Source organism: Prochlorococcus marinus XMU1404 (genome assembly GCF_017696175.1).
Lineage (GTDB): Bacteria > Cyanobacteriota > Cyanobacteriia > PCC-6307 > Cyanobiaceae > Prochlorococcus_A > Prochlorococcus_A marinus_X.
Map to the genome: position 1 here is coordinate 170,432 of NZ_JAAORE010000002.1, position 57,671 is coordinate 228,102.

The window sequence follows — 57,671 nt, forward strand, 5'->3', positions numbered from 1 at the left end:
TTCCTTCATTATTTACCTTCCATTCGAAAATATCCCAATTTTGTTTTCTTAGTCTATTAGCACAAATAGTTGTTGCTTGATGTTCAACATTAGAAATAACAACCTTACCATTTTTAAAGTTCTCATAAATATTATTAAATACAATATTTGTAGATTCCGAAGAACCAGATGTAAAAATTATATCCTCTGGTTCTGCTTCAAAAATATAAGCAATTTTAGATCTAATTTTTTCGAGATATGTAGAGCATTTTATCCCTAGCTCATATGTGGATGATGGGTTATGCCAATAATTCCTATAAGTTGAATTTATTATATTCAGAACATTCTCAGATAATGGAGTTGTGGATGCATTATCTAAATAGATAAAATTCTTTTCCATTAATTTACTAACATTGATCCTGAGAAAACCTTTTTAGCATTACCGGTCATCATGACTTCACAATCGTCTTTTGACCAATCAATTTTGAGATTACCTCCGGGTAAAGTTACTATGGTTTGTGGATTACAATGGCCTAATTTATAAGCTGCTACATGAATAGCACAGGCACCTGTTCCACAGGCTAATGTTGCTCCAGCACCTCTTTCCCATACTTTTACTTTGATATTATCTCTATTTAAAATTTGACAAAAATGAACATTAGTTTTTTCTGGAAATAATTCATTTTTTTCAAATATAGGCCCAAGTCTGGAAAGAATAATTGACTCTATGTCTTGAACAAAGAATATTAAATGAGGATTTCCCATTCCTACGGCATAACCTATATTATTAAAATTTTTCTCAACAAATTTATGCGAAGGAATTGAATTGATTTTTTTTTCAATTGTTGTTGGAATATTTTGACTATCTAAAATTGGAACTCCCATTTTTACTGTAATTTCATCTTTTATGTATTTTGCAATTTTTAAACCTGCTTTAGTCTCAATTTTATATTCTATATTTTTATTATTCATTGAATCATTTACATGTAGATACTCAACTAAACACCTAATTCCGTTTCCACACATTTGTGCTTCAGAACCATCAGAATTAAAGATTATCATTTTTGCATAATTATCTTCATTAGGTTCTTCTATAAAAATCACTCCATCTGCTCCAATACCAAATTGCCTGTTGCAAATTTTTTTTATATCAAAAAGTTTATGTGTCTTGTAATTTTTATATAAATCATTTCCTCTAGAATCAATTACAACGAAATCATTTCCGTTACCTTGATATTTATCAAAAGTTATATTTTTCATTTGTAGATAATATATTTTAAATTTTAATTATAAATTATTCCTTTTAACAATCTATTTCTATTTTATACAATGGATATTAAAATAATAATTTAACAAATAAAAATTAAGTGATTTCTCCCGATAAACAATATGAGGCTGATAATAATTTATATAATCCATCAGAAATAGAAAAAAAATGGCAATCAATATGGATAGAAAACAATTTATACAAAACCGATGAATTAACAGAGAATAGTGATAAATTTTATGCTTTATCAATGTTTCCCTATCCTTCAGGTAATCTTCATATGGGACATGTTAGAAATTATGTTATTACAGACTTAATAGCTCGGTTCCAAAGGTTTAAGGGCAAATCTGTTTTGCATCCAATGGGTTGGGACGCTTTTGGTTTGCCTGCTGAGAATGCAGCGATTGAAAGAGGAATTAGTCCCAGCGTCTGGACTAAAAAAAATATTTCTCATATGAAGTCACAATTAAAGCTTTTGGGACTATCAGTTGATTGGGAAAGGGAATTTGCAACTTGTGATGAAAATTATTATATTTGGACGCAATATCTATTTTTAGAATTATACGAGGCAGGTCTTGTATATCAAAATGAATCAGAAGTTAATTGGGATCCTATAGATAATACTGTCTTAGCAAATGAACAAGTTGACTCGGAGGGTAAATCTTGGAGATCTGGGGCAGTAGTTGAAAAAAAATTATTAAAACAATGGTTTTTAAGGATTACTAATTATGCAGATGAGTTATTAAAGGATTTAGAAAAATTAGATAACTGGCCAGAAAGAGTAAAAATAATGCAAGATAATTGGATTGGAAAGTCAATTGGTACAAATATTAATTTCAATATCAATACAAATCAAGAAGAAAAAATAACTGTATTTACAACAAGGCCAGATACTTTATTTGGAGTTACTTATTTAGCAATTTCTGTTAATCATGCATTAATTAAAAATATTTCTGATCAAGAAACCATAAAAGATATAGAACATCTTAAACAAAATTTGAAAAATAATAAAAATAATGAACTTGAAAAAATTGGAATAAAAACCAGCTTAATAGCAATAAATCCAGTTAATTCTGAACCTATTCCTATTTGGGTGGCAAGTTATGTTCTCGATGAATACGGGACAGGAGCTGTTATGGGAGTGCCTGCTCATGATCTAAGAGATTTTGAATTTGCTAAGAAAAATAATATTGATATTAAGCAGGTAATAATAAATGATAAAAGTGTACAAACTAAAGAACTTGATAAACCTTATGTGGAAAATGGATATCTTATTAATTCAAATCAATACGATGGTATAGAAAATACTATTGCTAAATTAAAAATTTCAGAGGAGGGAGTAAATAATGGATGGGCCGAAAATAAGGTTCAATATCGTCTAAGAGATTGGTTAATATCTAGACAAAGATATTGGGGATGTCCGATACCCATAGTTAATTGCAAAAAATGTGGATCTGTTCCATTAAAGAAATCGGAATTACCTGTTTCCTTACCAAAAGATATAGAAATCTCGTCTAACAAGATTAATGCTTTAGGTGATAATAATAATTGGATAAATACAACATGTCCAAAATGTGGAATAGCTGCAAGAAAAGAAACTGATACTATGGACACATTCATGTGCTCATCTTGGTATTTTTTAAGATATCCATCTTCAAAATGTTCAACTAAGCCATTTGAAAAGATGGAAATAAATAAGTGGTTGCCTGTAGATCAATATGTAGGAGGAGTGGAGCATGCCATATTGCATTTGTTATATGCAAGATTTTTTACTAAAGCCTTGCGAGATAATGAACTATTTGAAATTGATGAACCATTCAAAAAGCTACTAACTCAAGGAATGGTTCAGGCCGCAGCCTATAAAAACAATAAAACGGGTAAATATGTTTCTCCTTCCGATATTACTGACCTATCAAATCCTACAGATCCAATTGACAATTCTAAACTTGAAGTTCTTTTCGAAAAGATGTCAAAGTCTAAATATAATGGAATAGATCCTGAATCAGTAATTAAAAAATATGGAGCAGATACAGCAAGAATGTTTATCTTATTTAAAGCACCACCAGAAAAAGATTTGGAATGGGGAGATACAGATGTTGAAGGACAATTTAGATTTTTAAGCAGGATTTGGAAGCTTTATATAAATTGTGCAAAAGATATAAATAGTAAAAGTAAGACCTATCCAGACAAAGAAAAATCTTTAATAAAGTCACTTAATATAGCTATAAAAGAAATCTCAAATGACATATTAAATAACCAATTTAATACTGCGATTTCAGAACTAATGAAGTTTTATAATTCATTATCAAATTCCATTAATGAGGTAAACAATAATCTTAAAAAAGAAGCTTTAAAAACATTTTGTATTTTGTTGGCTCCATTTGCTCCTCATATTGCTGAAGAAATATGGCATCTTATAGGATTTAAAAATTCTGTGCATTTAGAAAAATGGCCTACTTTTAATGCCGAAGCACTAAAAGAAGATTCATATGAACTAGTAATACAAGTGAATGGAAAAGTTAGAGACAAAGTAAATATTAATAATGAAATGAATGAGGATCAAATTAAAGAATTGTCTCTTAAAAGACCTAACATTTTAAAATGGACTCAAGATAAGGAAATAAGAAAAATAATTATTGTTAAAGGAAAAATTATGAATATTGTTATTTAAGAATTTGTTTTTTGAATAACTAATGAATTTGGATTTGACCAATCGCCCTTAACTAAATAATCATCATTACCGAAACACATTTCACGTAGTATGAAAAATATAGGTTCACTCACTGAATTATCAAATAATGATGTTATGTCATTTATAGAATATTCACCTCCTTGGTCTAATAAATTACTTACTTTTTGTTGATACTCAATAATATTTGCTGCTGCTTTCTTCCCAGCTTCAACTCCGGGTTGATCATATGCATTTATATTTACTAATTCAGCGTAGAAGGATACCGCCCTCTCAAATAAAGCGATTAAGGCACCTAGTGAAAAACAATTTAATTTTTCTAATGTGATAGTGATACTTTGCCTGTCTTCACTAGAGAGTGCTGATCTGGTTCCTTGCAAAAAACCAGAAAGATATTCTTTAGGATTCTCTTTTTCTTCAAAAATATTAGTAGATGGAGAGTCTAATAATTCAATAAAAATACAAAAGAAATTATCAATTCCATCTCTAAGTTGCTGAACATAAGCATGTTGATCTGTAGATCCTTTATTACCAAAAACGGAAATACCTTGATTAACTACTTCACCATTCCTATTAAATTTCTTACCTAATGATTCCATTACTAATTGCTGGAGATATTTACTAAATACCTGTAACCTATCTCTATAAGGTAATACGACCATATCTCTCCTTCCAACGCCATCCCCGGTTAAATACCATGCAGATGATAATAATGCTGCGGGATTATTTATAAAATCACTTGTACGTGTGGCTTCATCCATTAATGATGCACCTCTAATAAATTCAAATATATTTTCATTAATAAGAGCTAATGGTAGTAATCCCACAGAGCTTGTAATACTTGTTCTCCCTCCAACCCAATCTTGTAAATTAAATATTTGTAACCAACTTTCAGATGTGGCTTTTTTAAATAACTTACTATCTTTCATTGTTATAGCTATAGCATTTGAATTCCATTCAATAGAATTATTTTCGCAATGACTTTTAATAATTTCCATAGCAATTCTAGGTTCAGGTGTGCCACCTGATTTGCTTACTACTACGAATAATGTTGTGGATAATTTTTCAGATAACTCTTCTAACTTTTCACTAATTAAAAAAGGATCAATATTATCTATATAAGAAAAATTTAAGCCTTTAGAGCACTTCTGCAGTGACTCTGTTATGAGTAATGGGCCTAAACCACTTCCACCAATTCCTATCCATAGAACATCTGTATAGTTATGATTATTCTTATTCTTAATATCCCCATTTAAAATTTGTTTTCCAAATTCAGAGATTTCATTAATATCTGCGCTAATTTCCTCGCCTATTTTGGAAGATGGAGAAATTGATGGATTTCTAAGCCAATAATGTCCAACTTGTCTATTTTCATCAATATTTGAGATTGCACCATTTTCTAATTCTTTTATTGATGAAAAAACATTTATAAATTTCTCTTCTAAATTTTTTATATCATTACTTGTGAAATTAATTTTGCTTATGTCTAACCAAATATTTAATTTTTTATCAAACCAAAGATAATTACAAAATTTATCCCAAGAGTTCAAATCTCCATTCATTTTATATATTTGTTTCCTTATATTTATATTTAATTATATCTATATGAATAGTACAAAGATTTGAATCATTTAAATTTGTTTAAATTTTTATCTTCAAATAAATATGTTTTTGAATATAAACAATTAAAGTAGAGGGTTTTTTTTATTTCATATGAATTTATCATTGGATAAAATAAAAAACCATTGGATAAATCCTTTAATTACATAATTTCGCCTGAGATATCTGAATTTAGAAAATTCTCACCAAAATTAAAAATAGGTGTACTTGCTTCTGGTAAAGGAACAAATTTTCAGGAGTTAATTAATCTCTCTGAAAAAGGAGAATTAGATATAGATATAAAAGTTCTTATAACTAACAAAGATGATGCAGGTTGTATAAAAAGAGCTAAAAATTCAGAAATACCTTATAAAGTAATAAGAGCCAAAGACTTTTCGCAAAAAGAGCTGTTTGAATTAGAAATTATAAATACTTTAAATAGTTGCGAAGTTGAACTTGTTGTAATGGCTGGCTGGATGAAAATTGTCTCTCCCTTCTTTATAAATAAGTTTAAGAATAAAATTATAAATATTCACCCATCATTACTTCCTGCTTATAAGGGTGGTTCTGCGATAAACGACTCTATATTAAATGGTTCAAAAATAACTGGTTGTTCAGTACATTTTGTTGATGAGGAGGTGGATAGTGGCTCTTTGATAATGCAAGCTGCATTGTCAATTAGAGATGATGACGATATTGAATCACTTTCCAAAAGAATACATATCCTCGAACATAAAATTTTGCCTCATTCTATCTCTAATGCTGGCTTTTTGATAAGAAGTAATTTTATGGAAAATTATTAGTTAACTCAAGACCATCATCCATTGAATATCCACTCATAATATTTAAGTTTTGAATTGCTTGCCCAGTCTGTCCTTTTAACAAATTATCAATTACAGATAAAATAATAATCTTTCCATTTCGAATGTCAACCTTAACAGAAATGATAATTTGGTTGGTATTTTTAACCCATTTTGTAGATGGGAATGTATCAATAGCTAATACTTTAATATTTTTGAAATTTCTGTAATAATTATCCAAAAGAATTCTACAATCATCAGAAGTTAATCCTGGATCTCTTAATCTTGCATATATAGTGGAATGCATCCCTCTCGATATTGGAACCAAATGAGGAGTAAAAAGCAGTTCTATTTTATTTCCAGAAATTAAAGATGCTACTTGCTCGATCTCTGAGGTATGTCTATGGTTTATCAATCCATATGCTGATAGACCTTCTCCACATTCTGATAAGAGTAACTTTTGGTTAGGTTCTCGACCACCTCCAGAAGTTCCGCTTTTAGAATCAATCACTATTCCATCATTTTCAATAATTCCTTGCGAAAGATAAGGAGCTAGTGGAATAAGAGCAGATGTTGGATAACATCCTGGACATGCAATTAATCTACCTTTTGAAATCGCTTCTTTGTTTATTTCAGGAAGACCGTAGACTGCCTCTTTACATAAATCTTCATCATTCCTTTTATAAATAGCAGCTTCTTTGGAATATACTCTTTTCCATTGATCTAAGGACTTATATCTGTAATCAGCAGATAAATCAATAACTTTAACTCCTCTATCTAATAATTTTCTTGTCAATGTAGAAGAAAGGCCATTTGGTAAGCAAAGCAAAGCAATATCTGAATTTTTTGAAATATTATCAACTGAAATTTCCTCTATAAGAGGATCATTATCTAGATAAATAAAAGGGAAATTATCATTCCACTTTGATCCAGATGTTTTATTACCTCCTAAATATGTAATTTTGTAGTTTTTATTTTTCTTTAAAAGATTTACCGCTTGAATACCGCCGTAACCAGTAGCACCTACTATTGCAACATTCATTTCTTTGAATTGGCAGACTTTGAGATAGGATTGTAAAGTGTTGAATTTAAGGTAACTAAAACACTATTTTTCTATATTGATAGGAATAATGAAAGAAACAAGTCCCAAATCAAATAATGGAACAATTTTGGATATAAATGAATCTTTTAAAATTGATTTTGATCCTATCAGCGATGCATTGGCAGCGATAAGGAATGGTGAGTGCATAATTGTGGTTGATGATGAAAGAAGAGAAAATGAAGGAGATTTAATTTGTGCGGCTCAGTTTGCAACTCCTCAGCAAATAAATTTTATGGCTACTGAGGGACGTGGTCTCATATGCCTAGCTATGCAAGGTGAGAAACTTGACTCTTTAGATTTACCTTTAATGGTAGATAGAAATACAGATAAAAATCAAACAGCTTTTACTATATCAATTGATGCTGGACCTGAAAATAACGTTTCTACTGGAATTTCAGCTGAAGATAGGGCTAAGACAATTCAAGTTGCTATAAATCCAAATACAAAACCTGAAGATTTACGGAGGCCAGGACATATTTTTCCATTAAGAGCTAAAAAAGGTGGAGTTTTAAAAAGGGCCGGTCATACCGAAGCAGCGGTAGATATTGCTGCAATGTCAGGTCTTTATCCCGCAGGAGTGATTTGTGAAATACAAAATCCTGACGGTTCCATGTCAAGACTTCCTCAACTTAAAGAATATGCAAATCAGTGGGGAATGAAATTAATATCAATAGCTGATTTAATAAGTTATCGTTTTCAAACTGAAAGATTTGTATTTAGAAAATCCGATGCTGTACTTCCAAGTATTTTTGGTAATTTCAAAGCTTATGGATATGTTAACGAACTTGATGGTTCAGAGCACGTTGCATTAGTTAAACAAAAATCATCAAAATTAAGCGAACCTGTACTAGTAAGAATGCATTCAGAGTGCTTAACTGGCGATGCTTTTGGATCATTACGATGCGATTGTAGACCCCAGTTAGAGGCTGCTTTATCAAGGATAGAAAAGGAGGAAGAGGGAGTTGTTGTTTACTTGAGACAAGAAGGTAGAGGTATTGGTCTTATAAATAAATTAAAAGCTTATAGTTTACAGGACGGTGGATTAGACACTGTAGAAGCTAATGAAAAGTTAGGTTTTCCAGCTGATCTAAGAAATTATGGAGTTGGAGCACAGATATTAACCGATTTAGGCATAAAAAAACTAAAATTACTTACAAATAATCCTAGAAAGATTGCTGGATTAGGTGGTTATGGAATAGAGGTTATTGAGAGAGTTCCATTAGTAATTTGTCCAAACGATAATAATGCTGAATATTTGAGTGTAAAAAAAATGAAGTTAGGTCACATGATTGATGAAGATAATCCTAATTCCAGGAATATCGATCCATTTATATCAATTTTTCTTGACGGAAAATATAAATCTATTGATCTAGTTCCAATAAAAAATGACGTTATTAAATTCTGTAGTGATAAGAAAATTAATATTAAACTAGAAAGTACTCCAAGATTATTAGCTTTTTGGAATCGACCAAAATTAGTTTGGCGAATTTTGCATGATCAGAATAGAACCAATTCCAACATTACTGATGAAGAAATAAAGAATATAGAATTATTTATTCAGTTTTTATCCAATTATGAAGATAGTACAAAGATTGGAATTATTGTTTCTAGAAACATTGAACAGGCATTACATCCAAAAAGTAGCATCAAATTAATCAATACTAAATTTACTATTAATAATGAAATCTTATATTCTTCTACAAGAAAATTTAATCTAGATAAAGAGACATTTAGTATTGTTTTTGAAGACTAAATTACTATTTTAAAGTTGCTTTTAAAATTTTGGAACCATTAGTAAGCTTTAGAACTACATCCATATCGTCAGTCTTACCAAAAACAGTATGAACTCCATCGAGATGAGGCTGTTGTTCATAGACTATGAAAAACTGACTACCACCTGTATCCTTTCCTGCATGAGCCATAGAAAGTGAGCCTTTAAGATGTTTATTGGAATTAATTTCACATTTAATATTATATCCAGGACCTCCAGTTCCAGGCATACCAGATGCTCCGTCACGAGTATTAGGACATCCACCTTGGGCCATAAAACCAGGAATAACTCTGTGAAAAGCTAGTCCGTCATAAAAACCATTACTAATCAATTTAGTAAAGTTGTTGACGGTATTTGGGGCGTCTTCAGAGAAAAATTCAATATTAATGTTCCCAACTTCTGTTTCAAATAATGCAGTTGTCATTTTTTATTTGTTTAATAATAATTCTGATATTTTAATAGCTAAAGCAACTTTTCAAGGTTTTCTTTAATGGTATTTATATCAATGTTATTATTATTTTTGTCTTCCTCCCAATTTTCAACTTCTAGGTTTTTCTGGGGTGGTGAAATTAACAACCTATCTTCTGCGGTTTTAGGTACAAAATTTTTTTCTACTAATTTGCATTCATAATCTAATTTATTGCAGAAATCTTTAATTTCCTCAATGTTGATCATTTCAACTGTTGGCAAAGGAAAATCTTGAGCTTCTAGTAGACCACAATATCTCGTTGCATCATCCTTATCTTCAAACATAAGAACAATGGTCCTTCCTTTAAGTTCTATTGAATGAATTCCTTCCTTATCTGTTCCTGAATTATATAGAAGAACAAATATGTTCATAAGTATCGTTTTTTCTATTTATATAATATTTGATTGAGAATCAGAAAGTGATAATTCTTGTAATCTTGTATATAAAGCAATTTCTTCATCATTAATATCAGCAGGTATCACTACCAAGATTTCAACATATTGATCGCCTACATTATCTTCGAAAGTTAAACCCCTACCTTTCAAACGTAACATTCTACCCGTAGATGATTTAGGTGGCACTTGAAGTGTGACATTTCCATCTAGGGTCGGAACCTCAACTGCACAACCAAGAAGAGCATCATGAGGAAATAACTCTAATTTATAAAGAACTCTTAAACCATCAATTCTTAGACCACTTTTGGTTTGAACTTTTAACTGTAGATAATGATCTTTACCTCCTCTTGCAATATTTTCAAGTCTTAATCGCCATCCATCTCCAGCGAAAGGAGGTGTATCTACTTCTACTACGGTTTCATCTTCGAGCTCTATTAAAATTGAAGCTCCATTTAAGGCCTCATCAGGAGTTAAATCAATAACTGTTTCAATATCTTGGTGGAGTTTAACTGGAGGCGGCTCTTCTGGAGAGGTTGTAGGGTAGTCATAATTATTAAATTCATCATTATTTGTATTTATCGATTCATCTTCAAATGGTTCATTGTCATATTCTTCGTAATTCTTTTGTGAGTATTCATATCCAAATAATGAATCAAGATAATCTTGAAAATCAGGAAACCCCGTCTTGAAATTATTATTTTCGGAATCATCATCAATATTTTTATCCGAACCATTTTTTCTAATATTAGGATCACGTAGACATTCGTATGCTTCGTTAATTAATTTAAATCTTTCCTCTGCATTAAGATCATTTTTATTTAAATCTGGATGCCATTTTCGTGCTTCTCTTCGAAAGGCCTTTTTAAGTTCTTTATCATCGAAATCAGGGGATAAACCCAAAATCGACAAATAGTCTTTTTTAGAGGAAGTAGTCATTGTCCCATGGATCATCGTCCCTAGAATTACCATACCTCGAATTTCTATAATTTCTATTCATTTGATTATCCCAAGGATCATCATCCCAATAATCATCTGAAAAGAGTTCATCCTTTAATGATCCAAATGTATTTTTAATGCTCTGTAAGGGATTATTATCAGTTTTCTTTTCTGCCGAAAATTTTCTGTTTAATCCGAATAATGCTTCTTGGAGAGCACTTACTGAAATTTCTAATTCTTGAGGATCATCGTAATCTATATAATCTTCAACATCTTGAATGGCTATTTCAACAGCTCGTTGTTGCCTTTCGGCTCCATAAGGACCAAATTCTAATGAGGCATCCCTAAGTCTTCTTTCAGCTTGCGCAATAAGAGTTAAAGCACTATTTTTTCTATCAATTACAGATCTTTTCTTCCTATCTTCATTTGCTTTTATTTTAGCTTCTTCAATTATCGAATTTATTTCTTGTTCATTTAAATTAGAACCTCCAGAAATTGTAACTGTTTGCTTTCTTCCAGTTGTTCTATCAGTTGCACTTACTTCTAAAAGACCATTAGCATCAATATCAAATGCTACCTGGACTTGAGGTATTCCCCTTGGAGCTGGAGGTATTCCTGATAGTCTGAATTTACCAAGTGATTTATTTTCAGAGGCTAATGGCCTTTCTCCCTGCCGTACTTGAACAACTACTGATGATTGATTAGCTTCGGACGTACTAAAAACATCAGATTGTCTAACTGGTATTGGTGTATTACGAGGAATAAGTACCTTCATAAGACCACCAATAGTTTCTAAACCTAAAGATAAGGGAGTAACGTCATTTAGGAGTAAATCTTGTAAATCACCATTAATAATTCCAGATTGTATAGCAGCTCCAACTGCTACTACTTCATCAGGATTAACAGATTGACATGGATCATTTGGAACTAGAGTCTTTACTAATTGTTGAACCATTGGGATTCTTGTGCTGCCACCTACAAGAACTACCTCATCAATATCTTCTGCGTTCCATCCTGAATCGTCTAAAGCTATTTGCACAGGCTCTAATAATCTATCTAGTAAATCTTGTGATAATGATTCAAATATTTTTCTATCTAATGTTTCTTCAATATGTAACGGCCCCTCTTTACTTGTTGTGATAAATGGTAATGATATTTTTGTTTTTTGCAATCCTGACAATTCACATTTAGCTTTTTCAGCAGCCTCAGTTAATCTCTGTAAAGCTTGTCTATCCCTTCTTAGATCAATATCATGTTTAGTAAGAAATTTTTCCGCAAGCCAATCAACTATTTTTGAATCAAAATTGTTTCCTCCAAGCTGTGTATCACCACAAGTGGCTTTAACATCAAATACACCATTAGAAATTTTCAATAATGAAACATCAAATGTTCCTCCTCCTAAATCAAAAACCAAAACATTATTAGAAGAACTTTTTTCAAAACCATAAGCTAGAGCTGCAGCTGTAGGTTCATTTAGAATTCTATCTACTTTAATACCAGCTAATATTGCAGAATCCTTTGTGGCTTGCCTTTGAGATTCATTAAAGTAAGCAGGGACAGTAATAACTGCAGAATCAACAGTATCTCCAAGATATGTTTCAGCATCATTAATTAATTTTCTAATCAATGAGCTAACTAATTCTTCTGGTGCATACTCTCTTTCTGTATTTGGACTAAGAACCCTAACACTTCCATTGGTATTAGCTTTTACGTTATAAGGAACAGAAATACTATTCTCATCTAATTCATCCCAGTCACTACCAATAAATCTTTTTAGGTTATAAAAGGTATTCTTAGGATTTAGAACAAGTTGTCTTCTCGCTTGGTCTCCTATAACTATTTCTTTGTCTTTTGTAAATCCAACTATTGAAGGTGTTGTTCTAGTTCCCTCAGAATTTGCAATAACAATTGGACGACCAGATTCTATAACTCCGACAACAGAGTTAGTAGTACCTAAATCAATTCCAACTATTTGCCCCATGATTTTAGAATGCTAAATTAAAGCAAAATTTACTAATAACTTAATTAATTTTTATCTTAGATATTTACATATAATAGTAAAATTATAATAATTTCAACTTAATTTAAATAAATAAGATTATTTATAACTAGTCAAAAAGATAACTATTTTTTCTAGAACATTTTTTACAGACAAAGGTGTTGATGTAGTTAACCAAAATAAACTAATATAAAACGGAGAGAGAGGGATTCGAACCCTCGATAAAGTTGCCCCTATACAGCATTTCCAGTGCTGCGCCTTCAACCACTCGGCCACCTCTCCCAAGATCACCATTTTAACCCTTGATCATCCCATTTTTGAGGAAAGTTATTTGAGAAAGACTTTCACAGTCACGATTAAAAATAAGGAAACCGGAAAGGTATACCAAGAACAGGTTAATAGTGATGAGTACATACTTAAGGAATTTGAGAAGAAAGGTTTTAAGCTTGCATTTTCATGTAGAAATGGTTGCTGTACAAGTTGTGCAGTTAAAATAATATCTGGTTCTTTGGAACAGCCTGAAGCCATGGGTGTATCTCAAGCATTAAAAAATAAAGGTTATGCTCTGCTTTGTGTAGCTAAAGCAACTTCAGATCTTGAGGTGGAAACTACATATGAAGATGAAGTTTATGATTTACAATTTGGACAATATTTTGGGAGAGGAAATACAAGAGTTGCGCCACCTTGGGAATTTGAGGAAGATTAATTATCATGTTTGAATCAAGTGAAATAGATGAACTTGCTAATCAAGTAAACTTATCCAGTTTGTATGATATAGCAAAGAATTCAGCTCAAATTGGTAATGAAATTCTAAAAATTAATTACAATAAAATTCAGAAAATATCATCAAAGGGTAGAAAAGGTGATTTAGTAACCAATGTAGATTTGGAAGTCGAAAATAAAATAAAAGATTATCTATTAGAAATGACCCCAAACATATCTATCCATGCAGAGGAATCGGGTAAATTAAACAAATTCTCAGATTTTACTTGGTGTATAGACCCATTAGACGGTACAACAAATTATTCTCATGGATATCCTTTCTTTGGAACTTCTATTGGTCTTGTATATAAAAACAAGCCAATTATAGGGGCCATATCAGTACCTTATTTAAATGAGCTATATTCAGCCTGTATCGGTTTAGGATCATTCTGCAATGATTGTGAACTTAAAGTATCTAATCCATCTCAGCTTGCTGATAGTCTACTTGTAACTGGTTTCTCTTATGACAGATTTGATACAGAGGATAACAATTATGCTGAATTTTGTTACTTAACACATAAAACTAGAGGTGTCAGAAGAGGAGGAGCAGCAGCAGTTGATCTAGCATTTGTTGCTGCAGGTAAGGTCGATGGATACTGGGAAAGAGGATTGGAGGTTTGGGACCTAGCGGCTGGTGCTATCATTGTAGAAGAGGCTGGTGGAATTATTTCAGATTATCCATCAGGCAAATTTAATTTAAGATCTGGAAGAATTCTAGCTTGTTCTCCCAGCCTTGAAACTGAATTAAAAAATGAACTAGATAAAGTTTCTCCATTTAATAAAAATCTCTATACCTAAAATACGTTAAATATTAAAATGTCAGAAATAAAAGAAATTAAATTAGTCGATGTAAAAAATAACTCTAATATCATAAATAATTTAAATAGTATTTATAAACTATGGGGCTATGAAGAGGTTTCACCATCATTTATAAATACCTTAGAGACGATAAAGGGCCGCGGAGTTATTGAAGAAAATCAGCTTGTGGGAATAGTAAGTAATAATTCATTATGTCTTAGGCCAGAAATGACAACATCCATTGTTAAATTGTCATCAACTAGATTAATAAATAAGAAAAGACCTATAAGATTATTCACCAATGGAATGGTCTTTGATAAAAAACAAAATAATAAAAATTCATTTAAGTTACAAGAAAAACTGCAGAGTGGAATTGAATTAATTGGATATGATACAAAATACCCAGAAATTGAAGTCATTAATATCTTGTTTGATGCAATAGATAATATTAATTTGAGGGATGGTTGTAGTTTATATCTACTAGTAAGTACAACAAAAATAATGGATTTAATCTTAAATAAATATAAGGATAATAATTTTGAAGAAATTAAGAAAAGTCTGGTAAATTTTGATCAAGATAATTTATCTAAATTAGGAATTGATGAAGATGATAAATATATTCTTAAAGATCTCTTATTCACAAGAGGAGAACCAATTGCAATATTAAATAAATTGAAAACTACATATGGTACAAGTAAAACTTTAGATGACTTAAATTTTTTATTTGAATCATTAACAAAAATATCAAGTAGATATGGAATCAAATTACAACTTGATCCCACGTTTCAACCTCACTTGAATTTATATGAGGGAATAGTTTTTCAACTTATAGGCGATGATGGTAAAAATAAAAGCGTTATTGCAAAAGGCGGAAGATATGATGAATTAGTAAGATACTTTAGTCCTAAGGAGAAGATCTTAAATGGGATTGGATTTACAATTTCAATAGACATTTTAAGAAATTTAATTAGGGAAGATAAGACAGATAAAAAAAAGATTTTATTAATGTTTAAAGATTCTTATTTGTTAGAAAAAGGTATGAATGAACAAAAAGAACAACAGAATAAAGGAAATATTGCCGTCTTACATTTAAATCCTATTGATGACTTGTCTAAAGCCAACCAAATAATGTTAGAAAACAATTGTAGTGAGATTATGTGGATTAAATAAAACCATTTATAAGTTTATTTTGGTTTAAATTCATATATTGTTCGGACAATACTCCTAATTAAACTTGATTAACTAGTTTTTAGGAAATAAGATTTAATATGTTTGATTTTTTTTTAAATGGAAAAAGGTGAAATTCGTATTAATACCGAAAATATTTTCCCAATTATTAAGAAGGCAGTATATTCTGACCATGAAATCTTTTTAAGAGAACTTGTTAGTAATGGTGTTGACGCAATAAGTAAACGAAGAATGGCATCTATGGCAGGTGACTGTGAAAATACTGAAGAAGCTCAGGTAAAAATATCTATTGACCGTGAGAATAAAACCTTAACAATTTCTGATAATGGAATTGGAATGAATGACGAAGAAATTAAGAAGTACATAAACCAAGTAGCTTTCTCTAGCGCAGAAGAATTCCTAACAAAATATAAAAAAGATAATGATGAATTTATAGGTCACTTTGGACTTGGTTTTTATTCAAGTTTCATGGTGGCAGATAGAGTTGATATATTAACTAAATCAGCGATTGGAGAATCAAAAGCTTTTAAATGGTCTTGTGATGGCTCACCAAATTTTACTTTAGAGGAGTCAGAGAGAGAGACAATTGGTACTGATGTGATACTTCACCTACTTGACGAAGAGAAAGAGTTTATTGAGCCAGAAAGGATTAAATCATTAATAAAAAAATATTGTGATTTTATGCCAATAGATGTTTTATTAGAAGGTGAGACAATTAATAAGAAAAATCCTCCCTGGAGAAAACAACCTAGTGAATTAAAAGATGAAGATTATATTGAGTTGTATAAATACCTTTATCCTTTTCAAGGAGATCCATTGTTATGGATTCATCTAAATACAGATTATCCATATGACATACAAGGGATATTGTATTTCCCTAAATTGTCTGGTAGAGCTGATTGGGAAAAGGGAGAAATTAAACTATTTTGTAATCAAGTTTTCGTAAGCGATTCAATTAAAGAGATAGTCCCAAAATATCTTTTACCTCTAAGAGGAGTAATTGATTCTACTGATATACCATTAAATGTAAGTAGAAGCGCATTACAAACAGATAGAAAAGTAAGATCTATATCATCATTTATTTCAAAAAAAATTGCTAATAAACTGAAGGATTTGATTAAAAATTCTCCAGAATTTTATGCAGAAATTTGGGATTCTATCTCTGCATTTATTAAAATTGGTGCTATCGAAGATGAAAAATTTGCTGAATTAGTTGTTAACAGTATTATTTTTGAAACAATCATAAATTCAGAGAAAAACATAACTAAAGATATTGAAAATAAATCACTTATTAAATCAAATGATAAATATTTCACAACTCTCGCAAATTACAAAGAACGAAATAATAAAACTGAGTCAAAAAAAATAATTTACTGTTCAGATTCGATTGCTCAGTCAAGTGCATTAAATATCTGTTTATCTGATAACAAAGAAGTTATTAAATCAGATCCCTTAATAGATGCACAATTTCTTCCTTGGTTAGAAAGTAAAAACGAAGATTATCAGTTCCAAAGAGTTGATTCAGAAATAAATGAACTTGAAGATAAAGAATCTAATGAAATTGTAGATAAGGATGGTAAATCAAATTCAGAAAATCTTCGAGATACAATTGTTAAAGCACTTAACAATGAGAAAGTAACAGTTAAAGTTCAGTCACTATCAAGTAAAGGGGCTCCACCCGCTATGATCTTGCTTCCAGAACAAATGAGAAGAATTAATGATATGGGTGCTTACATGGAACAAAAGCTGCCTGGCTTACCTGAATATCATGTGCTTTTAATTAACAAAGAACATCCTCTTATTGTTGGACTTAATAAAATTACAGGCAATAAAATAATTATTGATAAAAAAGAACCTATAGAAAATCCATTGGCATCGAAAATTGCAAATCAAGTTTACGATATGGCTAAACTATCTGTTGGTGGATTAGATCAAGAACAGATTATTAATTTACAAAATAATAATGCCGAATTAATTTCAGAATTGCTTAATTCATCAAATTGAGTCGTGTGTTAAAATTTTCATAGATATAAAATAAAAATATGTCAAGAGTTTGCGAACTGACTGGTGCAAAAGCTAATAACGGGATGGCTGTGAGTCACTCACATATTCGTACAAAAAAATTGCAACAAGTTAATCTCCAAAAAAGGAGACTTTGGTGGGAAGAAGGCAAAAAATGGGTAAATATTAAAATTAGTGCAAAGGCACTAAAATCAGTACAAAAAGTTGGATTAGATAAATATGCAAGATCAAATGGAGTTGATTTAAAAAAATTCTAAATTTAATGAAAAATTTAGTTGTAAATATATTAATAACATTTATTATTTTCCTTAATTGTAATTCAGTTATCGCTTATGACTTTGCTCCTGAAGTTGGTGATTCGGCTCCAAGTTTTTATTTAGAAGGTTTTAATAAAAACATAAAATCAAAAAAAAATTGGGAATTAAATGATTTTCAAGGTAAATGGCTTGTTATGTATTTTTATCCAAAGGACTTTACAGCAGGATGCACTCTTGAAGCTAAAGGTTTTTCCGAATTAAAAAAAGATTTTTCAAAATATAACGCTGAAATTGTTGGCATCAGTGCTGATAATCAAAATTCCCATGAAAGTTTCTGCAGTGAGAAATCTATAAACTACACTTTATTATCTGATCCTGATGGAACTATTAGCGAGAAATATGGTTCTTGGATTCCTCCATTTTCAGATAGAAATACTTTTTTGATTTCTCCAGAGGGGACAATTTCTTATAGATGGATAAGTGTTTTACCAATAAATCATGCCAAGGAAGTACTTAATGTACTAAAGAAAAAAATATAATTTGTGCACGAACTTTCATTTGTTACTTGGTTAATTCATATCTCTTCAGTCATTGAATGGATATTTACCATCTTTGTTATATACAAGATTTCTAAATATAAAAAATATAATTTATTTTTTTGGTTAAGTTTAGCTATGGTCCCAAACTTAATAGGAGCTATGTGCGCTATAACTTGGCATATCTATGATAATCAGGATAAATTATATGGATTAGTAACGCTTCAAGGGATATTTACATTTATTGGAAATTCAACATTAGCTTTAGCATCATTCACTATTTTTAAAAGTAAAGAGTCTTATGAATGATTTATTTATTAAATTAATAGAAAAAATAGCTTCAATTGACAATACGGCTTTGTTCGCAGCATCTATATTCCCATATGCAATTTTTTTGTTCTACTTATATAAAATTAAATCTGTGAATAAATTTGTAAAAACAGGTTATTCCTTAACAGTTTTATTTGTGTTTGTAACTATAGTAGTTTCTCTCTTCACCTTAAATTACTACAACAAAACCCTTGTTGAGATTGACTTCTGGCATGGTTTAGCAGAATCCTTCTTAACCTTAAGCGATTTCATTATTTTGTTGGGATTCATAAAGATGTTAAATACCCTAGAAGTAAACAACTCTTAAGACACATAACAATTTTGTGTTTTTTAGGTAAAAGTATTAGAGAATATATGAAAATAACGATTTTCTATGTTTACTACATTATTTGCAGCTGCTTCTGCTCCAGCAACATTCGAATGGTCACCAAAGTGTGCCGTTGTTATGATTGCATGTAATGTGTTTGCTTATGCAATTGCTAGAGCAACTATAAGAAAACCTAATGAAGGTTTTGAAATACCTAATTCAAAATTTTATGGTGGTTTAAGTCACGCATCAGTTGTAGGAGCTAATTGCCTTGGCCATATTTTCGGAATTGGGGCCATCCTAGGATTAGCATCACGCGGTGTTTTATAAAATTTGATTTATAAAGTTTTTAATTATTTAATTTGAATTTTTCGACAATTCTATCTGCCATCTGATCAGGCATAAGACCTAATTTCTCTTTACTCTGATCAGGTGATGCATGATCAACTAAAACATCAGGTATGCCAATTCTGTATACAGGAATATTTACTTCATTATCGTTAAATAATTCAACGATAGCAGAACCAAATCCACCTATTAAGGTTCCTTCTTCCATCGTTACTACTTTTTGAATCCTACTAGCAAGAGGCAAAATAAGTTTTTTATCGAGAGGTTTTACAAATCTTGCATTTACAATACATGCATTAATGTTCATACCTTTTAAGATCTCAGCTGTTTTAATAGCTGAAGCGACCATAGATCCATAAGCAATAATTAAAATATCATTCCCCTCTTCAAGTATCTCAGCTTCACCAATATTCAACGGTTCCCAACCCTCATCCATTACAACTACTCCTAATCCAGAACCTCTTGGTATTCTTAATGCGGTTGGACCTTTGTGATTGATGGAAGTTATTAACATTCTTTGTAATTCGGATTCATCCTTAGGCGCCATTAAGACAAAATTAGGTATGGATCTCATATAGCTTATATCGTACTGACCTTGGTGAGTAGGTCCGTCAGCTCCAACTATCCCAGCTCTATCAAGTACGAACGATACAGGTAAATTTTGTATGCCTACATCATGAATTAATTGATCGAATGCACGTTGGAGAAAAGTGCTATAGATGGCTACAACAGGTTTTAGTCCTTCACAGGACATTCCTGCAGCAAGAGTAACTGCATGTTGTTCAGCTATTCCCACATCAACATATTGATTTGGAATATTTTTTTGTAATAAATCTAATCCTGTACCGGTAGCCATCGCAGCTGTAATACCAATAACTCTACTATCTTGTTCACATATTTTTAATAATGTTTGGCCAAAAATTTTACTATAACTAACTGGCTTTGGTTTTTTTGATGGAATGGATTTACCAGTAGTAAGATCAAATGCAGACTGTGCATGATATCCAACTTGATCAGCTTCAGCGTAAGGATAACCTTTCCCTTTTGTCGTAACTACATGCACAAGTACAGGTTTTTTAAGTCTATGTGCAGCATTAAATGTATTTACTAAATTTTCAATATCATGACCATCAATTGGCCCCATATATGTAAATCCTAGTTCTTCAAAAACTGCGCCTACCTTAGGAACAGCTAAACGTCTAACACTTCCTTTAATATTCTTTAATTCTTCTGGGATGTCTTTGCCAATTAATGGAATATTTTTAACACTTTCTTGTACACTATCTGATAAAAATTGTAATGGTGGACTAAGCCTAACTTTATTTAAATAAGTAGAAAGAGCTCCAACTGGAGGAGATATAGACATATCATTATCATTTAGCACTACGACCAAGGGAGTATTTGGTAAGTGCCCTGCATGATTTATTGCTTCTAATGCCATTCCGCCAGTTAAAGCGCCGTCACCTATAACAGCTACACATTTATAGTTTTCTCCTTTCCTATCTCTCGCTATTGCCATTCCTAATGCTGCAGAAATAGATGTACTTGCATGACCAGCACCAAAATGGTCAAATTTACTTTCACTTCTTTTAAGATAGCCTGCTACCCCATTTTGTTGCCTAAGAGAATCAAAATCACTAAAACGACCTGTTATTAATTTATGGGGATAACCTTGATGCCCTACATCCCAAACAACCTTGTCTAAATTAAGATCAAGAGTCTGATATAAAGCTAATGTCAATTCAACTACACCTAATCCTGGACCAAGGTGTCCGCCACTGGTAGATACCACTTGAAGATGTCTTTCTCTAATTTGACAAGCAACTTCCTCTAATTGTGAAACTGTTAAGCCATGTAGTTCATTCGGATGGCTTAACTCACTTAAAAGCATTGAATAAAAATTGGTATCTATATAATCTAAAACGCCGAGGGGCAAAATGAGTATTTTTTTTGAAATAGATCATGTAATGTTTTATTAGATTAATAATTAATGCTAAAAATATATATATGAATGATTATTTTGAAAAAATACTTCAAGCTGAAGTCTATGAAGTAGCAAAAAAAACACCACTAGAGAAAGCACATAATTTAAGTAATTCACTTAATAATGAGGTTTTTCTAAAAAGAGAAGATCTTCAAGATGTTTTTTCATTCAAAATAAGAGGTGCATATAACAAAATGAGTAAGCTTACCAATTCACAGCTTGCTCAGGGAGTAATTACATCAAGTGCAGGAAATCATGCTCAAGGGGTTGCACTTAGTGCTCTCAAGTTAAATTGCAAAGCAACCATTTTGATGCCCATTACTACACCTCTAGTAAAAGTTAATGCAGTAAAAAATTTAAAAGCAAAAGTTATATTATTCGGTGATAACTATGATGAAACCTACAAAGAGGCAATAAGGATTAGCCAAGAAAGAAATTTATGTTTTATTCACCCTTTTGATGATCCAGATGTTATTGCAGGACAAGGAACTATAGCTATTGAACTTGAACAGCAACTAAAGGAAAAACCTTTTGCAATTTATATTGCTGTTGGTGGAGGTGGATTAATATCAGGAATTTCTTTATACATAAAAAAAATATGGCCTGATGTAAAAATCATTGGCGTAGAGCCTGAAGACTCAGATGCTATGACAAAATCCTTGGAAGAATCAAAAATTGTAGAATTATCTTCAGTTGGTCAATTTGCAGATGGAGTGGCGGTAAAAAAAATTGGTAAAAATACTTTTGATATTGGAAGAAAATATATAGATAAGATGATTAGAGTTAATACTGATGAAATATGTGCTGCTATTAAAGATGTTTTTGAGGATACTAGATCAATACTAGAACCAGCAGGAGCATTATCAATTGCAGGGATGAAAAAAGATATTTTGAATTCGAATCATTCAAATAGAAAAATGGTTGCTATTGCATGTGGTGCAAATATGAATTTTGAGAGGCTTAGATTTGTAGCAGAAAGAGCAGAACTTGGAGAGTGTAAAGAAGTTATGATGGCTGTGGAAATTCCAGAACGTGCCGGTAGTTTAATTGATTTTTGTAAGTTACTAAATAATAGAAATTTAACTGAATTTAGCTATAGAATGTCAAATTCTGAAAATGCGCAGATCTTTGTAGGAGTACAAGTCTATGGATTAATTGATAAAAAAAATCTTTTAGATAAATTCAGAAATTCGGAGTACTCATTTATTGACATAAGTGATGATGAATTATCAAAAAATCATCTCAGACATATGGTAGGTGGAAGATTACCAAAGAATTTTAAAGAAATGAATAATAGAAACTTTGTCGAGCTTTTATACAGATTTGAGTTTCCTGAAAGACCTGGAGCATTAATAAATTTCTTAAATAATATGAAATCTAATTGGTCTATAAGCGTTTTTCATTATAGGAACTATGGTGCAGATGTAGGGAAAATTGTTATTGGAGTTTTAATCGATAGAAATGAAATTTTAGAGTGGAACGAATTTGTAAGAATTTTAGGCTATAAATTCTGGGATGAAACTCAAAACGATACATATAAACTGTTCCTTGGTGCATCAAATTAAATATAAGGTAAATTAGGAAAGATTTCGGTAATTAAAAATCAATCAGTCTGATCTGAATACCAATCCACCATCTGATATAGATCTAGTTACTAAAGTTGAAGCCGTTCTATATTTGAAAGGTAGACCCATAACAAAAAGGGATCTTTCAGAAATTACTAATTCTGATATCAACTCAATAAATGATGCAATTAAAGATCTAAAAAATAAATACTCTAATCCAAGCTCTGCTATTGAGTTAAATCAAGTTAAAGATAGTTTTTCTCTAGAACTAAAATCTAGTCTTAATGATTTCGTTGAGGATTTACTTCCTTCTGATTTGAAAACATCAGAATTAAGAACATTGGCAACCATTGCAATCAAAAAAAAGATCTTGCAATCTGATCTTATACTTCTACGAGGTTCAGGAGCATATGATCATATTAAAGAATTATTAGAAAAGAAGTTTATTGTCAAACGGAAGCAAAAAGATGGCAGATCTTATTGGTTATCATTATCAGAAAAGTTTTTTCAAACTTTTGCTGTGAGTGATGAATATCTCTCAAAAATAGGAAGCCCTAATAATAAGCAGCAATAATAAGTAAATGTTAGAATATATTAAATTACAACAAGATAATGTTATCTGAGATTTTTGCAGTTCTAGGTCAAACTTTATCAATTTATTCTTTCATATTAATAATAAGAATTTTACTTACATGGTTTCCAGGAATAGATTGGAGTAACGGTGTTTTATCTGCATTAACTTCTATCACAGATCCTTATTTAAACATTTTTAGAGGTATTATCCCTCCTATAGGAGGATTCGATATTTCATCTTTATTAGCTTTTTTACTTTTAAATGTTATTCAAAATTTAATTACAAATCTTCAGTATGCCAGCTTAGGGTATAGCTGAATTTACCTATCATCCCCAGAACCGCTTATCTTTCCTTTAGCAGCTCTCAATTTTAATTTTTCAAGGTTTTGTATTGCTACATCCTCTAAATTAAAATTTAATTCTGTACAAAGATTTGAGATGTACCACAAAACATCTCCTAACTCCTTTTTAATCCCTATTTTTGATTCGTTATCAAATTTTCCATTTTTGTCTCTAATAACTTTTTTTACTTTTTCTGCTACTTCACCAGCCTCACCTACTAAACCAAGAGTTGGATAAATATTATTCGAACCTAAATTTGGATATTGTGCTGTTTCCCTAGCTTTTTTCTGATAAGTTTTAAAATCCATGACTTAAATAACTAACTTTGGGTATGTTAAATTTATTTATATCTAGCAATATTATCTATATATGTCGAATATTGATTTAAAAAGAAGAACAAAAATAGTAGCAACTATTGGCCCTGCAACTCAATCTGAAGAGACAATTACAGATTTAATTAAAGCTGGAGTTACAACATTCAGATTAAATTTCTCGCATGGAGATCATAAAGATCATGCTGCAAGAATAAAAACTATAAGAGAAGTATCAAAAAAATTAGATATAGATATTGGAATATTACAAGATCTTCAAGGACCTAAAATAAGATTAGGGCGCTTTAAAGATGGTCCAGTAAAAGTTAAAAAAGGTGATAAATTTACACTGACATCTAATGAAGTTGAATGCACAAATACTATTGCCAACGTAACCTACGACAAACTTTCTAATGAAGTCAGCGAAGGAAAAAGAATACTTTTAGATGATGGCAAAATAGAGATGATTGTAGAAAAAGTAGATATAAAATCCAATCTTTTAGAGTGCTTGGTGACTGTAGGGGGAGTTCTTTCAAATAATAAAGGTGTAAATTTCCCAGATGTTCAATTATCAGTAAAAGCACTAACAGAAAAAGATAAAGAGGATTTACAATTCGGTTTATCTGAAGGAGTAGATTGGATAGCCCTAAGTTTCGTTAGAAATCCATCCGATATAAACGAGATAAAAAATTTAATAAGCAAAAATGGACATTCAACTCCAGTAGTGGCAAAAATTGAAAAATTTGAAGCAATTGATCAAATTGATACTGTATTACCATTATGTGATGGTGTTATGGTTGCAAGAGGTGATTTGGGAGTAGAAATGCCTGCTGAAGAAGTTCCTCTTTTGCAAAAGGAATTAATTAGAAAAGCTAATTCATTAGGTATCCCAATAATTACAGCTACGCAAATGCTTGATTCAATGGCTTCGAATCCAAGACCAACTAGGGCTGAAGTTAGTGATGTTGCCAATGCAATTCTTGATGGAACAGATGCTGTAATGCTTTCAAACGAAACGGCAGTTGGTGATTATCCTGTAGAGGCAGTAGAAACGATGGCAACAATAGCGAGAAGAATTGAAAGGGATTATCCACTTAAAGCTATTGAGAGCCACTTACCTAGTACGATCCCAAATGCTATTAGTGCAGCAGTAAGTAATATTGCAAGACAACTAGACGCAGGAGCTATAATTCCTTTAACTAAATCAGGCTCTACTGCTCGAAATGTAAGTAAATTCAGACCACCAACACCTATCTTGGCAACTACTACAGAGAGGAGTGTAGCAAGAAGATTGCAACTTGTTTGGGGAGTCACTCCCATAGTAGTTAAAAATGATGAAAGAACAGCAAAAACTTTTAGTTTAGCTATGCAAATTGCACAGGAGATGGGAATCCTAAATCAAGGAGATTTAGTAGTTCAAACTGCAGGTACATTGACTGGTATTAGCGGATCTACAGATTTAATTAAAGTTGGTTTAGTAAGGAAGATTGTTTCAAGAGGAATTTCAATAGGGGAAATCGGTGTTACAGGTAAAGCAAGAATAATTAAAAATAACCTTGATATTTCCTTAATTTGTCCTGGAGAAATAATATTTGTTCAAGAAGATTTGATGGAGAATATCCCACTGAGTAAAAATATTGCAGGTATTGTTACGAACCAAAATGTTGATGACGTTTACGCTTTGTATAACAAAAATAATAAAAGGATATCTACAATTTGTAATTTAGAAAATATAGATAATCATCAAATTAGTAATGGCGACCTTATTACATTGCAGCTTAATGAAGGTGTTATATACATGGGGCAAATTGAAGACGTTGATGCAATAGATAAATATAAATATGTCTAGGAATATCTCTATAAAAGAAGCCTTAGGAATGGCTACAAAAACTTTAGTATCAAACAAATTGAGAAGTTCGTTAACAATGCTGGGGATAATAATAGGAAATGCATCAGTTATTACACTTGTTGGACTTGGAAGAGGAGCTCAAACATTAGCAAAAAACCAATTAAGTAATTTAGGTGCAAATGTTTTATTCATTGTTCCTGGAAATAATGACACAAGGAGAAGAGGTATTTCATTTCCTAAAAACCTTGTTTTAGAAGATGCATTAGCAATAAGTAATCAAGTCCCAACAGTTAAAAAAGTTGCTCCTCAAATCTCTGCTAACGAAATTGTGCAATCAAATTCTAAAAGTCTAAATATATCAATTGCAGGAGTTACTCCTGAATTTTTAACGGTTAGAAGCTTCGAGGTAGATAAGGGAAGATTTATATCTCAAGGCGATGTTAACAGCGCAAGAAGTTATGTAGTTATTGGACCTGATCTGAAAGATGAATTTTTCAAAGATAAATCTTCACTTGGGAAAAAAATCAGAATTAAAGATCATACTTATGAAATAATTGGAATTTTAAAACCAAAAGGGGCAGTATTTGGAAGTAATCAAGACAAAAATGCTTATATTCCATTAAACACAATGGTAAATAGGATAACTGGTAAGGATCCTACATATGGAGTAAGTTTAAGCTTTATTAGTGTTGAAGCGATAAATAAAAATGCAACCAGTGCCGCTAAATTCCAAATTACTAACTTATTAAGGCAAAGACATAAAATAATAAGAGATGATGACTTTGCCGTTAGATCACAAGAAGATGCATTAAATATAGTTACCAACATAACAAGTGGGCTAACTTTTTTATTGGCAGGTATTGGGGCAGTATCTTTAGTGGTTGGAGGAATAGGAATAATGAATATTATGCTCGTTTCTGTAAGTGAAAGGACTGAAGAAATTGGTCTTAGAAAAGCAATAGGAGCAAAACAGTCTGATATATTAATTCAATTTTTAATTGAAGCATTGATTTTGTCTACAATTGGAGGATTAATAGGAACAACAACCGGATTATCCGGTGTTTTTCTTTTAGCTCTGATAACACCACTTCCTGCATCTGTAGGAATTACAACTACTATTTCCACTATGATCATTTCAGGATCAATAGGTTTAATATTCGGCGTTTTACCCGCAAAAAGAGCCTCTAAATTAGATCCAATTGTTGCATTGAGAAGTTTATAAATAAAATTTATAATCATGCTCAATTTTTATAAATTAATTGAGATACTGGTGAGTCTTCAAGCACTAGTAATAACTACAATGCTACCTGTTTATATTCCAATACAATTTATCGATAAAACTAGTAATGGCTTTGAAATACCTATCACATGGCAAGTTCCAACTATAATCCTTCTAACGCTTATTTTTCATAAAAAAGTTATTTACAGAGCATTTACTATATATATAATTTTGGGATTATTTATATTTCCTATCTTTCATCAAGGAGGTTCAATAGGTTATTTGCTCACTCCAAACTTTGGTTATTTATTAGGTTTATATCCATTAATCAATATTATTGATAATTTAAATACTATAAATAAAATAAACGTAGGAAACTTCTTAAAAGTTGGATTTATAGCAATAGGTGCTATGCATTTAACTGGAATATTTTACAACTTCATACAAATTATATTCTACAGTCAATTTAATTTATTTTTATATAATTTAGGGAAATACTCATTAGGTAAGATTGGATATCATTTCTTAATGCTTTTTCCACTTTTATTACTTATTAAACCTATAGAACGTTTAAAACGTAGCAAATAATGATTAATAAGATACAAACAAAACTATATTTTTTATCATTAAGTATTTTTATTGTTCTAATAGATCAATTTACAAAATATTTAATGTTTTATAATAACAAGTTATTTATAAATAAAGATTTTCTTTTATTCAAATTAGACTTTGTTAAAAATTACGGGGCAGCATTTAACATATTTAGTGGTAGTAGAATATTTTTATCTTTAATAAGTATTTTTTTTTCAATAGTACTTATTTATTTAATATTTAGGAAAAATAATATAAATTCATTGGACCTTTATTCTTATAGCTTTATTCTTGGAGGTACTATTGGTAATGGTATAGATAGGATATATAAAGGTTATGTCGTCGATTTTATAAATTTAAATATTATAAATTTTCCAGTATTTAATATTGCTGATATATCTATTAATATTGGTTTTATTATTTTACTGTATAACATTTTTAAAAATAATAGATAATATGAATTACTGGAAATTAAGGTATATAAAGTATATTGTATTACTATTATTTCTATATATTTTATTTTCGATATTTATAAGAATAGTAAATATTTATACTATTTTATTTTTAATAGTAATTATTTATATCTTTTATAATATTGATAAAAAGTTATTTAAAAAAATAGTTTATAAAGTTATATATAAAAATAAAAAAAATACACTTTCATTCAAAAATACATATGGTGCTGCCAAAATAAGTTTGGAAAGTATCGATGAAATTAATAAAAAAATTAACGACAAAGTAAAAGTTGAATTGTTAAATTACCAAAAAAATAAACTAGAGTCACAATTAAAAACAGGAGATTATAAAGTTACTCTATTTGGAGCAGGTTCCTCAGGAAAAACATCTATAGCAAGATCTTTATTGAAAAATATTGTCGGACAAACTTCAGCGAAAATAGGTACAACAATGCAAATTAATAGCTATAAAATTCGTATCCCAATCTTAAAAAGAAACATTAATATAGTGGACACTCCGGGTTTATTCGAACCATCTAAATTAGGAGAAGAAAGAGAAAAAGCAACAATTATACAAGCATCAAATTCTGACTTAGTTCTTTTTGTAATAGATCAGGACATTAATAAATACGAAAACTATTTAATTAAAGAATTATTAAAATTAAGGAAAAAAATAATAATAGTTCTAAATAAATGTGATTTGAGGTCTAGAGATGAAAATGACCTCATCAAAGAAAATTTAATTTCTATAACATCCGCCAGAAAAAATCAAATTTCAGTTGTTCAAACAATTGCAGTACCTCAACAATCTCCCTATAGAAAATCAGATGCATTAAATATAGTTCCAGAAGTAGGAAGTTTATTTAGAGAAATAATTGAAACGCTCGATAATGATGGTGAAGAGTTATTGGCGGATAATATTCTTTTACGCTCAAATAAGTTAGGTATTAAAAGTAAAAATTTCGTGCAAGAACAAAGATATTTAATGTCAAATAAAGTGATTAATAAATATATGTGGATAACAGGAGGGGTAATACTGGTCAATCCACTACCAGCTGTTGATTTCCTGACTACTACCTCCGTAAACCTTCAAATGATAATGGAATTATCAAAAATATATGAAATAAAGCTTACTAAAAAAGATGCAAAAGACTTAGCGACTTCATTGCTAAGCGCATTAGCTAAACAAGGAATACTTAAAGGTGGTCTTGCCATTCTTTCTTCTGCTTTAGCTACAAGCTTGACTAAAATAATATTATCTAAATCTATACAATCAGTTACAGCAGGCTGGTTAATAAGAATAGTAGGACTAAGTTTGATTGAATATTTTAAAAATGGGCAAGATTGGGGAGATGGAGGAATTCAAGAAGTAGTAGATAAAATCTATAGAATAAGTAAGAGAGAGGACATTTTAAACAACTTTATAAAAGAAGCTATTTCAAAAATTGAAATGAAAAAGTATTTTAAATCAAATAAAAGTTTGCCTCCATTTACTATGTAATATTGGATAATTGATCATTTAAATAAGTTCTGAAATCAAAGATAGTTATTAAAAGTAAATAAGCAATACAAATAGCTATAGATATAAATCCTGTAATTATTGCAATAATTTTTGGTCTAACCATATTAATTAATTAGTTAAGCATCTAAAAGTCTCAAAAGTTCTTCAATATGAGATTCATTAGTATTGTAATTCCCCATGACAACCCGTAAAAAATATTTACCTTTAAATTTTGGTCTAGAAAGCATAAAATTATTGTTAATTAGTTCATTAACTTTAGTTTGAGTCCATACATCAGAGTCTTTTGGCTCAAGTTTCTTTGGTAAGAATGAGACAATATGAAGAGGACCTGAATATATATCAAATTTATTTTTACTAATTTTTTTTATAAAGAAATCTTTTCTTTTAATTGATGATTTTAATATATTTTCTATTCCATTCAGACCTAAAAAACGTAACCCAAGCCATAGTTTGATAACCTCTGCTGGTCTAGAACCTTGTATGCCTATTTCTCCTCTATTTAAAATATTTTCTTTAGATGATAAATATGGTAGTCCAGTATTAAAAGTATTTTCTAAAGTACTCATATTTGAGACCAATAATAAAGATGAAGTCTTTGTAATACCAATGATTTTTTGTGGATTTATCGTTATCGAATTAGCCTGATTAATATTATTTAGACCTTCTATTGGAATTGAAGTTATAGCAAAAATCCCTCCAATTGAACCATCAATATGCAACCATATTTTTCTTTGTTTACAGATTTCACTTATTTCTTTAATAGGATCAATGGCTCCTCTTACAGTTGTCCCAAGGGTGGCAACAATAGCAAATATTTTTTTATTTTCTATTAAACATTTATCTAATGATTTTCTGAGATCGTTAATATCCATTCGACCTTGATTATCAGTTTTAATCCTGACAAGATTCGTAGTATCAAGCCCCATTACTCTTATACATTTAACGAAAGAAGAATGGGCATCTTCACTAACAAGTAATACAGAATTAGGGTTTGTACCTAATCCAGCATTATTTCTAGCTGCTATAAGTGCATTCAGATTACTTAATGTACCTCCGCTAGCAGCGATACCTCCTGAGAAATCATCAAACCCTATTTTCTTTGCAAACCATTTACATAATGATTCCTCAAGCAAAGTTACACTTGGTGATAACTCGTAAGCGAGAAGATTATTATTTAAACCAGCAGCAATTAAATCTCCTAAAATAGAGAAAATTAAAGGGGGAGGGTCCAGGTGAGCTAGTGACCCAGGATGAACGGGATTAAATGAATTATTCAAAAGAGATTCAATCTCAGAAAACAAATCCTCTTCAGAGTTACCATCTTCCGCAGGCATAATGCACTTGAAACTCTGATCAAAAGGTAAAGGACCATTTTTATCAGCTTTAGAGAACCAGTCACAAAGAATTTGACTTGCTCTATTTAAAAGAGTAATCAATTTGTCATTAGTCCCTAAATATGAGGGGAAATAAATACTTTTATTATTAATTAAATCTTCAGCCATCAGATAAAATATCTATTAATAATTCTATTCTCAATATTGGCAAATGAGATATATTTTTGAAAATGAAAATAGTAATAAAGATCAAAACAAAAAAACAAATAATTCAAAATACACTTTGTGGATGAATTCGATATTAAGAAGATCCAAAGAAATTGGAAAAGTTGAGCTACCAATCTGTTCAATAATATTAGATGAGAGAGGAAGATGTATCGGGAGAGGGGTTAACAGGAGGAATATAAATAAAGACCCATTAGGTCATGCTGAGATAATGGCACTTAGGCAGGCATCTCTAATAAAAAATGATTGGAGATTTAATGAATGTACCATTATCACAAATTTAGAACCTTGTACTATGTGTTCCTCTGCTCTTATTCAAGCGCGGATGGGTAAAGTCATTTTCGGGGCTTACGATAAGAAAAGAGGTGGATTGGGTGGGTCAATTGACCTATCAAAACATGAAAGTGCTCATCACAAAATGGAAATAATTGGAGGTATCCTAGAAGATGAATGCAGTCAAATTTTACAGATTTGGTTCAAAAAGTTGAGGACTCAAAAATAGAAAATTTCTTTAGCTCAGTATCAAATATGTTTAATAATCTATCAACATTCTCCTCACAGGAATTAAAACCCATTAGCCCTACACGCCAAACCTTTCCGGATAATTCTCCAAGTCCATTTCCTATTTCAATTCCAAAATTTCTTAAGAGATGATTTCTAAAACCATCTCCATCAACTGCTGGAGGTATTTTAACTGTGGTTAAAGTGGGCAATCTATAATCCTCTGATACATGTAATTCCATTCCAAGACTTTCTAAACCATTCCACAGTTTCTTTGAATTAGTATTATGTCTATTCCAAACATTTTCTAAACCCTCATTCGCAATTAATCGTAAACCTTCACGAATAGCAAAATTCATATTTACAGGCGCAGTATGATGGTAAACACGATCAGAACCCCAATATTTATTTAATAGGGATAAATCTAAATACCAGTTAGGTACTTTTGTTTTTCTTGAACTTAGTTTTTCTTCAGCTCTTTTATTCATTGTAAAAGGGCTTAATCCTGGGGGACAACTTAATCCCTTTTGACTACAACTGTAGGCTAGATCAATTTTCCATTCATCTATCAATAATTCCAAAGCGCCAAGTGAAGTAACTGCATCAACTAAAAACAAGCAGTTATTTTTTCTACATACATCACCAATACCATCAAGAGGTTGTAAAACACCACTTGATGTTTCAGCATGGACAATAGCAAAAATAGCTGGTTTTTTGGTCTCTATTTCATACTTAATTTCATCATAAGTAAAAGCCTCTCCCCATGGTTTTTCAATAACGGAAACTTGAGCTTTATATCTAGTTGCCATATCAACTAATCTATCTCCAAAATATCCTTTTTTAGCAATAAGAATTTTTTCGCCTTCTTCAATAAAATTAGCTATTGAAGCTTCCATTGCTGCGCTACCAGTGCCACTCATTGGGAGTGTAAGACGATTATTGCACTGCCAGGTATACCTTAAAAGTTGTTGTACATCAGACATCAATGAGATATATGCTTCATCTAAATGACCAATAGGATTCAAAGAAAGAGCGCTTAAGACTTCTGGATGTGCATTTGAAGGTCCAGGTCCTAATAAAAGTCTGGAGGGAACATAAGTCTTTGAAAAATGAGATAAATTCTCTTTATTTAAAGCTGGAATAAGTTTTGCTTCTGTCAAAGCATTACATTTAATTACTTTTAAATTAAACTAATATCGTCGCTTAAGCGATATTTTTTTATAGAAATTAATTCAATTTAAATAATTAAGTAAATAATTATTAAAGTTATGACTTGAAACACTGAAAGAAGGCATCTAGTGTTGAAAAAAGTTACGTTTGATACATAAATAAGAACCATCAAGTTATTAATTTCATAGAAGGTATCTCAAAAGTTATGTCTAAGTCTCCACAAGATGTTTTAAGTCAAATTAAGGACGAAGGAATTGAACTCATCGATTTAAAATTCACAGACATCCATGGTAAATGGCAACATTTAACTCTTACATCAGACATGATAGAAGAGGAATCATTTACAGAAGGTCTAGCATTTGATGGTTCATCAATAAGAGGTTGGAAAGCAATTAATGCCTCCGATATGTCGATGGTCCCTGATGCAAGTACAGCTTGGATAGATCCTTTTTATAAACATAAAACTCTAAGTATGATTTGCTCTATTCAAGAGCCAAGAAGCGGGGAACCTTATGATAGGTGTCCAAGAGCTCTAGCTCAAAAGGCATTAAAATATTTAGACTCGACTGGTATAGCAGATAATGCATTTTTTGGACCGGAACCGGAATTCTTCTTATTTGATGATGTTAGATATGACTCTAAAGAAGGAGGTTGTTTTTATAGTGTAGATACTATTGAAGCCCCATGGAATACAGGAAGAATTGAAGAAGGGGGAAACTTAGGATACAAAATACAATATAAAGAAGGATATTTTCCAGTAGCTCCAAATGATACTGCGCAAGATATCAGATCTGAGATGCTTCTTCTTATGGGTGAATTAGGTATCCCTACAGAAAAGCATCACCATGAAGTTGCTGGTGCCGGCCAACACGAACTTGGAATGAAATTTGATTCGTTAATAAATGCTGCTGATAACGTTATGACTTATAAATACGTTGTCAGGAATGTTGCAAAAAAATATGGAAAAACAGCAACATTTATGCCCAAACCTGTTTTTAACGATAACGGAACAGGAATGCATGTTCACCAAAGTTTATGGAAGAGTGGACAGCCACTATTCTTTGGTGAAGGATCATATGCAAATTTATCTCAAACAGCGAGATGGTACATCGGAGGCATACTTAAACATGCACCTTCATTCCTAGCGTTTACTAACCCAACTACAAATAGTTATAAACGATTGGTTCCAGGTTTCGAAGCACCTGTAAATCTAGTTTATTCTGAGGGTAATAGATCAGCTGCGGTAAGAATACCTTTAACAGGTCCAAGCCCTAAAGCTAAAAGATTAGAATTCAGATCAGGTGACGCACTTGCAAATCCTTACTTAGCATTCTCTGTAATGATGCTTGCTGGTATTGATGGAATTAAAAATCAAATTGATCCTGGAGATGGAGTAGATGTAGATTTGTTTGAACTTCCAGCTGATGAACTTGCAAAAATTGATACAGTACCTTCATCTCTAAATGACTCACTTAATGCGCTAAAAGCAGATAAGGATTATTTATTAGCTGGTGGAGTATTTACTGAAGATTTTATTGATAACTTTATCGATATAAAATACGAAGAGGTACAACAATTAAGACAAAGGCCTCATCCACATGAATTCTTCATGTATTACGATGCATAATTAAAAGATCACCTTAGTTTAAATTAATCAATTTGAGAAATATCACAAAATATTCTCAAATTGATTTTTTTTTTGTTGGAATATAGATATATAAATTGAAAAATGGCTAGGGAATCTATTTCTAAAATTGCATATAAAACGCTACAACAAAGTAAAAGCATTGCAGGTTTCGCTCACAAGCAGATTAGTTCAAGATTAATGAACTTTATTCTTCCCGATTCAAAGCTTGAAAATTTTGATATAGATAGAGATCTTCTAATGCAAATCCAAAATTCAATGGATATCTTAAGAGAAGAAGATTGGAATGATGCAGAAAAAAATATATATCCAAAAAAATTATTGTTTGACGAACCATGGCTAAGATATCTAACTCAATATCCTAAAATTTGGCTCGATATGCCTAATACATGGGATAGACGCAGAAAACAAAACTTTGATGATCTTCCAAAATCAATTGATAAAGATAATTATCCTCAATATTACTTGAGAAATTTTCATCATCAAACAGATGGTTATTTATCAGATTTTTCAGCTAGCATTTATGACTTACAAGTTGAGATACTTTTCAATGGTAGTGCTGACTCAATGAGGAGAAGAATAATTAAGCCAATAAAAGAAGGACTTGAATTTTTTAGAGACAGGAAAAAAAGTTCTATAAAAATACTTGATGTAGCTACAGGATCAGGAAGAACATTAAAACAATTAAGAGCCGCATTTACTAAAGAAAAAATTACAGGAATTGATTTATCTGATTCATACTTAAAAGAGGCAAGTAGATATATTTCAGATTTAGATGGAGATTTAATTCAGTTAATAAAAGGTAACGCTGAGGAATTACCTTTTGAAAATGATAGTTTTCAATGCGTTTCTTGTGTTTACTTATTTCATGAATTACCTAGAACAATTAGAGCTAAAGTATTAAATGAATTTTTTAGAGTTCTTGAACCTGGCGGAGTATTAGTTTTAGCTGATTCAATTCAAATAAATGATTCACCTGACTTTACATCCGTAATGGAAAGCTTCTATAAATCTTTTCATGAGCCTTTTTATTGTGATTATATAAAAGAGGATATAAATTCTAAAATTGAGGATGTAGGGTTTAAAGATGTAAAATCAAATTCCTTTTTTATGACCAAAGTATGGTCTGCTGTAAAGTAAATAAAAACTCCTATGACCTATTGGGATAAAGATACTATTCAGCTTGTTCAAAGTCTTAATGACAAATTAAAAATTGATCATTCTAAATGGCATAAAGATAAAGGAAATAAATATAAACGATCTGCAGAACTAATTTCTGCGGGATTATGCCACTTAATTATTTCTGGTAATGAGAAGGAAACTATTGAGTATATAGAAGAAAGTATTAAATGGTTAAAAGAAATTAATTTAGATCAACCTTGCCCTAGTAAAAATCACCTTTTTAAAGCCAACTGAAGCCTATTACCTTTACTACTCCATCTAATGTCATCAAAACATTCATTAATAATGTATAGTCCACGACCATTTACACTACTTATTTTTTTTGGTAATTTGTAGTCTCTTTTTTTTATTTCTAATCCATTACCTTGATCTTGAATTTGCCAAACACACCAATTAGGAGTAATTATTCTTCTTACTCTGATACTTTTTGTGGGATCTAATTTATTTCCATGTTTTACAGCGTTAACAAGAGCTTCATGTAAGCCAAGTTTTATGAGGTATTTTGATTGAGAGTTATTAATTGGTTCTAATAATTTATCAACAAATTCATTTAGTTGTAATGAGGACTCAAATTCGTAAATTGACCAGTTAATCCTTGGTCTCTTAAAAAATTTTTTTAAAATATTTTTGCCCTGAAGTAAGGACATAATAATATTTTGATACTTTCTTAATTTTAACTTATTAAATACCTCAATTTAAAGAATATTATTATGTCTCTCTGCAATAGCAGGATGTTTGAGAATGGAATCCATGAGTCTTACTCCTCTTAGTTGATTTATTAAAGGCATATGTCCATCAGGAGCATCCAATGACCAACGAAAAGATCCAGGATATCTAGTCCATAAGCCCTCTTTTTTCCAACCTATTTTCGGCCACATTAATTCATATTTTTTACCTACTGATTTTAATATCTTTGCTTGAATTGAGAATCCAAATCTCCCAGTTGAATAAATAGTCCATAATCTATCTATTGTTTGTAGATCTTTTCCTGACATATTCTTAACTTCACTATAGAAAACATATCCACGTTTCTCAGCTAATTTTCCAGCTAATTTCCGTAAGTAGGAACTTGTTAATCTATCCGCCTCTTCAAATTTTTGCTCAACCAACATCAGTTGCAAATCCTTATAATTAATATCAATATCTGAATCTGTATTAAACCAATGATTGAATCTAGAGTTTTCAAAGAATTCAGGTTTAAATTTTTTTAAAACTTGCAATATCCAACCAGCAGCCCAGTCATCTCCTTCATTGTCAAAGATATCAAAAAGTGAAGGGCCAAGATTAAAAATATTTTCGACTTCAGATTCTATTTGAGATAATGAATTTATTCTTTTTCTTTGATTGGAATCTACAAAATTTTTTATCAGGTCTAATGTAGCATTACTATAGTTACCTTGTTCTTTGTTATTCATTTTAAAAAATCAATCAAAAAATAAAAACTATCCATGTATTTCAAAAGAAAAGAACTAGAGAAATTTAGAAGTTTAAAAGGACCACTTATAGATGTTAGAAGCCCAGGTGAATATTATAAAGGACACATGCCTAATTCTATTAACATTCCACTATTTGATAATGATGAGAGATCAATAATTGGCACGATTTATAAAAAAGAAGGAAGAAAAAAAGCAGTGATAGAGGGATTAAAATTTTTTGAAAAAAAAATGGAATTTATTCTTGATAATTTATTCATGAGTATTGAGTCTTATAAAAATTTTCCTAATAAAAATAACGAATTTTTTATCAGAATATATTGTTCTAGAGGAGGAATGCGTTCACAAAGCATTGCTTGGCTACTAGAAAAATATAAATTAAATCCAATAACACTTAAGGGAGGCTATAAAATATACAGAAGATGTGTATTAGATAGTTTCTCAAAAAAGTTGAATATAGTAGTTATTGGCGGAAAAACAGGAACAGGGAAGACAAGATTATTATCATTACTAGAGAAATATAAATATCAAACTATTGATCTTGAAGGATTTGCTTGTCATAGAGGAAGTACATTTGGAGGTTTAGGAATGAAAGAACAACCTTCAAATGAACAATTTGAAAATATAATTGCAGAAAAATTAAATTCTTTTAAATGTTCTAAAAATATTTTTGTAGAAGCTGAAAGTGCAAATATTGGTAAATGCAAAATTCCTCATGAATTCTTCAATCAGATGAAACATTCTAGGAGAATTGAAATTTTAAGAAGCGAATCTAACAGGTTAGATGAGCTTATAGATACTTATAGTGTTTTTAAGAAAGAGGAACTCCAAGAATCTGTATTAAGGATCAAAAAAAGATTAGGGCCGCAAAGAACAAAAATAGCTCTTGATTCAATTAATAATGAGAAATGGGCCTTAGTTTGCAAAGCAGTTCTAGATTATTACGATAAGTGTTATGAATTTGAAAAGGTTGGCAAAACAAATATAACGTTTTTAGATTTAACCGACAAAAAATATGATGAAAGGATTCTAGAGTTAATAAATAATGTTTTATAAAATAATTACAAACGAATATGAAAAATATTTCCTAAGATAAAAAATTATTAACCGATTATTATGAAAGAAAATAAAACTGCAAAAATACAATTTTACGAGGGGACTGATGAACCAGTTGTGCCTGAAATAAGACTGACTAGGAGCAAAGATGGTACCACCGGCCAAGCATTATTTTTGTTCGAAAAACCTCAGGCATTATCTTCAATTACAGACGGTGAAATAACAGGTATGCGTATGATTGATTCCGAAGGAGAAATACTAACTAGGGAAGTTAAAGTAAAGTTTGTTGATGGAGAACCCATATTTTTAGAAGCAGTTTATATTTGGAAGAAAACATCAGACTTTGATAGATTTATGAGATTTGCAAATAGTTATGCCAAATCAAACGGATTAGGATATTCTGAAAAGAAGTAAAATGTTTAAAAATTGAATAGTTCATTATATTTCAAGTTAGTAGTAATATTAATCACTTCGTTAATAATATGGACTTTAAGAGATTTTCTCCTTTTAATAGTTTGTTCTTTAGTAATTTCAAATATTGTATGTAATTTATGCAATCAAATACAAAAGGGCTTGAAAATCCCCCGATCGCTTTCTTTGTTTCTTGTCTTAACCGTTATTTCAGTAATAGTATTTACTATTTTTATTCTTGTATTGCCTCCGTTTATAAAAGAATTCAATGAAATACTTGTTGATATTCCAAATGGTTTATCAAAAATAAATATTTTGATTAATACAAATTTGAACAAATTTAATAGCCTATTTTATGGCGAACAACCCGAAAATGTTATAGACATATTCAGTCTTATAAATAATGTAGTTACCATTCCAGATGCTTCAACTATTGCAAAAGCTATTCAAGAAAGCTTTAAAAATTTAATAAATATAGCGGGGAATCTGGGTTCCGGTCTTTTGAAATTAATATTTGTATTAGCAGTGAGTTTGATGATTTCTATTGAACCAAAACAGTATAAAGAAAATATACTTCTTTTAATTCCAAAAAATTATCGCAACAAATTTAGAAATATTCTGGAAAAATGCAATATTGCATTAGCAAATTGGACCTTTTCTATGGTTATAAGCTCATTATCAGTAGGTCTATTATCATTAATAGTTTTGTCTATATTAGATGTCAAATATGTTGTCTCAAACGCTTTAATAGCAATGGTTCTTAATATAATTCCAAATATAGGTCCAGTTATTAGTGGTATATTTCCAATCTCAATTGCACTACTTGATAATTTTTGGAAGCCACTGGCTGTTTTAGGAGCATATGTAATAATTCAAAATATTGAAAGCTATATAATAATGCCATCTATAATGAAGAAAAAAGCAAACTTACTTCCTGGTTTGACATTAATATCACAATTTGGATTTACATTCATTTTTGGTCCATTAGGCTTAATACTTTCTCTTCCATTAGCTGTAGTAATTCAGGTTTTAATCAAAGAATCATTTAAAGATATTTAAAAGCTAGTTAATTAATTTTTTATATAAATATGGGTAGGATAAAAGTATAAAGAAAGCTAAGGGATGATTACCAATAGCAAAATAAAGTGAACTAAATGTAAAATGATCAAATAATATTCTTAATTCGGTAGAAAGATCTATTAAAACTAAAGAAAATAAAATTATCAAATAGTAATTCAATTTCATAAATCTAGAAGGTTAAACTCAGTCATTCAGCAACAAAGATGGAGCCAATAAAATACTTGAATAACTTCCAACTATTATTCCTAATGATAAGGCCAAAGAAAACCAAAATAGTGAGTAAGATCCAAACAAAATTATGCTTAATAAAGGGATAAGGGTTGTAATACTGGTAAAAGTTGTTCTTCTAAATGATTCGTTAACTGATAATTGAATAGTTTCGTTATAGCCTTCTTTCTTTGATTTTAAATTCTCACGAATTCTATCAAATATAACAACTGTATCATTAACAGAATAACCAGCAATAGTTAACAATGACACAGCAAATAAACTGTTTACCTCGACGGATAATATAATTCCCAACCAAGAGAATATACCGAAAACAATAAATAAATCATGGAATAAGGCTAATAATGCAAATAATGCATATTTTTTATCAAATCTAATGGTTATATATAAAGAAATTGCAAATAAAGAAACCAACAATGAAGTAACACAATTAGTAAGTAATCTTTTCCCAAGCTTTGGACCTATTAATCTTGAATCCTTACTCTCATAATTCAGAGGTCCAATAATATTATCAAGATTAGTAATAAGATTATTTGATTCTTCGATACTTAAATAAGGTGTTCTTATTGAAATTAATTTATTATTATTTTGGAATTGTAATTTAATATTATTTAAAACATTTTTATTTTTAGAAATCTCTCTTAAATTTTCCAAAACTGAATCAGGGGAAACATTAGAACATTCCGCTTCACAAACTCTTTCTATTCTTAGTTCATTTCCCCCAACAAAATCCATCCCTAAATTTATAGGTTTCTTATAAGAAGTATTAAATGCAGAATATAAAATTCCTAGAAGACTCAACAAAATGAGAACAGTTGAGAAACTAATTATCTTTTTTTTATTTTTTATTAGTTCAAGATTGTATTTCATAGGAACTTAGAAAAAAAATTTTTAATTTGAAAAATTATTCCTTGGCAGATAGAGATTTTTCTGCCTCAAAGATTGATATGTTGTAAAAAATCGCAAAATAGTTTTAGAACAATTTAATGAGGTAAACAAGCTTATTAAGACTCCAATACCTAATGTTGCCGCAAAACCCTTAACAAAATTTGTTCCTAATAAAAACAATACAAAACAACTAAGAAGAGTTGTAATATGGCCATCAACTATGGATGAATTAGCTCTTTGAAAACCGCTATCAATAGATCTTGTAAGAGTATTACCGTCATTTAATTCTTCTCTAATTCTCTCAAATATAAGAATATTTGCATCAACAGCCATACCAATGCTAAGTATAAGACCAGAAATTCCAGGTAAAGTTAAAGTTACAGGAATTAAAGAATATAGGGCCAAATTAAAGAAACCATAAAGTACTAGAGAAAGAACTGAAACAAAACCTAGAATTCTATAATTAAAAATCATAAATATACCAACAAAAATTAATCCACTAATTGCTGCATAAAGACTTTTTAAAATATTTTTGGATCCCAATAGAGCTCCTATTGTATTAGTTTCTACTATTTCTATTGGCAATGGCAATGAACCACCTTTAAGTTGAACCTCTAATTCTCTAGCATCTTCAGCACTAAAATTACCGCTTATTGTTGCTGATCCACCTGTAATCCCAGTACTAGCAAACTGACTACCAACACTAGCTTCACTTATTGATTCGCCATCAAGAATAATAGCCAATAGTTGATTAGTTCCAGCAACTGACTTTGTGATTTCTGAAAACTTTTCACCTCCTGAATTACTAAAAGTTAATAAAACTTCCCAATTACTATTTGTTTGTTCTTGTCTCCTTCCTGCGTTAATAAGATCCTTACCAGATAAATCTGTTTTAATAAATAAATTTATAATTTCTTTATCAATATATTTTTTGATTTCAATTAACTTCCCATATAAATCATTACTAGTAGATGCGTAATTCAATTCTTGCTCTATATCTTTAAGATCATCTTGAATAACTTTTAGGAAATTGTCATCATTTTGACTTTTTTCTGAAAAGGAATATTGTTCAATTAATTCTTTAATACTAAATCTCTGTAATTGCAGGGTTTTTAAATCTTTAGATGTTCCTTCTTTTTGGGTTCTAAATTCTAATAAAGCAGTCTTACCTAATACCCTTGAAGCAACTAATGGATTTTGTTCACCTGGTAATTCTAAAATCAATTGATCTCCACCGAGGGTTTGCAAATTAGACTCAGAAACTCCTAAATTGTTAACACGCTTATCTATAACAGAATTGACTGCTTCAAGTTCATCCCTAGTTACGTTACCTTCTTCTTTAATAATTTGTAGTGTAAGTTGAGAACCCCCTTGTAAATCCAATCCCAACTGTAAGGGATAATTTACTAATAGATAAACAGATAAAGTAAGTAGAAATATAATAAAAAAAAGCCAACCTTGCCTTCTTTTCATTGTTTATATACTCCCACCAATTAAGTCTTCAACTTTTTCAACTATTTGATGTGGTTGGATTATTGTCAAATTCTCAAGATTTCCATTATAAGGAGTTGGAATATCCTGACTAGATAATCTAATTGGACGGGTATCAAGATCATCAAAACACTCTTCTGTTATCAAGGCAATTAATTCTGCACCAATACCTCCAGTCTTCATACATTCTTCAACAATAATTACTTTATTTGTTTTTCTTATTGATTTTGAGATGGTATCCATATCAAATGGTTTTAAACTTATTAAATCTATTAACTCAACATCTATTCCTTTTTTTTCTAATTCTTCAACAGCTTTAAGGCAGTGATGCCTCATTCTTGAATAAGTCAATAAAGTAATATCTTTCCCTTCTTTTACAACGTCAGCCTGATCTAAAGCGCAAGTATAATCACCCTCAGGTAATTCTTCAGATAAGTTGTATAAAAGAACATGTTCGAAAAATAGAACCGGATTATCATCTCTTATAGCTGCTTTCATTAAACCTTTAGCATTTGTAGGTGTACTACATGCAACAATCTTTATGCCAGGAACTGCATGGAAATATGCTTCAAGTCTTTGACTGTGCTCAGCACCAAGTTGACGACCAACTCCTCCAGGTCCACGAACTACTGCTGGTATTTTATAATTTCCGCCACTTGTATATCTAAGCATACCCATATTATTTGATATCTGATTAAAAGCTAAAAGCAAAAAACCCATATTCATTCCTTCTACTATTGGTCTTAAGCCAGTCATTGCTGCACCAACAGCCATACCCGTAAAACTATTCTCTGCAATTGGAGTATCTAAGACTCTTAACTCTCCATATTTTTCATATAAATCCTTAGTTACCTTATAAGATCCTCCATATTGACCAACATCTTCCCCCATAACGCAAACATTTACATCATTTGACATCTCTTCATCAATTGCCTCTTTCAAAGCATTAAATAATAATGTTCCAGCCACAATTAATTACCTAATTAATCACATCTATAATCCTACCACTTTGAATAATTCAACCTCCTTCAGCGAAGGTTATGAGTAGTAATATTGATAAAATCATTCCAGGTGACAGCAAAAGGACTAAAAGGCCTAAGTCATGTAAAGACATTCAAAGAAGGTGTTTTCTTCATAATATTGGCAATTCAATTTTTCTTCAGAAAAAAACTGCGAATAAATACAATAAAAAGGCCTATACCTATAAAAGCAAAAGAGAAAGTTAGCAAAAAAGATAATCCAATTATTAAGGTATTAATACTAGAAGAAATATTTTGGACTATTTCAGAAGAATTAGATGGTTTATGTACTGAAAAATAAATTACAATTTTATTACTTAAAAAATAAAAAAATATAAATAATAAAAAACTTGTTAATGATCCTACAATAAAATTTAATGGTCCTTTTTCGGGAATGTTTTTTTCAATATTCTCATTATTATTATCAGCCACAATAAAATTTTGAATTAAAAAAAATTAAATGAATGTTATTCCCTTTTCAAGGAAAGTGCAAACCCATGAATCGTAACCTTTATTTCTAAACAATTTATAATTTGCAGTTAATTCTTTTTTAGCAGTCTCTATATCTTTAAAAAGTGCAAAGCATGTAGGGCCTGATCCACTCATTGAAAATGTGAGACAATTTTCTAATTTAGAAAGTAAATATAATGCTTGCTTTACAGAATCATTTTCATTTTCAACAACTAACTGCAAATCATTTTTAATAGATAAATGTTGATTATCAAAATTAAATTTATTTAAACCATTATCTCTTAAATTTTTTCTTATGTTCTCAATCATTTCTCTATCAGTAAGATATTGATCACAAAATCTATTACTATATTTTTTATAAGTTTCAGCTGTAGATACTGATACATTTGGATTTTTTAAAAGAATTACTCCATATTCAAAGTTTGAATCTAATTTCTCTAAAATTTCTCCTCTTCCAAAACATAATTGAATACCACCATTTATAAAAAAGGGAATATCAGATCCTAAAGTAGATGCTAATGAACATAATGTTTCTTGATCTAAGTTCAAATCCCATAACTTATTAAGACCAATTAATGTTGCTGCTGCATTACTGGATCCACCAGCTAATCCTGCGCCAATTGGAATATTTTTTCTTAAAAATATATTCGCACCGTATTCTATATTTGATTTTTTCCTTAATAGGTTTGCTGATTTAACAATTAAGTTATCCTCAGATAAGCTTAAATCATTACAATCAGATTCAAGTTTAATTAAACCTTCATTATTAATTTCCAATTCTAAATAATCAGAAAGATCGATATTTTGCATAATCATTGCTAACTCATGAAATCCATCCTCTCTTTTCCCAATAACTTCAAGGTGCAAATTTATTTTGCCAGGAGATTTTATATTAATTTTCGTTTTAGCTAAATCTTGCATATACTTGAACTTTTATTTTTTAATTTTAATACAATTTTCTGCAAGCTTAATCCATTGGTCAATTGAAATATCTTGTGGTCTTAAATTAAAACAAATTTTTGAAGATTCAGATAATTCATTTATCTCTTCATTTGAAAGTATTGAATTAAGAGTATTTCTAAGCATTTTTCTTCTTGAATTAAATGAAATTCTAAGAAGTTTATCTATATATTTTTCTAAACTTAAGTCCATTCTTAAATCATTTTTAATTGGTTCGAAAACTACTAAAGAAGAATAAACTTTTGGAGGCGGACTAAATGATGAAGGCGCTACATCACATATTCTTTTTATTTTTGATAAAAGTTGCATTCTTATACTAAGCGCACCAGCATTAGGACCACCTTCTTTTGACAAGATCCTATCTACAACGTCTTTCTGCATTAAAAATATTATTTTTTCGTAATTATAGTTTCTTATAATGCCCAATCGACCTATGAAAATATCCAATATCGGGCCAGTTATATTGTAAGGAATATTTGCAATCACTTTTGTAATCTTCTTATTAATAGAATCTAAATCTACAGAAAGAATATCTCCCTGCTGCAGTGAAAACTTATCATTATTAGTGAATTTATCATTTAATAAATTTATTAAATCTTTATCTAATTCAATTGCATGTAATTTTTTTATTTCTGAATCTAACAACTTAGATGTTAAAGCTCCTTTACCAGGACCAATTTCTAAAATAAAGTCATTTTCATTAAGAACAGCAACTTCTTTAATTTTTTCTAATATTTTTTTATTTACCAACCAATGTTGTCCAAATCTTTTTTTTTGATGATAGTTTTTAGAATTCATCTAAAAGATAAATAATATGTTTAAATTAAATATAAATTTATTTAATACTTTATATCATGAGCTTATCAAAAAAAAATTTAGATAAACTCAATAAATTTAAAAAAAAGAAAAATTTAAATAACGAAAGTAAAAATATAAATAATTACACAAATATAAATAATAATGATAATTTAATCACCAATTCACTTAATTCAGAAGATCCCAATGAAATTTTTTATTCGTTAATTGATAATTCAGAATCTTTAGAAGAAACTTCTAACGTTAATAATTCACTAAGAAAAAGTGAGCTTAATAAAATTAATATGAATTCTAAAAAAGATAATATTTCCAAGAAATTAACAACCGAAGAGGAACTATATGATGAATTTAATTATCTTCTTGATGAATAATTAGTTTTAATATTTACTTATGCTTCAGAGTAATAGATTAGCAATTTATGCTATCGGCAAAATAAAAAAACTTTGGATTAGAGATGGAATTAATCAATATAAAAAAAGAATGCCTGAACTTATCATTAATGAGTTAAAGACTTTTAATTTAAATAATCTTAGATCTAATAACAATATTATTATATGCCTAAGTGAAGAAGGGAAACAGTTTAATTCAGTTGAACTATGTTCCTTACTCTTGAATTTTAAAAATAAAAAAATTAATTTCTTAATAGGTGATACTGATGGAATAAGTTCAGATATAAAAAAAAATTCAGATCTTATATTTAGTCTTTCTCCTTTAACTTTTCCTCATGAATTAGCTAGATTAATCCTTGTCGAGCAAATCTATAGAGCTATTTCTATATCTAACAACTCCCCTTACCATCGTTCTTAAAAAAATTAGATTTAATCTAAAATTAATCTATAAAACTTTAATAACTAACTATTCTTTGATTTTTTATTGTATAGTACATTTATACTATTAATTCAAGTCTTGGATTCCTTTGATTCAACTACTAAAAGGTTCGGAATTCCCTTATTAACTGATTCGATATCAGCAGGGTTTCCTTCTCCTGCAGATGACTATACGGAAGAAAATATTGATTTAAACGAACATTTAATATCTAATCCGTTTAGCACTTTTTTTCTTAGAGTTAAAGGTGACTCAATGATAAATGCAGGAATTAAAGATAAAGATTTAATAATAGTAGACAAGAGCTTAACAGCCAGGCCAGGGAATATCATCATTGCGATGATAGACGGAGAATTTACAATAAAAAGATTATCTATAAAAAATAATGAATTATATTTAAAAGCAGAAAATCATAATTATCCTGATTTTAGATTTAAAAACCATATTGATGTGCAGATATGGGGAGTTGTTATTTATTCAATACATAGCTATTTATGAGAATTTCAAATATTGATGCAATAGCTCTTATAGATGCTAATAATTTTTACGCGTCATGTGAACAAAATATTAATCCTCATTTGAGAAATAAACCAGTAGTAATTTTATCTAATAATGACGGATGTATCATTGCAAGAAGCCCTGAAGCACGAGCTTTAAAAATTAAAATGGGAACTCCGTATTTTAAGGTCAAAGAAAGACTAAATAAACTAGATGTAGCAGTCTTAAGCTCAAACTACTCGCTTTATGGGGATATGAGCAGAAGACTAATGAATTTACTGAAAAACTACTGTGAACAGATAGAAATTTATTCTATTGACGAAGCATTCGTCTCGATTTCTAGACCTAATGATGAAAATCTATATCCTTGGGCAAGAAGCATAAGATCATTAATATATCAGAATCTAGGGATTACCATAACAGTAGGAATAGGAGAAAATAAAGTAAGAGCAAAAATTGCTAATAAACTAGCTAAAAATATTGATTATTCAGCTGGAATATTTGATTTAGCTAGAACCGAAAATGAGAATAATTATTTGAAAAGAATTAGTATAGATAAGATATGGGGAGTCGGAAAACAAACCTCTAATTGGTTGCAAAGTAAAGGTATTAAAAATGCGAGAGAACTAAGAGATATGGAAGAAAATGAAATCATTAAGAAATTAGGCATCGTAGGGAAAAGACTGCAATTAGAACTGAAAGGCCATAGATGCCTGCCCATAGAAAAAAACAAGAAATCAAAAAAAGAAATTCAGGTGAGCAGGAGTTTCGGCACGCCTATCACAAAATTAGAAGACTTAACTCAAGCACTGGCAACTCACGCAATAAAAGCCTCTGAAAAAATGAGAAGTCAGAATTTGCAATCATCCAATATTAGAGTATTTGCTAGAACCAGTAAATATTCAAGTCAAAATTATCAAAGAAGTGCTCATAGAAAACTTACAAATGCAACAGATGACACAAACAGCATTTTAAAAATAGTAGTTGAATTATCTAAAGAAATTTATAATCCCGAATATAAATTCTCAAAAGCTGGTGTTTTAATGCAGGATTTAACAAGTAGCGAATATTTACAGCAATCAGTTATCAATCATAAATCTCAGAAAGACCTAAGAAAATCAACAAACCTTATGAGAACGATTGATTTATTAAATAAAAGATTTAATAATAATGCAATTACGTGGGCTATTACAAAAAATCCAAAAAGTTGGACGATCAATAAGAATTTTTTAAGTCGCTCATCTACAACTGATATAGAACAAATACCAACTATAGTGAAGTAAACAAAATAAAATGGAATTTATAATATTTTTAAGCAAATTAGATAGAGAGATTCTTGACTTATTAACAAAAGCAAACTACATAGTTGAAGAAAATAAAATTGAATGTCTCTTAAACAAAGAAATAAAAGGGCTACATAATTTTAAAGAAAGTAAAATAATAATATGTACTGAAAATGCAAAAAGGAAAACAAATTATAGGAATAAAAAGCAGCTACCAAACAAGGACAACTTCAAAACAGAAAGGGCAATAAGAAAAGCATTAAGACATGAAGCAACTCATGCAATACAAAGATGTAATAACAATAGAACAATAGGGGATATAAAAAAATTAGAAACTAAATTGCATCAAAGCAAGAGAAAAGCGTTAGAGTTCTCTACATCAAATTTTTCTGGCACTTATGCAAAAGAAGTAGAAGCTTATGTTCTTGAAGATAAACCCAAAAAGGTTAAAAACTTAATTAAAAAATACTGTCTTTAAATTTAAAGTCAACGTGTTAATTAGCAATGAAATTACCACAGCGTTGTTTATCTAAAAAATTAATATGTTGTCTTTCTAAATAATATAATTCCTGAAATTTAATAGCGTCTGAATTTAAATCCTTAAAAAGATCGTCTATCTCTTTACTAGTATTTGAAGGCCCTGAAGAATTATCAATTAAGATAGATATACAATTTTCTAAAGTTTTTAATCTTTGAGATCCCCAAGATTCGATCAAGTGCCTACATCTTTTTAAAGAATTATATTTCTCAAGAAGTGATAAAGTTCCAAGTAAATTGTCCTTAGGATTGCTCAGCAATGTTAAAAACAACTCATTTGGATTAATAAAAATATTAATTTTATTTGATGATTGATGATTATTAAGCGCTAAGTAATCTGGTAGAAGTGAAATTAAGTTAATAGCAGAAAACTCTTTTTGAAGGATTTGACTATTTGGTTTTTTTAAATCATCTAAATAATTTAAACCCAAATTATTTTGTTCAATTTTTGAAATAATTTCCCATAAATTTTGAATATAATTAGTATTAAAAAAATTAATTTCTCTTTTGAGAAATTCATCACGAATAAATAGCCTAAGATCTGGACAATGTAAATAATAAAAAATTATTTCAGATTCATTTTTCTCACGCCGAGAAATTTCATTTGGTTGTTCAAATTTTTTTGATCTACCATGCCAACGAAATCCTTTAACTTGATTTCTTAAATCTTGTTCAAACTGAATCGCCAACCTAGCTTGACCCTTACTTAATCTTTCAGAAACTTTTTGTAAGTAATGAGTTCTGATTGATGATTGAGGTAATTTACTCAACAATTTCACTAATGAAGAAATAACACTCTGGAAAATTTCTGACTTAGTTAGGTCTTTATCCTTAAAGATTTGATCAATCTCCCAATCAATCCAAAAAGAAGAATTATCAATTAAATTAAAATAATCTTCTGGAGTATGACTATTCAAAAATTCATCAGGATCTTTAAAATCTCTAATTTGAAGTATCTTTAGATTAATTTGATCATGAAGAGATAGACTCTCGACTTCATTTATTACTCTTTTTGTAGCTAATATTCCTGCATTATCAGAATCAAAATTCAAGATTATATTTTTATTATCTGTGCATCTACATAGTTGAGATATTTGATACTTATTTAGAGCGGTACCTAGGGAAGCTACAGAATTAGTAATGCCTTTTGAATGCAGAGAAATCACATCAAAGTAACCTTCAACAATAATGGCCTTATCTCTTTTTCTAATACTGCTAGAAGCTTTTTCGAATGCAAACAACATTTTTCCCTTTTCAAATATCTCTGATTCAGGTGAATTAAGATATTTGGGCTCTTGTCCGTCAAGAGATCTGCCCCCAAAGGCTACTACTCTTCCCTGCATATCATGTATTGGAACAATTAATCTATTTCTAAAACGATCATAAATCTTGTCAGAATTATCTTTAGAAATTGCAAGACCTGAAGATAATATTAGATCAATAGGAAATTTTTCTACCTTGGATAGATAATTAAATAAATCATTCCAAGAATTTGGAGCGAAACCTAATTCAAAGTTATCAATAATTTTATTATTCAAGTTTCTCTTTGATTTTAAATATTTCATTGCTTCAACACCGAGAGAATTATTTAATTGAGACGTAAACCAATTTTTTGTGACTCTTAGTATTTTATAAAGTTCTTCCTTTCTAGATAATTGTTTTTTATATGCTTCTAATTGGGGACCTTCAAAATTTTCAACATTAATATTATTTTTTTTGGCAAGAGATAGTACAACATCAGAAAAGTTTGCACGAGTAAATTCCATTAAAAATTTAATAGAGTTACCACCAGCCCCACAAGAAAAACAATAATAGAATTGTTTACTTGGTGATACTGTCATAGATGGCTTGGTATCATCATGGAAAGGACAAATTCCTACAAATTCCTTCCCTTTCTTCTTAAGAACAATATGTTCAGATATAACTTCAACAATATCTGCCTTTTCTTTAATCTCCTGAATAGTTCTAGGGTGTATAGAATGAACCATTGAGAATTTATCAAAAAGTAAATTATGATTTATTTGTTATAGTTCAAAATCTAATAAGAATCTACTTAATTTCACAATAAAAATATTTTTTTAAATGATAAATATCGAGGAATTAGAAAAAAAATTCAATTCATTGAATAAGTTTAATTTGGTATTTGCCTCTTTCTTCTTTAGTTTAATGACTTTGTGCGTAAAAAATATCGATAAAAGAATACCTATTTATGAATTGGTTTTCTTCAGATCAATGTTAAGTTTAATAATTACATTATTCATAATTAATCTAAAAAATATAAGCCCTTGGGGCAAAGACAGACCATTACTTATCTTGAGGGGTATTTTAGGAACCCTAGCTTTAGTTTGTATTTTTCATGCCATAAGAAATATGCCTCTTGGTATATCTACTGTCATTCAGTACACATATCCTATCTTTATATCTATATTTGCTGGAATATTTATAAATGAAAAAATAACTCGTAATTTAATTTTTGCTTTAATTATTGGCTGGATTGGAATATTAGTAATTATAAATCCAACTCAATTATCAAATATAAACGCTGAAATTAAAAATATGTCAATTTCGATAGCATTTCTAGGGGCAATCTTCACTGCATTAGCCTACGTTACAGTTAAGAAACTTTCATTTACTGAAGATGTTTATGTAATTATTGAATATTTTCCACTTGTTTCTTTTATAACATTATTGCCAATTGTCTTAATCAAATGGGTTACCCCAAATTGGAATGAATTATTTTGGATCATTGGAATTGGCTTATTTACTCAATTAGGTCAAACTTTCTTAACTATAGGATTAAAAAATTTACCTGCTTCTGATGCTTCAGCAATTAACTATCTACAAGTTTTATTCGGTTCAATATGGGGGGTTTTGTTTTTTAGTGAAATAATTAACATAAAATTTATATTGGGAGCCTCACTAGTTTTATTAGGAACTATTATTTCTACTACCAAAATCATCAAAAAGGCATAGAATATTATAAGAGTAAAAAAAACGTTGAAATTTTTCTATTTAGCTTTTATTTTTTGTTTTTCTCCTATTCTTCAAGTTAATGCAACAACTCCAAAGTCAGTAACTTGTACAAGAACTGAATATAGAGAGGAATATATACCTGGCACAAAATCAAACCCAGGCTACGTAAAAAGTTATGAGGTTGATGTAGTAATTCCCTGTGGTGGTGAACGACAAGCTGAAAAAATTGATGACAATGACTGTAGTGAAGGTTCAGTTATTGGCGGCATTCTTGGTGCTGGAATAGCCCTATCCTCCTCTAGAGGGAAAGATCGATTTTGGGCAGTGCCTGCAGGTGGGACGGCAGGAGCGTTAATTGGTTGTCAGGTGGATGGTGGTTAATTGATTAGTTGGATAAGTGGAGATCTGATTGAGTCATGGGAAACCAATCAAAAATTTTTTGTTTTAATAAATTGTCAAGGATTAGGATATGAACTTCAAATACTAGAATCATTTTTTTTCAAACTAAAAACAAATCAGATTTCTAATAAAAACATTACTTTTTGGATAAAACACATAAAAAGAGAAGATTCTGATTTGTTTTTTGGATTTATATCTAAAGATCAAAAGAATTTTTTTATAGAAATAATAAATATTAGAGGTATTGGATCTCAAATAGCTATGTCTCTATTAAATAAATTATCCATCAGTGAAGTTATCAATGCCATTAATACAGAAAACAAAAAATTAATTTGTTCAGTTCCAGGTATAGGTCAAAAAATGGCTGAAAGGTTAATTCTAGAATTAAAAGGTAAATTTAATAATGAATTGAAAATTAATGAAAAATCTTACAAAGATGAAATTCCAATTAGGAATAATAAACTAGATAAAATGTTCGAGGACCTTAATTTAACACTTCAGTCTCTAAACTATACCAAGAAGGAAATTAAAAGTATTTTGCCAATTATAAAAAAAGATAAAGAAGTACTTACTAATGAAGAAAAAAATATATCATTTGAATCTTTATTAAAGTTGGCAATGAATCATTTAGAAAACGATAGTGGTAATATAGTCAGATAACGTAGTAATATAGTTAAAAGTTAAACAATTTTATGTCATTAGATACTGCTGAAAAACAGGAGCTTATTAAAAGCCACCAAGTTCACGCTACTGATACGGGATCAGCAGAAGTTCAAATTGCAATGCTTTCAAAAAGAATTTCGAAATTAAGTGACCATCTTCAAGGCAACATTCATGATTTTGCTTCAAGGCAAGGATTATTAAAAATGATTGGGAAAAGGAAAAGATTACTATCTTACATAAAAGATAAAAACATCCAAAAATATCAAGACTTAGTCCAAAAAATAGGAATCAGAGGATGATTTCTATCTATGAAAAAAAAACAATCAAAAAAAAAGATACTTAATAAAAAGAAAAAAATAATATCTGAAAAAACAGCTTTTTCTAATATAGAAAACAAATCTAAAACTGTAATTAAACCAAAGCCTTCAACAAGCGGGATACCAAAATATGTAGCTGATAGAATGGCTAGAAGAATTTTTTTTACTGCAGGAATACCGACAATAATGGGCATGTCAGTATTTATTGTTAGTTATTTTATCGTTACAAGAAATATTGCCGAAATACCTCCTTCATCAACTATTGCAATTTCAGCATTGTTTTTCTTATTAGGTCTTGCAGGCTTGAGTTTTGGAATACTATCAGCAAGTTGGGATAAGGAGCCAGGCTCTTTTTTCGGTATCGAAAATATTCCAATGAACATAGAACGAGCTAAAGCGGCATTTAAGCCTGCAACTCAAAATTATGAGGAGAAAAATTAATCTAGGAAACTAAAGATTTTAAGTTAACTTGGAAAGATTTATCCTCTAATAATTTGAATGCTCCTTGTATATCTCCAATACAAAATTGTTCCCCAAATTTGACGTAGGTAACACTATTTTTATTCCTTACTGCTGCTATAACTGGAATCTTGATTCCACATCTACCTTTATCTGGCTTAAATTTAATTAAACAGTCTCTTAAAGTATTTTGCACTCTTACATCTGAGGCTTGAGAACTTTCAAGATTAATAATAAGCAATTTAAGGTTATCTATTTCTCTACAATCATCAATTATTAATTGAGTTTTATCACTTTTTTTATCTATTGTTCCCCACAATAATAATCTTGTATCAGTCAAAAGAAATTCTGATAATCTTACATAGGTTTTTGGAAAAACTATTGCTTCACAACTACCAGAAAGATCTTCTAGCTGAACTATAGCCATCCTATCTCCTTTTCTCGTTGTGATTTGCTTCAAATCAGGAATCATTCCAACTAAAGAGACTTTGGTTCTATCTTTTGTTTCTTCTAACTGTGAAATGCTTACAGGAGATATAAGTTTTGCTGGTTTAGTTAAATGTTTTAGAGGATGATCAGATAAGTAAAAGCCTAATAGCTGTTTTTCTAACTTTAACTTCTCAATAAGTGAATAATCATCAACCTTAGCTAATTGTGAATCTGAAAAAGCTATATTAGAAAATTCTTCTTTAGAGTCAAATAGATTTCCTTGTCCTGATAACCTATCACGATTTCTTGAAGAGGCCCATTCAATAGCATATTCTAGATCTGACAATAACTGAGCTCTATTATTATCATTTGAAAACTCATCTAATGCTCCACAATGAATGAGAGATTCAAGACTTCTTTTATTAAGAACATTAGAAGGCAAACGATCGCACAAATCAGATAATGACTTAAAGATTCCAAAAGTATTACGGTTTTCAATTATATTTCTTATGGCAGAATCTCCTAAATTTTTGATCGCAGAAAGACCGAATAATATCTGATTATTCTTAATAGTGAAATCAACCCCAGAGAAATTAATGCTTGGTGAAATAACTTCTATTCCCATGGAATAACAATTAGAAATATATCTTTGCATCTTGTCGCTGGAACCAGAATTTACACTTAAAAGGGCTGCCATATATGCAACAGGAAAATGAGCTTTTAAAAATGCAGTTTGATAAGTTACAGCGCCATAAGCAGTTGAGTGACTTTTATTAAAACAATATTCTGCGAATAAAACCATTTGATCAAAAAGATCATTTGCTAATTTTTCATTTACTCCTTTCTTCATAGAGCCCTCGACAAAAATATTCCTATGTTTTACCATCTCTGATACTTTCTTTTTCCCCATTGCTCTTCGAAGTAAATCAGCATCCCCTAAAGAATATCCAGCTAAGTCTTGAGCAATTTTCATAATTTGTTCCTGGTAAACCATAATTCCGTAGGTTTCCGTGAGAATTGACTTAATAAAAGGATGAGGGAAATCAACCTTTTCGTTACCATTTTTTCGATTTATGAATTTAGGTATAAGGCCTGCATCAAGAGGACCAGGTCTATAAAGAGCCAATATGGATGAAATATCCTCTAGAGAGTTAGGTTTGAAATCTTTTACGACTTGTTTCATACCAGAAGATTCAAGTTGAAAAATGCCTTCAAGGTCTCCTCTACCAATGAGGTCAAAAGTTTTAAAATCATTTTGAGGTAAATCATCAATATTTATTATCTTTCCAGTGGATTGATTAATCAGAGAAACTGTCTTTTCAATCATCGTAAGATTCTTAAGACCCAAGAAATCCATTTTCAATAATCCAAGAGATTCAATATCATCCATAGAATATTGGGTTATTATTTGACCTTCATTATTCCTTTGAAGTGGTACAAGTTCATCAAGAGGATCTGATGCAATAACAACTCCTGCAGCATGAACCCCATATGTTTTATTAGTTCCTTCAATTCTTAAAGCCAAATCAATCCATTTTTTTACACTATTGTCATTAATGTATTTATCCCTAAACTCTTGGCTGGGAGAATTCTTATCAATCATTTCATTGAGTTTATAAGGTTTCCCTCTTACAACAGGTATTAACTTGGCCAATTTATCGGCCTCTCCATAAGGAATATCTAGGACCCTAGCAACATCTTTTAAAACCGCCTTAGAAGTCAATTTATTGAAAGTAATTATTTGCGCAACTTTGTCCTCTCCATATCGATTAGTAACATAATCAATAACTTCATTTCTTCTATCAATACAAAAGTCGGTATCAATATCAGGCATCGACTTTCTTGCAGGATTTAAAAATCTCTCAAACAATAATCCATGCTCAACTGGATCAATATTTGTTATTTGAAGAGAATAAGCGACTAGTGAGCCTGCAGCAGAACCTCTACCAGGGCCTACTGGGATAGAGTTATCTCTCGCAAATTTTATATAATCCCATACAACCAAAAAATAGTCTGGGAAGCCCATATCTTTTATTATTTTTAATTCCGTAGATAGTCTTTTTTTATAAATCTCATCAACTTCTGTAAGATCCTTTTTTTTAAGTCTCTTTAGAAGACCCTCATTAGAAAGTTTTGTAAGCAGAGAGAAAGAATCTTGCTCTTCCTTAAGAGGAAATTTTGGCATTCTATATTTACCAAACAATTCAAATACTTCAATTTTCTCGGATATTTCTACAGTATTGTTGACTGCCTCTCTAATTGATTCATCATCAATATGATCTCTAAACAGTTCAAGCATTTCATTTTCACTTTTAATATATTCTGTGCCGGTATATCTCAATCTTTTTTCATCGCTGATTAGTTTTCCTGTTAATACACAAAGTAAAGCATCATGCGCTTCAACATCCATATTGGATATGTAGTGAGCATCATTTGTCGCAATAACTTTTATTTTATGCTTTTTACCAATTTTTAATAATTCAACATTAACAATTCTATCTTCAATAGAGCCGTGATCTTGTATTTCTAGATAAAAATCATCTTCAAATAATTTTTTATACCAAAGAGCAATATCCTCTGCTACATCTAATCTTCCTTTCAAGATTGCCTGAGGTATCTCTCCCCCGAGACAAGCGGTAGAAACTATAAGACCCTCTTTATATTTCTTTAAAAGAAATTTATCAATACACGGTCTAGAAAAAATACCTCTACCTCTCATGCCATTTAGATGACTGATTGTAGTCAACTTTACGAGATTTTTATAACCAGTACGATTTTTAGCTAACACTACCAAATGATATCTTTTCTCTTTTTTAGGCTGAGGATCATCAATAGAGCCATTAATCACATACATTTCATTACCAATAATTGGTTTTATACCTTTCTCTTTACACTTTTTGACTAAATCAAGAACTCCATACATGACGCCATGATCGGTAAGAGCAATAGAATCAATCCCAAGATCACAAGCTCTATCTACAATTTTAGAAATTTGACTTGCCCCATCAAGCAAACTGTAGTCACTGTGATTATGAAGAGGAACGAAACCCATATTTAATCTATTTATATATATAAGATAGAGAAAATTTCTAAAAGGTCTATAATTTAAAATTAAATTTTATTTATTAATACAAATTTAGAATAATGGTCTATTCTTAATTACTTGAGCATCTATTTCGAAAATATGTGCAGCATTCAATATTCTATCTTCTTCCAAAACATTTCCAATTAGTTGAAGTCCTATAGGTAATCCCTTAGAATCAAAACCGCAGGGAATACTGATAGCAGGTAGTCCAGCTAGATTAGCGGGTACAGTTAAGAGATCCGACAAATACATAGAAAGTGGATCATTTGCAAAATCGCCCTTCAAAAAAGCAGTTGTTGGACAAGTTGGAGTTAATAAAATATCAACT

Annotated in this window: 61 protein-coding genes and 1 tRNA gene (2 of these 62 running past the window's edge); 37 read left to right on the forward strand and 25 right to left on the reverse strand. The window is 30.1% G+C overall.

Features of this window, described 5'->3' with window-relative positions; translation table 11 throughout:
• Together HA144_RS04555 and dapF are read right to left on the reverse strand one after the other, a co-directional pair.
• Positions 1-379 carry the 5' portion of a cysteine desulfurase family protein gene (locus tag HA144_RS04555; protein WP_209042933.1) on the reverse strand. Its footprint begins 794 nt before the window's first position, so only the first 379 of its 1,173 coding nucleotides appear in the window; it begins with the start codon at positions 377-379; its stop codon lies off the left edge, out of view.
• Positions 379-1,239 carry a diaminopimelate epimerase gene (gene dapF, locus HA144_RS04560; protein WP_209042934.1) on the reverse strand — a complete coding sequence of 287 codons (861 nt, stop codon included), beginning with the start codon at positions 1,237-1,239 and terminating at the stop codon, positions 379-381. The genes HA144_RS04555 and dapF overlap by 1 nt, the downstream gene beginning before the upstream one ends.
• Before the next feature lie 107 nt (positions 1,240-1,346).
• On the opposite strand from dapF, the gene leuS reads away from it, so the two are divergent.
• Positions 1,347-3,917, forward strand: coding sequence for a leucine--tRNA ligase (leuS, locus tag HA144_RS04565; protein ID WP_209042935.1), 2,571 nt, complete (start codon positions 1,347-1,349; stop codon positions 3,915-3,917).
• On the opposite strand, the gene HA144_RS04570 is transcribed toward leuS, so the two are convergent.
• Positions 3,914-5,497, reverse strand: coding sequence for a glucose-6-phosphate isomerase (locus HA144_RS04570; RefSeq protein WP_209042936.1), 1,584 nt, complete (start codon positions 5,495-5,497; stop codon positions 3,914-3,916). The two genes, leuS and HA144_RS04570, sit on opposite strands and share 4 nt — an antisense overlap.
• A 183-nt stretch (positions 5,498-5,680) precedes the next feature.
• Here HA144_RS04570 and purN point away from each other — a divergent pair, with 183 nt between their 5' ends.
• Positions 5,681-6,337, forward strand: coding sequence for a phosphoribosylglycinamide formyltransferase (gene purN / locus HA144_RS04575; protein ID WP_209042937.1), 657 nt, complete (start codon positions 5,681-5,683; stop codon positions 6,335-6,337).
• Here purN and argC read toward each other — a convergent pair.
• Positions 6,321-7,376, reverse strand: coding sequence for an N-acetyl-gamma-glutamyl-phosphate reductase (argC, locus tag HA144_RS04580; RefSeq protein ID WP_209042938.1), 1,056 nt, complete (start codon positions 7,374-7,376; stop codon positions 6,321-6,323). The genes purN and argC overlap by 17 nt on opposite strands.
• A gap of 88 nt (positions 7,377-7,464) precedes the next feature.
• Here argC and ribBA point away from each other — a divergent pair, with 88 nt between their 5' ends.
• Positions 7,465-9,189, forward strand: coding sequence for a bifunctional 3,4-dihydroxy-2-butanone-4-phosphate synthase/GTP cyclohydrolase II (ribBA, locus tag HA144_RS04585; protein ID WP_245152834.1), 1,725 nt, complete (start codon positions 7,465-7,467; stop codon positions 9,187-9,189).
• 4 nt (positions 9,190-9,193) lie between these two features.
• Here the strand turns inward: ribBA and HA144_RS04590 are convergent, their stop codons facing one another.
• The 5 genes from HA144_RS04590 to HA144_RS04610 all read right to left on the reverse strand — a co-directional run bounded on the left by HA144_RS04590 (position 9,194) and on the right by HA144_RS04610 (position 13,288).
• Entirely contained in the window at positions 9,194-9,631 is a 438-nt protein-coding gene (locus HA144_RS04590) for a peptidylprolyl isomerase (protein WP_209042939.1), read from the reverse strand.
• A gap of 38 nt (positions 9,632-9,669) precedes the next feature.
• Positions 9,670-10,047 (reverse strand): DUF3110 domain-containing protein, encoded by a 378-nt coding sequence (locus HA144_RS04595; protein WP_209042940.1) that lies wholly within the window; start codon positions 10,045-10,047, stop codon positions 9,670-9,672.
• A gap of 18 nt (positions 10,048-10,065) precedes the next feature.
• Complete coding sequence (locus tag HA144_RS04600; RefSeq protein ID WP_209042941.1) at positions 10,066-11,040, reverse strand: DnaJ C-terminal domain-containing protein; 975 nt, start codon at positions 11,038-11,040, stop codon at positions 10,066-10,068.
• The gene (dnaK, locus tag HA144_RS04605; protein ID WP_209042942.1) at positions 10,991-12,988 is read right to left on the reverse strand and encodes a molecular chaperone DnaK; all 1,998 of its coding nucleotides are present in this window, start codon (positions 12,986-12,988) and stop codon (positions 10,991-10,993) included. Before dnaK ends, HA144_RS04600 begins: the two co-directional genes overlap by 50 nt.
• Before the next feature lie 213 nt (positions 12,989-13,201).
• A tRNA-Ser gene (locus HA144_RS04610) sits at positions 13,202-13,288 on the reverse strand.
• A gap of 49 nt (positions 13,289-13,337) precedes the next feature.
• Here HA144_RS04610 and HA144_RS04615 point away from each other — a divergent pair.
• From HA144_RS04615 to psaK, 9 genes are all read left to right on the forward strand, one after another.
• Positions 13,338-13,712, forward strand: coding sequence for a 2Fe-2S iron-sulfur cluster-binding protein (locus tag HA144_RS04615; protein WP_209042943.1), 375 nt, complete (start codon positions 13,338-13,340; stop codon positions 13,710-13,712).
• A gap of 5 nt (positions 13,713-13,717) precedes the next feature.
• Positions 13,718-14,566, forward strand: coding sequence for an inositol monophosphatase family protein (locus tag HA144_RS04620; protein ID WP_209042944.1), 849 nt, complete (start codon positions 13,718-13,720; stop codon positions 14,564-14,566).
• A gap of 18 nt (positions 14,567-14,584) precedes the next feature.
• A complete protein-coding gene (locus tag HA144_RS04625) occupies positions 14,585-15,736 on the forward strand; it encodes an ATP phosphoribosyltransferase regulatory subunit (RefSeq protein ID WP_209042945.1) in 1,152 nt (383 codons plus the stop codon).
• A 117-nt stretch (positions 15,737-15,853) separates the two neighbouring features.
• Positions 15,854-17,758, forward strand: coding sequence for a molecular chaperone HtpG (gene htpG, locus HA144_RS04630; RefSeq protein ID WP_209042946.1), 1,905 nt, complete (start codon positions 15,854-15,856; stop codon positions 17,756-17,758).
• Positions 17,759-17,796: 38 nt separating this feature from the next.
• On the forward strand, positions 17,797-18,033 hold the full coding sequence (rpmB, locus tag HA144_RS04635; RefSeq protein WP_209042947.1) for a 50S ribosomal protein L28: 237 nt from the start codon (positions 17,797-17,799) through the stop codon (positions 18,031-18,033).
• A 5-nt stretch (positions 18,034-18,038) separates the two neighbouring features.
• Positions 18,039-18,572, forward strand: a complete 534-nt coding sequence (locus tag HA144_RS04640) for a peroxiredoxin (protein ID WP_209042948.1) — start codon at positions 18,039-18,041, stop codon at positions 18,570-18,572.
• A 3-nt stretch (positions 18,573-18,575) separates the two neighbouring features.
• Positions 18,576-18,878 carry a DUF2499 domain-containing protein gene (locus HA144_RS04645; protein ID WP_209042949.1) on the forward strand — a complete coding sequence of 101 codons (303 nt, stop codon included), beginning with the start codon at positions 18,576-18,578 and terminating at the stop codon, positions 18,876-18,878.
• Positions 18,871-19,206 carry a DUF3593 domain-containing protein gene (locus HA144_RS04650; protein WP_209042950.1) on the forward strand — a complete coding sequence of 112 codons (336 nt, stop codon included), beginning with the start codon at positions 18,871-18,873 and terminating at the stop codon, positions 19,204-19,206. The genes HA144_RS04645 and HA144_RS04650 overlap by 8 nt, the downstream gene beginning before the upstream one ends.
• A 66-nt stretch (positions 19,207-19,272) precedes the next feature.
• On the forward strand, positions 19,273-19,536 hold the full coding sequence (gene psaK, locus HA144_RS04655; RefSeq protein ID WP_209042951.1) for a photosystem I reaction center subunit PsaK: 264 nt from the start codon (positions 19,273-19,275) through the stop codon (positions 19,534-19,536).
• A 19-nt stretch (positions 19,537-19,555) separates the two neighbouring features.
• Here the strand turns inward: psaK and dxs are convergent, their stop codons facing one another.
• Positions 19,556-21,445, reverse strand: coding sequence for a 1-deoxy-D-xylulose-5-phosphate synthase (gene dxs / locus HA144_RS04660; RefSeq protein WP_209042952.1), 1,890 nt, complete (start codon positions 21,443-21,445; stop codon positions 19,556-19,558).
• 116 nt (positions 21,446-21,561) lie between these two features.
• Between dxs and ilvA the strand changes: the two genes are divergently transcribed.
• The 3 genes from ilvA to HA144_RS04675 all read left to right on the forward strand — a co-directional run bounded on the left by ilvA (position 21,562) and on the right by HA144_RS04675 (position 23,994).
• On the forward strand, positions 21,562-23,103 hold the full coding sequence (gene ilvA, locus HA144_RS04665) for a threonine ammonia-lyase, biosynthetic (protein ID WP_209042953.1): 1,542 nt from the start codon (positions 21,562-21,564) through the stop codon (positions 23,101-23,103).
• A gap of 76 nt (positions 23,104-23,179) precedes the next feature.
• Positions 23,180-23,677: an SMC-Scp complex subunit ScpB gene (scpB, locus tag HA144_RS04670; protein WP_209043229.1), complete on the forward strand. Its 498-nt coding sequence runs from the start codon at positions 23,180-23,182 to the stop codon at positions 23,675-23,677.
• 38 nt (positions 23,678-23,715) lie between these two features.
• Positions 23,716-23,994: a YggT family protein gene (locus HA144_RS04675; protein WP_002807500.1), complete on the forward strand. Its 279-nt coding sequence runs from the start codon at positions 23,716-23,718 to the stop codon at positions 23,992-23,994.
• A gap of 2 nt (positions 23,995-23,996) precedes the next feature.
• Here HA144_RS04675 and HA144_RS04680 read toward each other — a convergent pair whose 3' ends face one another.
• Positions 23,997-24,326, reverse strand: coding sequence for a nucleoside triphosphate pyrophosphohydrolase family protein (locus tag HA144_RS04680; RefSeq protein ID WP_209042954.1), 330 nt, complete (start codon positions 24,324-24,326; stop codon positions 23,997-23,999).
• Between the two features lie 61 nt (positions 24,327-24,387).
• Between HA144_RS04680 and pyk the strand changes: the two genes are divergently transcribed.
• The 5 genes from pyk to HA144_RS04705 are packed head-to-tail and all read left to right on the forward strand — an operon-like array spanning position 24,388 to position 29,944.
• On the forward strand, positions 24,388-26,178 hold the full coding sequence (gene pyk, locus HA144_RS04685) for a pyruvate kinase (RefSeq protein WP_209042955.1): 1,791 nt from the start codon (positions 24,388-24,390) through the stop codon (positions 26,176-26,178).
• Positions 26,171-27,400 carry an ABC transporter permease gene (locus HA144_RS04690; RefSeq protein ID WP_209042956.1) on the forward strand — a complete coding sequence of 410 codons (1,230 nt, stop codon included), beginning with the start codon at positions 26,171-26,173 and terminating at the stop codon, positions 27,398-27,400. The genes pyk and HA144_RS04690 overlap by 8 nt, the downstream gene beginning before the upstream one ends.
• A 15-nt stretch (positions 27,401-27,415) precedes the next feature.
• Positions 27,416-27,985 (forward strand): biotin transporter BioY, encoded by a 570-nt coding sequence (locus tag HA144_RS04695; RefSeq protein WP_209042957.1) that lies wholly within the window; start codon positions 27,416-27,418, stop codon positions 27,983-27,985.
• On the forward strand, positions 27,985-28,443 hold the full coding sequence (gene lspA / locus HA144_RS04700) for a signal peptidase II (protein ID WP_209042958.1): 459 nt from the start codon (positions 27,985-27,987) through the stop codon (positions 28,441-28,443). The genes HA144_RS04695 and lspA overlap by 1 nt, the downstream gene beginning before the upstream one ends.
• 1 nt (position 28,444) lies before the next feature.
• A complete protein-coding gene (locus HA144_RS04705; protein ID WP_209042959.1) occupies positions 28,445-29,944 on the forward strand; it encodes a GTP-binding protein in 1,500 nt (499 codons plus the stop codon).
• Here the strand turns inward: HA144_RS04705 and HA144_RS09565 are convergent.
• Together HA144_RS09565 and HA144_RS04710 are read right to left on the reverse strand one after the other, a co-directional pair.
• Positions 29,937-30,068: a hypothetical protein gene (locus HA144_RS09565; protein ID WP_257470522.1), complete on the reverse strand. Its 132-nt coding sequence runs from the start codon at positions 30,066-30,068 to the stop codon at positions 29,937-29,939. The two genes, HA144_RS04705 and HA144_RS09565, sit on opposite strands and share 8 nt — an antisense overlap.
• A 13-nt stretch (positions 30,069-30,081) precedes the next feature.
• On the reverse strand, positions 30,082-31,467 hold the full coding sequence (locus tag HA144_RS04710; protein WP_209042960.1) for a pyridoxal phosphate-dependent decarboxylase family protein: 1,386 nt from the start codon (positions 31,465-31,467) through the stop codon (positions 30,082-30,084).
• Positions 31,468-31,510: 43 nt separating this feature from the next.
• Between HA144_RS04710 and HA144_RS04715 the strand changes: the two genes are divergently transcribed.
• Positions 31,511-32,026 carry a nucleoside deaminase gene (locus HA144_RS04715; protein ID WP_209042961.1) on the forward strand — a complete coding sequence of 172 codons (516 nt, stop codon included), beginning with the start codon at positions 31,511-31,513 and terminating at the stop codon, positions 32,024-32,026.
• On the opposite strand, the gene HA144_RS04720 is transcribed toward HA144_RS04715, so the two are convergent.
• Complete coding sequence (locus HA144_RS04720) at positions 32,001-33,185, reverse strand: pyridoxal-phosphate-dependent aminotransferase family protein (protein WP_209042962.1); 1,185 nt, start codon at positions 33,183-33,185, stop codon at positions 32,001-32,003. The two genes, HA144_RS04715 and HA144_RS04720, sit on opposite strands and share 26 nt — an antisense overlap.
• Before the next feature lie 215 nt (positions 33,186-33,400).
• Between HA144_RS04720 and glnA the strand changes: the two genes are divergently transcribed.
• The 3 genes from glnA (at position 33,401) to HA144_RS04735 (ending at position 36,256) form a co-directional block, all read left to right on the forward strand.
• Positions 33,401-34,822, forward strand: coding sequence for a type I glutamate--ammonia ligase (glnA, locus tag HA144_RS04725; protein ID WP_209042963.1), 1,422 nt, complete (start codon positions 33,401-33,403; stop codon positions 34,820-34,822).
• A gap of 102 nt (positions 34,823-34,924) precedes the next feature.
• Entirely contained in the window at positions 34,925-35,980 is a 1,056-nt protein-coding gene (locus tag HA144_RS04730) for a class I SAM-dependent methyltransferase (RefSeq protein WP_209042964.1), read from the forward strand.
• 12 nt (positions 35,981-35,992) lie between these two features.
• Complete coding sequence (locus tag HA144_RS04735) at positions 35,993-36,256, forward strand: DUF6439 family protein (RefSeq protein WP_209042965.1); 264 nt, start codon at positions 35,993-35,995, stop codon at positions 36,254-36,256.
• Here HA144_RS04735 and HA144_RS04740 read toward each other — a convergent pair.
• Positions 36,235-36,669 carry an ATP-binding protein gene (locus HA144_RS04740; RefSeq protein WP_209042966.1) on the reverse strand — a complete coding sequence of 145 codons (435 nt, stop codon included), beginning with the start codon at positions 36,667-36,669 and terminating at the stop codon, positions 36,235-36,237. The genes HA144_RS04735 and HA144_RS04740 overlap by 22 nt on opposite strands.
• A gap of 48 nt (positions 36,670-36,717) precedes the next feature.
• Positions 36,718-37,437: a GUN4 domain-containing protein gene (locus HA144_RS04745; protein ID WP_209042967.1), complete on the reverse strand. Its 720-nt coding sequence runs from the start codon at positions 37,435-37,437 to the stop codon at positions 36,718-36,720.
• A gap of 33 nt (positions 37,438-37,470) precedes the next feature.
• Between HA144_RS04745 and mnmH the strand changes: the two genes are divergently transcribed.
• Genes mnmH through HA144_RS04760 form a run of 3 tightly spaced genes read left to right on the forward strand, consistent with a single transcriptional unit; the run spans position 37,471 to position 39,981 of the window.
• Positions 37,471-38,511, forward strand: a complete 1,041-nt coding sequence (gene mnmH, locus HA144_RS04750; RefSeq protein ID WP_209042968.1) for a tRNA 2-selenouridine(34) synthase MnmH — start codon at positions 37,471-37,473, stop codon at positions 38,509-38,511.
• Between the two features lie 60 nt (positions 38,512-38,571).
• On the forward strand, positions 38,572-38,925 hold the full coding sequence (gene psb28, locus HA144_RS04755) for a photosystem II reaction center protein Psb28 (protein ID WP_209042969.1): 354 nt from the start codon (positions 38,572-38,574) through the stop codon (positions 38,923-38,925).
• 12 nt (positions 38,926-38,937) lie between these two features.
• Positions 38,938-39,981: an AI-2E family transporter gene (locus HA144_RS04760; protein ID WP_209042970.1), complete on the forward strand. Its 1,044-nt coding sequence runs from the start codon at positions 38,938-38,940 to the stop codon at positions 39,979-39,981.
• Positions 39,982-40,185: 204 nt separating this feature from the next.
• On the opposite strand, the gene secF is transcribed toward HA144_RS04760, so the two are convergent.
• From secF to rsmA, 6 genes are all read right to left on the reverse strand, one after another.
• Positions 40,186-41,100 carry a protein translocase subunit SecF gene (gene secF, locus HA144_RS04765; protein WP_209042971.1) on the reverse strand — a complete coding sequence of 305 codons (915 nt, stop codon included), beginning with the start codon at positions 41,098-41,100 and terminating at the stop codon, positions 40,186-40,188.
• A gap of 21 nt (positions 41,101-41,121) precedes the next feature.
• The gene (gene secD, locus HA144_RS04770) at positions 41,122-42,591 is read right to left on the reverse strand and encodes a protein translocase subunit SecD (RefSeq protein WP_209042972.1); all 1,470 of its coding nucleotides are present in this window, start codon (positions 42,589-42,591) and stop codon (positions 41,122-41,124) included.
• Between the two features lie 3 nt (positions 42,592-42,594).
• On the reverse strand, positions 42,595-43,578 hold the full coding sequence (locus HA144_RS04775; protein ID WP_209042973.1) for a pyruvate dehydrogenase complex E1 component subunit beta: 984 nt from the start codon (positions 43,576-43,578) through the stop codon (positions 42,595-42,597).
• 179 nt (positions 43,579-43,757) lie between these two features.
• Entirely contained in the window at positions 43,758-44,060 is a 303-nt protein-coding gene (locus HA144_RS04780) for a DUF3082 domain-containing protein (protein ID WP_209042974.1), read from the reverse strand.
• Positions 44,061-44,084: 24 nt separating this feature from the next.
• The gene (gene ispE, locus HA144_RS04785; protein ID WP_209042975.1) at positions 44,085-45,020 is read right to left on the reverse strand and encodes a 4-(cytidine 5'-diphospho)-2-C-methyl-D-erythritol kinase; all 936 of its coding nucleotides are present in this window, start codon (positions 45,018-45,020) and stop codon (positions 44,085-44,087) included.
• A gap of 12 nt (positions 45,021-45,032) precedes the next feature.
• The gene (gene rsmA, locus HA144_RS04790) at positions 45,033-45,857 is read right to left on the reverse strand and encodes a 16S rRNA (adenine(1518)-N(6)/adenine(1519)-N(6))-dimethyltransferase RsmA (RefSeq protein WP_209042976.1); all 825 of its coding nucleotides are present in this window, start codon (positions 45,855-45,857) and stop codon (positions 45,033-45,035) included.
• 56 nt (positions 45,858-45,913) lie between these two features.
• On the opposite strand from rsmA, the gene HA144_RS04795 reads away from it, so the two are divergent.
• The 5 genes from HA144_RS04795 (at position 45,914) to HA144_RS04815 (ending at position 48,959) form a co-directional block, all read left to right on the forward strand.
• Entirely contained in the window at positions 45,914-46,246 is a 333-nt protein-coding gene (locus tag HA144_RS04795; protein ID WP_209042977.1) for a hypothetical protein, read from the forward strand.
• A 19-nt stretch (positions 46,247-46,265) separates the two neighbouring features.
• On the forward strand, positions 46,266-46,682 hold the full coding sequence (locus HA144_RS04800; protein ID WP_209042978.1) for a 23S rRNA (pseudouridine(1915)-N(3))-methyltransferase RlmH: 417 nt from the start codon (positions 46,266-46,268) through the stop codon (positions 46,680-46,682).
• A 99-nt stretch (positions 46,683-46,781) separates the two neighbouring features.
• Positions 46,782-47,198 carry a LexA family protein gene (locus tag HA144_RS04805; RefSeq protein ID WP_209042979.1) on the forward strand — a complete coding sequence of 139 codons (417 nt, stop codon included), beginning with the start codon at positions 46,782-46,784 and terminating at the stop codon, positions 47,196-47,198.
• Positions 47,195-48,481, forward strand: coding sequence for a Y-family DNA polymerase (locus HA144_RS04810; RefSeq protein ID WP_209042980.1), 1,287 nt, complete (start codon positions 47,195-47,197; stop codon positions 48,479-48,481). Before HA144_RS04805 ends, HA144_RS04810 begins: the two co-directional genes overlap by 4 nt.
• A gap of 10 nt (positions 48,482-48,491) precedes the next feature.
• Complete coding sequence (locus HA144_RS04815; protein WP_209042981.1) at positions 48,492-48,959, forward strand: serine hydroxymethyltransferase; 468 nt, start codon at positions 48,492-48,494, stop codon at positions 48,957-48,959.
• Between the two features lie 16 nt (positions 48,960-48,975).
• Here HA144_RS04815 and dnaG read toward each other — a convergent pair whose 3' ends face one another.
• The gene (gene dnaG / locus HA144_RS04820; RefSeq protein WP_209042982.1) at positions 48,976-51,006 is read right to left on the reverse strand and encodes a DNA primase; all 2,031 of its coding nucleotides are present in this window, start codon (positions 51,004-51,006) and stop codon (positions 48,976-48,978) included.
• Positions 51,007-51,100: 94 nt separating this feature from the next.
• On the opposite strand from dnaG, the gene HA144_RS04825 reads away from it, so the two are divergent.
• The 5 genes from HA144_RS04825 to HA144_RS04845 are packed head-to-tail and all read left to right on the forward strand — an operon-like array spanning position 51,101 to position 53,811.
• Complete coding sequence (locus HA144_RS04825) at positions 51,101-51,991, forward strand: DMT family transporter (protein WP_209042983.1); 891 nt, start codon at positions 51,101-51,103, stop codon at positions 51,989-51,991.
• 24 nt (positions 51,992-52,015) lie between these two features.
• Positions 52,016-52,372: a glycine zipper 2TM domain-containing protein gene (locus HA144_RS04830; protein WP_209042984.1), complete on the forward strand. Its 357-nt coding sequence runs from the start codon at positions 52,016-52,018 to the stop codon at positions 52,370-52,372.
• Positions 52,373-53,050, forward strand: a complete 678-nt coding sequence (gene ruvA / locus HA144_RS04835; protein ID WP_209042985.1) for a Holliday junction branch migration protein RuvA — start codon at positions 52,373-52,375, stop codon at positions 53,048-53,050.
• A 32-nt stretch (positions 53,051-53,082) separates the two neighbouring features.
• The gene (rpsO, locus tag HA144_RS04840) at positions 53,083-53,352 is read left to right on the forward strand and encodes a 30S ribosomal protein S15 (RefSeq protein ID WP_209042986.1); all 270 of its coding nucleotides are present in this window, start codon (positions 53,083-53,085) and stop codon (positions 53,350-53,352) included.
• A 9-nt stretch (positions 53,353-53,361) separates the two neighbouring features.
• The gene (locus tag HA144_RS04845) at positions 53,362-53,811 is read left to right on the forward strand and encodes a PAM68 family protein (protein ID WP_209042987.1); all 450 of its coding nucleotides are present in this window, start codon (positions 53,362-53,364) and stop codon (positions 53,809-53,811) included.
• A 1-nt stretch (position 53,812) separates the two neighbouring features.
• Here HA144_RS04845 and HA144_RS04850 read toward each other — a convergent pair whose 3' ends face one another.
• Both HA144_RS04850 and gatA read right to left on the reverse strand, forming a co-directional pair.
• Positions 53,813-57,310 (reverse strand): DNA polymerase III subunit alpha, encoded by a 3,498-nt coding sequence (locus tag HA144_RS04850; RefSeq protein ID WP_209042988.1) that lies wholly within the window; start codon positions 57,308-57,310, stop codon positions 53,813-53,815.
• A gap of 84 nt (positions 57,311-57,394) precedes the next feature.
• Positions 57,395-57,671, reverse strand: partial view of an Asp-tRNA(Asn)/Glu-tRNA(Gln) amidotransferase subunit GatA gene (gene gatA / locus HA144_RS04855; protein WP_209042989.1) — the 3' portion only. It continues 1,172 nt past the right edge of the window; only the last 277 of its 1,449 coding nucleotides appear in the window; its start codon lies beyond the right edge, outside the window; it ends in the stop codon at positions 57,395-57,397.

Bases quoted from the DNA above. Each gene is read 5' to 3' on its own strand.
- dapF (WP_209042934.1), bottom strand. From the start codon at position 1,239: ATGAAAAATATAACTTTTGATAAATATCAAGGTAACGGAAATGATTTC.
- HA144_RS04570 (WP_209042936.1), bottom strand. From the start codon at position 5,497: ATGAATGGAGATTTGAACTCTTGGGATAAATTTTGTAATTATCTTTGG.
- argC (WP_209042938.1), bottom strand. From the start codon at position 7,376: ATGAATGTTGCAATAGTAGGTGCTACTGGTTACGGCGGTATTCAAGCG.
- ribBA (WP_245152834.1), top strand. From the start codon at position 7,465: ATGAAAGAAACAAGTCCCAAATCAAATAATGGAACAATTTTGGATATA.
- HA144_RS04590 (WP_209042939.1), bottom strand. From the start codon at position 9,631: ATGACAACTGCATTATTTGAAACAGAAGTTGGGAACATTAATATTGAA.
- HA144_RS04595 (WP_209042940.1), bottom strand. From the start codon at position 10,047: ATGAACATATTTGTTCTTCTATATAATTCAGGAACAGATAAGGAAGGA.
- HA144_RS04600 (WP_209042941.1), bottom strand. From the start codon at position 11,040: ATGGTAATTCTAGGGACGATGATCCATGGGACAATGACTACTTCCTCT.
- dnaK (WP_209042942.1), bottom strand. From the start codon at position 12,988: ATGGGGCAAATAGTTGGAATTGATTTAGGTACTACTAACTCTGTTGTC.
- HA144_RS04620 (WP_209042944.1), top strand. From the start codon at position 13,718: ATGTTTGAATCAAGTGAAATAGATGAACTTGCTAATCAAGTAAACTTA.
- HA144_RS04625 (WP_209042945.1), top strand. From the start codon at position 14,585: ATGTCAGAAATAAAAGAAATTAAATTAGTCGATGTAAAAAATAACTCT.
- htpG (WP_209042946.1), top strand. From the start codon at position 15,854: ATGGAAAAAGGTGAAATTCGTATTAATACCGAAAATATTTTCCCAATT.
- rpmB (WP_209042947.1), top strand. From the start codon at position 17,797: ATGTCAAGAGTTTGCGAACTGACTGGTGCAAAAGCTAATAACGGGATG.
- HA144_RS04640 (WP_209042948.1), top strand. From the start codon at position 18,039: ATGAAAAATTTAGTTGTAAATATATTAATAACATTTATTATTTTCCTT.
- HA144_RS04650 (WP_209042950.1), top strand. From the start codon at position 18,871: ATGAATGATTTATTTATTAAATTAATAGAAAAAATAGCTTCAATTGAC.
- psaK (WP_209042951.1), top strand. From the start codon at position 19,273: ATGTTTACTACATTATTTGCAGCTGCTTCTGCTCCAGCAACATTCGAA.
- dxs (WP_209042952.1), bottom strand. From the start codon at position 21,445: ATGCTTTTAAGTGAGTTAAGCCATCCGAATGAACTACATGGCTTAACA.
- ilvA (WP_209042953.1), top strand. From the start codon at position 21,562: ATGAATGATTATTTTGAAAAAATACTTCAAGCTGAAGTCTATGAAGTA.
- HA144_RS04675 (WP_002807500.1), top strand. From the start codon at position 23,716: ATGTTATCTGAGATTTTTGCAGTTCTAGGTCAAACTTTATCAATTTAT.
- HA144_RS04680 (WP_209042954.1), bottom strand. From the start codon at position 24,326: ATGGATTTTAAAACTTATCAGAAAAAAGCTAGGGAAACAGCACAATAT.
- pyk (WP_209042955.1), top strand. From the start codon at position 24,388: ATGTCGAATATTGATTTAAAAAGAAGAACAAAAATAGTAGCAACTATT.
- HA144_RS04690 (WP_209042956.1), top strand. From the start codon at position 26,171: ATGTCTAGGAATATCTCTATAAAAGAAGCCTTAGGAATGGCTACAAAA.
- HA144_RS04695 (WP_209042957.1), top strand. From the start codon at position 27,416: ATGCTCAATTTTTATAAATTAATTGAGATACTGGTGAGTCTTCAAGCA.
- lspA (WP_209042958.1), top strand. From the start codon at position 27,985: ATGATTAATAAGATACAAACAAAACTATATTTTTTATCATTAAGTATT.
- HA144_RS04705 (WP_209042959.1), top strand. From the start codon at position 28,445: ATGAATTACTGGAAATTAAGGTATATAAAGTATATTGTATTACTATTA.
- HA144_RS09565 (WP_257470522.1), bottom strand. From the start codon at position 30,068: ATGGTTAGACCAAAAATTATTGCAATAATTACAGGATTTATATCTATA.
- HA144_RS04710 (WP_209042960.1), bottom strand. From the start codon at position 31,467: ATGGCTGAAGATTTAATTAATAATAAAAGTATTTATTTCCCCTCATAT.
- HA144_RS04715 (WP_209042961.1), top strand. From the start codon at position 31,511: ATGAGATATATTTTTGAAAATGAAAATAGTAATAAAGATCAAAACAAA.
- glnA (WP_209042963.1), top strand. From the start codon at position 33,401: ATGTCTAAGTCTCCACAAGATGTTTTAAGTCAAATTAAGGACGAAGGA.
- HA144_RS04730 (WP_209042964.1), top strand. From the start codon at position 34,925: ATGGCTAGGGAATCTATTTCTAAAATTGCATATAAAACGCTACAACAA.
- HA144_RS04735 (WP_209042965.1), top strand. From the start codon at position 35,993: ATGACCTATTGGGATAAAGATACTATTCAGCTTGTTCAAAGTCTTAAT.
- HA144_RS04740 (WP_209042966.1), bottom strand. From the start codon at position 36,669: ATGTCCTTACTTCAGGGCAAAAATATTTTAAAAAAATTTTTTAAGAGA.
- HA144_RS04745 (WP_209042967.1), bottom strand. From the start codon at position 37,437: ATGAATAACAAAGAACAAGGTAACTATAGTAATGCTACATTAGACCTG.
- mnmH (WP_209042968.1), top strand. From the start codon at position 37,471: ATGTATTTCAAAAGAAAAGAACTAGAGAAATTTAGAAGTTTAAAAGGA.
- psb28 (WP_209042969.1), top strand. From the start codon at position 38,572: ATGAAAGAAAATAAAACTGCAAAAATACAATTTTACGAGGGGACTGAT.
- secF (WP_209042971.1), bottom strand. From the start codon at position 41,100: ATGAAATACAATCTTGAACTAATAAAAAATAAAAAAAAGATAATTAGT.
- secD (WP_209042972.1), bottom strand. From the start codon at position 42,591: ATGAAAAGAAGGCAAGGTTGGCTTTTTTTTATTATATTTCTACTTACT.
- ispE (WP_209042975.1), bottom strand. From the start codon at position 45,020: ATGCAAGATTTAGCTAAAACGAAAATTAATATAAAATCTCCTGGCAAA.
- rsmA (WP_209042976.1), bottom strand. From the start codon at position 45,857: ATGAATTCTAAAAACTATCATCAAAAAAAAAGATTTGGACAACATTGG.
- HA144_RS04795 (WP_209042977.1), top strand. From the start codon at position 45,914: ATGAGCTTATCAAAAAAAAATTTAGATAAACTCAATAAATTTAAAAAA.
- HA144_RS04800 (WP_209042978.1), top strand. From the start codon at position 46,266: ATGCTTCAGAGTAATAGATTAGCAATTTATGCTATCGGCAAAATAAAA.
- HA144_RS04810 (WP_209042980.1), top strand. From the start codon at position 47,195: ATGAGAATTTCAAATATTGATGCAATAGCTCTTATAGATGCTAATAAT.
- HA144_RS04815 (WP_209042981.1), top strand. From the start codon at position 48,492: ATGGAATTTATAATATTTTTAAGCAAATTAGATAGAGAGATTCTTGAC.
- dnaG (WP_209042982.1), bottom strand. From the start codon at position 51,006: ATGGTTCATTCTATACACCCTAGAACTATTCAGGAGATTAAAGAAAAG.
- HA144_RS04825 (WP_209042983.1), top strand. From the start codon at position 51,101: ATGATAAATATCGAGGAATTAGAAAAAAAATTCAATTCATTGAATAAG.
- rpsO (WP_209042986.1), top strand. From the start codon at position 53,083: ATGTCATTAGATACTGCTGAAAAACAGGAGCTTATTAAAAGCCACCAA.
- HA144_RS04845 (WP_209042987.1), top strand. From the start codon at position 53,362: ATGAAAAAAAAACAATCAAAAAAAAAGATACTTAATAAAAAGAAAAAA.
- HA144_RS04850 (WP_209042988.1), bottom strand. From the start codon at position 57,310: ATGGGTTTCGTTCCTCTTCATAATCACAGTGACTACAGTTTGCTTGAT.